The organism is Endozoicomonas sp. 2B-B (assembly GCF_053470045.1).
Window position 1 is genome coordinate 230,362 of the sequence record NZ_JBLZMU010000002.1, and the last position, 57,671, is coordinate 288,032.

Genomic DNA, 57,671 nt, shown 5'->3' on the forward strand with positions numbered 1-57,671 from the left:
AAGTGTATAGGCTATATCAAAGCAAGAGATTTCGCCCTGTTTTTTACCTGAACTAAAGTTAGTATTAAAGGCACTAAATTTGTAAAGCTTTTGCCCCTTTTTGTTAACTACTTTATCGTATTTAAGTGCGTATTTTTCTCCGTATAGAAACTCTGAAGTCGTGGAGAAATATTCGTTAAACCTGTTGATTTTTTGCTTGACAATCGATTCAAAATCATCAGAAAACAGCAATTTGTCTATGTTATTTAGTTTTAGTTCATATTTACTGATGTTATCTTCGACTTCATTAAGCTGGCTTATGATACTTTCATATTCGCCCTTATCTCTGAACTTATTATTAAGTTCAGCAATAATTTTTTCCATTTCCTCAAATGAATCAGTTTTTGAAATAATGTCAGTAAGCTCTATTTCTTGTTGTAAAAGCTTTCGTAAATCTGAGTCTTTATTGATTATTTTTTTTTCAAGTTCAGGGAGTTCTTTTGAAATGTACAATGCTCGCTCATTAACCATTTGGTTATGATATAAAACCAAATCTTCAAATGTCTTTTGAATCGGTGCGATGTTACTAGAAGCTTGTCTGTATATATGCTCAAGCTGTGACAAATCTATATTTGAAACAGTTGACTCAAGTTCACTCTTAGTTTCTTCTATAAGATTCTTTCTTATATTAAGATTCCCAATCTCACTACTAATCTGATTTATCTTATATCTAAGTTCATTTAAATTTTTAAGGTCATTTTCAAAATTTTCATTTATGTTAAGTGAAGATTTCTCTTTCTCTAAAGATTTTATTTCTAGTTCAATAAGTGCAAGTGCAGTTTCGTATGCAGATTTTGTCTGTACTTTTTCAAGACGGTTTTTGAAAGTGCTTTCCTGTTGTATTTTGTAAAGAATCTCCTGTTTACTGTTCCCTTCTGAGAAATTACAACCTAAAAGGAATAAATAAAGAGATTCGTATTCAGCATCACTAGTATATTTATTAAGTGTTTTTAGAGTATTTGAAACACTCAGGTCACTATAACGAATGTTATGTGAAATAATCTGGCGGAATGTGGGTTTTTTATTGACTTGCTCTGGAAAAAAAAGCTCCGTAAGTTTGTCTTCAAAATCTTTCTCTGTGTATGGTATTCCGTCAATTTTCCTAACAGTTTTCTTTCTTGAATGGAAGTTTCGTTCAATAACTACTGATCTGGCTTTTTCATCATCAAGATTTTCGGTTAAATGCAGAGATGCAGATATATTGTTCTCTACTAGATAGTCCCTGACAAGGGCCGGAGTTTTTCAAGATAGTTGTCCCGAAAACTGAATTTTAGGCTGCCTTTTTCTCGTTAATTCTTGCTTCAGACAACCGCTCAGGATTCAGTGCAACCGCACCTACAGGCTCCCAGTTTCTGATAACTCCTGACCAGCGCGTTGGATTAGCTTCTCGCGCTTTGGTATACACCTGTTTCCGGTGATTCAGGATTTCCTGATCTCTTTTCTCATGCCGTTGCGCAGGTGTCACAAAGCGGATTGAGCTATGGCGGTGTTCATTGTTATAAAAGCGCTCAAACTTCAGCATCCACTGTCGACTGTGTTCTAACGTCAGAAAACCTTGAGATGGCCACTGAGGACAGTACTTCACCGTTTTAAAGATCGATTCTGCAAATGCGTTATCGTTACTCACCCTTGGGCGACTATGAGAGGGAATAATGCCCAATTCCTCAAGCTTGGCCTTAAAGGTACTCGACGTCATTGGAGCCCCATTGTCTGAGTGCAGTACAAGCGGTGTTTTAGTGCATTTTTCAGCCACCATTGTCCGGTTAATCAGTTCACTGGCTAACTCACCAGACTCACGGCTATGAATCTCCCAACCAACAATCTTACGACTGTAAACGTCCAGTATCAGGTAGAGGTACCAGAACTGGCCGCGTACCCTGGAAGGTATGTAACTGATGTCCCAACACCAGACCTGGTTAGGGCCAGTAGCAACATAGGTTGTCGGCTTGTTGCTTTTCGATCGCTTTCTTGAACGACCGCGGTGGTGCAACTGACCATACTTTTTCAACACACGGTAAAAGCTAGATTCAGAAGCAACGTATACTCCCTTGTCTGCAAGGGCTGGCACGATCTGCGATGGTGGCAGGCTCGCATACTCATCTTCATTACTGATAGTCAGAATACGTTGCTCCTCTTCCTCAGTCAGTTTGTTAGAGGGTACCGGGCGCAAGGCATCCGGGCGTTTGTCCGTTAACACTGCACCATTGTCATCGCGCCAGCGATTCAGTGTTTTCAGGGATATTTCCAATTGTTCAGCAGCCTTCCAGCGAGAAGCGCCGTTTGCTATAGCCTCATCAAACCATGTCAGCAGTTGGCGGCGCTTATCGACAGGTGTCAGTTGTCCTCGCTGTCTATCCCGTAGAAGGCATCGAGCTTTTTTGATAGCACCAGCAGGGCTGCAGCTTCTGCCAACGCCTTGTCTTTACGGCGAAGCTCTTTTTCAAGGCTCTGATTGCGCTTACGCTCTTGTTTTAATTGCTTGCTTTCCTGGTCTGCACGCTGAGAAGCCTGAACAGCACCTGAAATACAAGCGTGCTTCCACTCCTTGACTTGTTGAGGATAAAGCCCTTTTTTACGGCAGTATTCACTTAACTCTGTTTCTGACAAAGCAGCGGTTTCGACGACCACGGCAAACTTGCTTTCAGCAGACCATTGTTCTGATTTTTGTTCGTTCCCTGGCACAGGTAATCCTTTGTCCCGTAGTTTTTTACGCCAATTATACAGGGTTTGTTCGCTGATACCTTCCTCTCTGGCAACATCCGGCACAGAGCGATTGTGTGGTGGTAACAGTTTTTTCAAAACAGCTGATTTACGTTCCTCTGAAAAACGAGGCATATTCAACGTCCATCGCCCACTGTCTAGCTTTTATTGGTTAATCAGTGAGCGGGACAACTATCCTGACACAGCGGGGGGCGTAAATTTGCTTGGTGTTTTCAGGGTCTTCGTAAATGGTCTTGGACTTTGCTCCCAAGCAAAAATCTATCAGTTTTAAAACAGTAGTTTTTCCGACGCTATTTCCGGTTATTTGGCCATTGCTCTCATCAACTATGAGATTTATACCTTTATGGAAAGGTATTTCACGGATAACCTCTAAAGGACTGGAGATCACGATCTTTTTTATGAACATAGCTCAACTTCACCATAGTTCAGTACAGCAGCGTCAATTAGATATAACCAATCTAAGCACAAGATAAACAACGGAAACGACATCTCGCTAAAGTTCTTTGCTTTTTCATATAACTCAAGCAAATCCATTTTTCCGCTCTCCTGGAGAGTTTTGAGCACGACCGCACCATTATAGTAAATGCTATTTTCTGGGTGAATATCATTGGGTAGTAGCATACTTATAGCCTTCTGGATTTTCCATTATTTTACACCGAATGAATGCATCGACCACTAATATATCGATACATAATTCAAGTTCATCTATAGGAATTTCTGAATAATTTGAACTTTCAAGCACTATATTTTTCAGTACGTCAACGACATTAAAGAATATAGTGTCAGGTGCTCCTGCTCCTTTAGCCTGTATATATTCACGTTTAATTTTTGCTAAAACCGAAGTGCTTTTATTACTTCCAAATTTATCGAATTCCGAATATTTTGAATCAACTTTCCCGTGATAGAGACTGTATTCTTCAATCAAGTATTTAGCCTTGACTAATTGGTTGTGTTTAATCTTTCGATCTATTTCAAACTTGTGTGTCGGAGTGCTTTGGTTTTCATCACTCCATCTTTCTTTTGCCAGTATATTGATAATCAAAGCTAAGTTTGAATCAAGCTTCACTATATCTAGATCATTACCAAGTTCAGTTTTGATGAAAGCATAAATTTTTTTTTGTTCCGTTACACCTTTTTGTAGAACCTCATTTAATATAGATTTTACATCTAGGATTCCCGAGGCCTGATCAAATAAGATTCCGTTTGGATTTTTAATAGATGCTTTCCTTAACATGGAAGCATCCTTTGAAATTGAAAGAAATAAGAATGTATATGACGAAAATTTTTTAACGATATCTTTGTCTAAGGCAGACTCTAACTTTCGGTTTGTACAACTTGCTGATACTTGAACAACTATCTTGTTCTTGTGGTCGATAAGATCGATTGCTTCAACATTTTGTGATGATTTGTTAAGGTTTTCTAGAGCATAACCATAAACTAGATTTAACAGATGTGAGTAAAAGCTCTCGGAATGCATATGAAGATACAGCATGTTCAACTTGCCGTTAGTATCGATTCTAAGTGCAAGTGTATGAAGTTTTTCATCAATATAATCGTAATACGCGGTCCTATTCATTACCAACTCTATTCAATTAAAATCATAAAAAAACTTAATTAGAAGGAGCAAATCTTACATCACTCTCTTCCAGTAATGATACTGTTATTTATAACATATTAGAGCTTAATAATGTATTGATAATTTCCACCACCTTAATTTATTTGTTAATAAATCTATATTTAAATCATCACGTCTAATCTAAGAATCGCTTCTATTGTAGTGCTAAACACACCACGGCGTAACTGCTCACTCTTGAGATCCCGAAAAAATCTCTCAACCATGTTTAGCCATGATACTGAAGTTGGCGAAAAATGCATATGAAACGAGGATGTTTTTCCAGCCGCTCTAGCACCTTTGGGTGTTTGTGTGTCACATAGTTGTCGTAAATCAGGTGCAGCTCTTTGTCTTTTGCCGTTTCCTTGTCAATCTGCTTAAGAAACTTCAGCCATTCCACAGTGTTGTGATCCTACTGGCTAAGTATCTGAAGAATTAATCTTTCTGAGTCGTGTTTCTTTAGAAGCGTTAAGTGTTATCTCTTTGGCAACTTGCATAGTAAAAACAGGTAGTGGTTGGAATGACATTCATAATGGCTACTACAAACATTTATGTAACGTTAATTCAGTCACATTACATTAGTTAGGCTTATTTTCACGACTTGCTGAAGCAGTGCCCTTACTCGGAATTAAATAATCTGCAAGCTGGTTAACCAGTCTTTGTAAATGAGTAATATCTTTTATATTTCTTACTGAAGAATAAACATATTTATAAGTGTCTGTGGGTTCAGTTGTGAACTCTTCGGAGTATTCAGGGGAGGGACTATCCCGAGTTATCTTGTTGCCATTTGCATCTGTAAAACAAACCTTCCGGAAAAAATCACCCGCTTCTTTTAGATTGTTGGCGGAAAGGGCAAAGAAAATTAATACAAAATTACCAACCGGCTGATACTTATCTTCCATCGATGAGCCTTGTTGAAGAATAATGTTTACACGCTCTACCTCTTGACGGGTAATCTTCTCTACAAGAGTCTGGCGATCTGTATTCAAGCCTTCGATGATATCTTCTCTGAACTTATCCAGGTTCAAGCTTCTATTTGCATAAAAGTCTTTTACCACATCAGCCATACGACTAAGGGTGTGACAGAAGCCAAAGTTGACGGTGTGGGTAAAACTGGCGCAACAGTCAACAATATATGCATATTCTTCACCCAGTGCATTGCACATTGCAGCAGCAAGATGTACATATTCGTCGTCAGTGTTGTGTTTATTCACGAGGACTCTGTAATTCAGAAAATTTACAATTGGACGAACGAAAAATTCAGTTAAAAGTTCGGATACTTTTTCGTCAACCCTTGAAGAAAGATCAAGTTCTTCAGAATCTGATGAAGCCCCGGTTTCTCGATGAGATACTCTAACAAGACTCTCTCCAAAGCTGGGTAAATGAGGATTTTTGGACGGGTCACTACCTATGTTACCAAACAACAGACGAGCTATCGAAGGTTCAATCTCTCTTCGGGCAGGGGAAGAAGAGTATTGCTGGCCCCTTTCAGCTGACTCACTACTTCTTGATGGCGGTTGGACTTGACAAACGCCATGACAGGAACCGACATAACAATTGAAACCGTACGTGTGCCGTTGTTGTCCAGGGCCCTGGTTACCGCCGCCAGAGCCGGTAAGCTTGAGCCCGAAAAAAGCTCTGCGAGAGGCCTGCTGACCGGAAGATGCTGATGTTGGGTTTTGTTGGCCACTATTTTGTTGGCCACTTTGTTGTTGACCACTTTGTTGTTGACCCTGCCCGGGAAGCATCATAGTGGTGATCTCAAATGGGTGATCCTGAACTGACCCTGGTTGATCTATTGGGTTGAGCTGCGGCGAATTGTTGTTCCAATATCTTTCCAATAGCCAGCCAACGGTGGCAAACACTTCTAATGGCATCCTCGAATAGGGTTTGGGGTTCAGGACGTCACTGGTGGTCATCATCAGTTTATTAGTAACCAGAAAATGAGCGGCGTAAATCAATGGCCAGGAGATCGACTTAAAAAAGGCGGTTTTTACCCCGTAACCGCCAAGTCTGAGTGGTCTGTCATCAGGCGGAAAAATTGACTCTGCATAGCCGTTTGTGTCGGCAAGGTAGGTCGGGTTGCCCGGCAATGTCTGACGGTCTGGCTTAATAGAAAAACTCCCATCTGGCAAGCTTCCATCCTGTTGAAACCTGACAATATAATCTCTTGTCAACGATTCGGCCTGACAAACGGCAGACAACCACGAAAGCAGCAACAGCAGTGTCGCAGAGAACGAATTTTTCATTAGAACCCACTTTTAAAGCCCGTTGTTCGCAGTGCTTGGTTATTCATTTATCGGTAGAGGAAAGTTAGACCAGAAAAGTGACAGATCAAAAAAATAAGCGTGTTTTTTCAACGACACCATAGGTACAGCAGGGGCCAGATTCTGTTCCCGGTACAGGTTTCGCAGACCTTCTTTTTCGGCATCGATGATGAGCTGGCCAGCAAGGTCAGTGCTTCCCTTGATCCTGAATACAATGCCAGTAAAAAAGATACGCCTCTCTGGCAAGCTATAGCTGCCACTGCAATGAATCATGGTCGATTTAATGATGTTCTGGACATGGAAGAAAGAGAACAGGTTGCCAGTGAGATTGATCCTGCTCAGCAGCTGAGCATCAGCTTTAAAACAAGCTCCAGCTGGAAGCAGAAAATTGCTTTTCCATTAGCTGGCATCAAAGCGGATCAAAGTCGGCTCCGGGGTATCAGCTCATGGCAGGAAGATACGCCAATATAGTGAGAGGTTTACACTAATTCGATGAATCGTCAGCATTTTTCTTTTTCCAGTAGGGAATTTCGACTTTTCTCTGCGTAAATTCAGAGTAAAGTCCAGCGCGGAAATTGCTATTGGGGTATGCGCTGATAGAGTTTTTTCTTGTTTGATAATAATTATGTCATGGGAATTTCATGGATAAATGTAATGATGTAGCGGCTTTTGATATATTTCTGTAACTTTACTGTGCCTAAGTACTGGTACTCATTGCGGATTTTGCTTATCTTGTAGTTCAATTACAAAATTGATCGAAATCAATTTTCTGAAGTTTTAAGCTCTGTCTTCTTTGCACCCGGTTAAATCTCCATCCAGGGCCAATCGTCGGGCTGGAAGCCTGATGGCACGGTGGTCGAACCTTACGCTCAAGCAGACAGGACAGATTTTTCATAGATAACAGTTTGGCGCTGGGAGCCGCGACAGGGGTAGCCCTCGAGCAATCTTTTCTTGTTCGGACTCTTCGGGCTTACGCCTTTTGATGATTCGTTTTCACTGGTGGTATGGGCTGAAAAAAACGGCCCCTTAGAGCCTCGACTATCCTGACAGACAGAATTTCACTGGCTCATTGATGAATAACCGCCTTATGAAAATGTGGTTGTCCATCTCAGATTGAGGCGATTTATTTGCTCAAGGCTGAGTTGCTAAAGTGTACTCCTGTCCGGGTAATCGTAATGGAAAGATGCATCAGTGGCTGATGATCCCTTCACAGATGCTTTTTTTTAGAACTGGTTACAGCGCTCAATTCTCGGAGCAAACTATATGCACGACATTGATCCCATCGAAACCCGGGAGTGGCTGGAAGCCCTGGATTCCGTTCTGGAAAAAGAAGGGGAAGACCGGGCTCATTACCTGATGACCCGACTTTCCCAGCATGCCAGAGCGAAAGGCACCCAGCTGCCCTACGCGATTACTACCCCTTATCGCAACACCATTCCGCCTGAGAAAGAGGCGAGAATGCCGGGCGACTTGTTTATGGAACGCAGAATCCGTTCCCTGGTTCGTTGGAATGCGTTGGCAATGGTCATGCGTGCTAACCAGAAAGACAGTTCACTGGGTGGCCACATCTCTTCCTTCGCTTCCAGTGCAACCCTGTACGATATCGGCTACAACTACTTCTTCCACGGTTACAACAATAACCGTGAAGGCGATTTGGTTTACTATCAGGGGCACACGGCTCCGGGTATTTATTCCCGTGCTTACCTCGAAGGTCGTCTGAGTGAAGATCAGCTGGACGGTTTCCGTCAGGAAGTAGAAGGCAAGGGTCTTTCATCCTATCCTCACCCGCACCTGATGCCTGACTTCTGGCAGTTCCCTACCGTATCCATGGGTCTGGGCCCATTGCAGGCCATCTATCAGGCACGCTTTATGAAGTACCTGATCAACCGTGGTATGGCCCCGGAGCAGAACCGTAAAGTCTGGGCTTTCCTGGGTGACGGTGAAATGGATGAGCCGGAATCCACAGGTGCAATCTCTCTGGCGGGCCGTGAAAAGCTCGACAACCTGATCTTCGTGGTGAACTGTAACCTGCAGCGTCTGGACGGGCCGGTTCGTGGTAATGGCAAGATCATGCAGGAGCTTGAAGGCGTATTCCGTGGCGCTGGCTGGAACGTGATCAAGGTGACCTGGGGTCGTCACTGGGATCAGCTGTTTGCCCAGGACAAAGACGGTGTGCTGCAGAAGCTGATGGACGAAGCCGTCGATGGTGACTATCAGAACTGTAAGGCCAAGGGCGGTGCCTGGACACGCGAACATTTCTTCGGTCGTTACCCTGAAACCAAAAAGATGGTGGAACACCTTTCTGACGATGATATCTGGCGTCTGAACCGGGGCGGTCACGATCCATACAAGGTTTACGCAGCCTACCATGCTGCGGTAAACACCACCGACAGGCCAACGGTTATTCTGGCCAAGACTGTAAAGGGTTACGGTACCGGTACCACGGGTGAAGCCTCCAACGTCAGCCACAACGTCAAGAAACTGCCTATCGATGACCTGAAACAGTTCCGTGACCGTTTCGACCTGCCGATCAAAGATGAAGATCTGGCCAGCCTGCCTTACTTCAAGCCCGCAGAAGACAGCCCTGAGATGGTTTACATGCGCAAGCATCGTGAAAAACTGGGTGGTTTCATTCCTCAGCGTCGCGAGCAGTCGGATGTGCAGTTGGAAATTCCTGACCTGAGTGCCTTCGACGCTGTTCTCAAAGGCAGTGGTGAACGAGAAATCTCAACCACCATGGCCTACGTACGTGTTCTGGCGGCTCTGGCGAAAGACAAGAATGTCGGTAAGCACATCGTACCGATTATTCCTGATGAAGCCCGGACTTTCGGTATGGAAGGCATGTTCCGTCAGCTGGGCATCTACTCTGCTGAAGGTCAGATGTATGAGCCGGTCGACTCTGATCAGGTGATGTTCTACAAGGAGTCCAAACAGGGTCAGATTCTGGAAGAAGGTATTAACGAAGCCGGTGCCCACGCTGCCTGGATCGCGGCGGCGACTTCGTACAGTAACAACAATGTACCCATGATTCCTTTCTATGCCTTCTACTCCATGTTCGGTTTCCAGCGAACCGGCGACCTGGCCTGGGCTTCAGGCGACATGCAGGCTCGTGGTTTCCTGATCGGCGCGACTTCCGGTCGAACCTCTCTGAACGGCGAAGGTCTGCAACACCAGGATGGTCACAGCCACATTCTCGCTTCCACTGTTCCTAACTGCATCAGCTACGACCCAACTTACGGCTACGAGCTGGCAGTGATTGTTCAGGACGGTCTGCGTCGTATGTATAGCGACAACGAAAACGTGTGGTATTACATTACCACTATGAACGACAGCTATAGGATGCCAGCCATGCCAGAAGGCGATGGCATTATCGAAGGTATTGTGAAAGGTCTGTACTGCTTCGAGGAAAACGCCGGAAACGACGGCCTGAAAGTACAGCTGATGGGCTGTGGCACTATTCTTGAGGAAGTGCGTGCTGCTGCTGACATCCTGCGTAACGACTTCGGTATCGAGTCTGATATCTGGAGTGCCACAAGCTTCAACGAACTGCGTCGAGATGGTATGGCGGCAGCTCGTCACAACATGTTGAACCCTGATTCCGGGAAGCGTGCAGGCTGGGTCGAACAGCAGCTGACTGGTCGCAAGGGTCCGGTTATTGCCGCCTCTGACTACATGAAGATCTACGCCGACCAGATTCGTGAATTCGTACCAGGTACTTTCATTGCCCTGGGCACCGATGGCTTTGGTCGTTCCGATACCCGTGAGAAATTGCGTGAGTTCTTCGAAGTGGATCGTTACTTCGTTGTTATTGCTGCCCTGTACGGTCTGGTAAAAGACGGTGAATTGGAAGTGTCTGTTATGAAAGACGCTATGAAAAAGTTCAACATCGACGGCGACAAAGCTAACCCACTGTACTGCTGATTTCATAAGGTTATCCCGAATGAGCGATGAAATAATCAAGATCCCCGACATCGGCAGTGGCAGTGCAGAAGTTATTGAAATCTGCGTTGCACCCGGTGATTCAGTTTCTGCCGATGACTCCCTGATTGTTCTGGAGTCAGACAAGGCATCCATGGAAGTGCCTGCACCCCGTGACGGCAAAATCTCCGAGATCATGGTCAAGGTAGGTGACAGTGTGTCTGAAGGTGATGACATGCTGAAAATGACGACAATTGTCGTAGATAAGGAAGGTTCCGTAACTACCAGCGAAGCAGCTCCAGCTCCGGCTGCACAGCCAGAGCCTGCTCCAGCTGCTCCACCAGTCGGCAGCAGCATTCAGGACGTTCTGATTCCAGACATCGGGGCAGAAAACGTCCCTGTTATCGAAATCTGTGTTGCTATAGGTGACGAGATTTCTGAAGAAGATTCTCTGGTCGTTCTGGAGTCTGACAAGGCGACCATGGAAGTTCCTTCACCTTTCTCTGGCATAGTAAAAGAGATCTGCGTGAAAGAAGGCGACGAGATGAGTCAGGGCGATCTGGTGGTGAAAGTGGAAACCACAGGTGCTGCTCCTGTTCCGGCTCCTCAGACGGAAGCCCCTCAGCCTGCCGCACCAGCTCCAGTCGCAGCGCCTGTTGCGGGTGGCGTTCAGGAAGTGACGGTGCCCGATATTGGTGCCGAAGACGTCCCTGTTATCGAAATCTGCGTAGCCGTGGGTGATGAAATCGCTGAAGAAGATTCCCTGATTGTGCTGGAATCTGACAAAGCGAGTATGGACGTACCTTCTCCTTTTGCCGGTGTTGTCAAAGAGATCTGCATTAAAGAAGGTGACAAGCTCAGCCAGGGCAACCTGATTGCCAGGATTGAGACCCAGGGCAGTGTTGCTGCTGCGCCTCCGGCTGCTCCCGCGCCACAGGCTTCTGCTCCGGCAGCATTGGCTCCTGCGGCTGCCAAAGCACCAGCACCTGCTGCTCCGGCTTCTGCTCAGAAACTGGTTGAACTGGAAAAAGCCAATCGCAATGTCCATGCCGGTCCAGCGGTTCGCAGGCTTGCCCGTGAGTTTGGCGTTGCCCTGGAACGAGTAAAAGGCACAGGCCCACGCAGCCGTATCCTGAAAGAAGATGTTCAGGCTTACGTTAAGGCCATGCTGTCTGAAGCTGACAAGCCTCAGACAGCTGCCGTCACAGGGGGGATGGGTATTCCTCCGGTGCCTGCCCAGGATTACGCCAAGTGGGGTGAAATCGAAGAAGTGGCCCTGAATCGTCTGCGTAAAGTAGCAGCTCAGAACTTCCAGCGCTCCTGGCTGAATGTGCCCCACGTCACACAGTTTGATGAAGCGGATATTACCGAACTGGAAGCTTTTCGTAAGGCCAACAAGGCAATGGCAGAAGCCCGGGGCACCAAGCTGACTCCGTTACCTTTCTTCCTGAAGGCTGTGGCTTACGTACTGAAAGAGATGCCGGTATTCTGCTCTTCCCTCAGTGAAGACAGTGAGTCGGTTATCTACAAGAAGTACATCAACATTGGTGTTGCTGTAGATACTCCTGACGGCCTGCTGGTACCGGTCATCAAAAATGTTGACCAGAAAGGTATCTGGGATCTGTCCAGAGAGTGTATCGAACTGGCTGGCAAGGCCCGTGACAAGAAGTTGAAACCGGCTGAAATGCAAGGTGGCTGCTTCACCATCTCCAGCCTGGGTTCAGTCGGTGGTACCGCCTTTACCCCCATCGTGAATTCGCCTGAAGTCGCTATTCTGGGTATCTCCAAGGCATCCATGAAGCCTGTCTGGAACGGCAAGGACTTTGATGCACGCCTGATGTGCCCGCTGTCACTGTCGTACGATCACCGTGTGGTTAATGGTGCTGATGCCGCCCGCTTCACCACCCTGCTAAGTAATCTGTTGTCAGACATTCGTCGTTTGCTGCTGTAATCCCGGGATTCCGGTGAGTAAAAGAGCCCCAACTGTTTTGCAGTGCGGGCTTTTTTTACCCGGTACAATTTTTTTGGGAGAAAAGCACGCTTGCTTTCCTGATGTAACACTTTTTTGGTCTAAACCAGGCTTAAAGCCCGCATCCAGAGGGAATAGTCATCTGACCCATTGAATAAAAAGTCCGCAGCTGTTTTCATTAGTGGGCTCTTTCTTGTCTGATGCAACCTTTGGTTTTTTGAGAGAAAATGAGGCTTGTTTTCTTGATCTATCACTTTCTTGATCTACCTTTCATGCCAACAAATTCGAGTGCATTGTTACGACAATGAAGCAACTGTCTGTTGCAGCACTGCTGCTGATGCTCTTGTCGTTGTCTGTTATCTGCCAGGCCGAACTGTTGGCAACTCGTTTTATTGTCGAGCATACACAGACATCTCGGAGCTTTTCTCTTAAGCACGTCCTGAATTCGTTGTCGGGCACCCCATCGGACGTTGCTGACACAAACGGCTTCGCAGAGTCAATTTTTCTGCCTGATGACAAACCACCGAGATTTGTCGGTTACGGAGCAAAAACGACCTTTATTGAATCGATTTCATGGCAATTGTTTTACGCCACAAATCTGTTGGTTGCTTACGAACTGATTCTGACCACCAATGACGCCACTCCGGGCGGCAAACCTTATTCATGGATACCAGTAGAGGCGTTTTTAGCTGTCGGCTGGCTTTTGAAAAGCTATTGGAACTTCGATTCATTGCTGTTTAACCCGATGAAACAACAGGTGGCAAGTCAGAACGACCCGTTTGCGATCACCATTATGATGCTCCCCGGGCGGGGTCAACAACAAAATGGTCAACAACAAAGCCGGTCATCATCCTCATCCGGTCAGCAGGTATCAGGGTCAACCACACATGCTACGGGCTTTTTCAACCCATCGTCTTCTGATTCTGGCGGCGGTAGTGGAGGCTCTGAACAACAACGGCATACCTTGGGTTTAAATTGTTACGTCGATTCCTGTCATGGCGTTTGTAAACTCTCACAATCATCTGATAACTCAGCAGAAGGGCCGCTGATTTCTGTAGTGAATTCTTTAGAGAATTCGACCGCCCATATGGAAGCCACACCCGGACAGGTCTCATCCCCGGATATCACTAGTCGATCCTTCACATCGCCACTGGTTTATTTCGATAGAAACACATTTATTCCAGTTACTGATGCCCCCCCAGATGAGCTCTATAATCAATTCTTTGTTGATTTCTCTGACATTCACCGCATTGATATCAACCTGACAAATGGTTGTATGAGTCCGAGGTCGCTATTATGGGTATCTCCAAGGCATCCATGAAGTCTGTCCGCAATGGCAAGGGCTTTGATGCAGGTCTGATCTTCTGTCATTGTCCCCGGATTTTAGTTTCGTGCCTTCCGTCCTCTCGTCTATCCTCACTGCTCCTATCCCCGGAAAATAAAGGATAGAACCATTAACAGCTTACTCTCGCACGTATTGGTCTTTTTGTCTTTCGTCTGCCCGGCTGAGCCGCAGACTCATCGTTTTATCGTTGAGGTTGATCAAAATGAGGCTTCGACAAGCCAGAGTTTTTCTATAAAAACTGAGCCGGACCTATTAACTGCAATGCCAATGACTGATTGGAGGCTGATGCAAAACGAAGTATCACACACGATCAGCACAAATGAATATTCAGGGTCAGGCATGCTGTCCGATGACCAACCCTCCAGGCGAAACAAACTTCAGATCATCACTTTGATGTACGGAACGGGCGGCGGTAACTATTCCCGGACAACAGGGTCAGAGGATCATGGTCAGTCATTCAATAGACATTCAGAAAAATCACATTATTTATACGACAATGACCATAATGATGAAAATTCGGGCCAGCCCACCCACTCTCGACATAGCCTTGACAAAAATTGCCATGAACAGCCCTGTTGTAATCAACAGGGAGTCTGTATCTTCGCTCCTTCCGCAAGTACCCGGTGTCGTTCAATCTCAGATGACTCTTTCGCTTGCACAACAGATGTCTATTGGCAAGCAGGCGATCAGGAATCTGGCTCGGTAAGCCATCCTGCTGAAGCACCGACAGTTGTCTCAGAAGCTGACAGCACAACCGGTGGGTCATTAAAATTAAATCCACCTCCTGCGGAAAAACAGAAAAAGGCAGTCACCAAAAAATACCAATGTCATCACCCCGGCTGTAAAAAATTATTTAGCTCTCAAGCCTCATTGCACACTCACAAAAGTCAGTATCATTGCGGAGAGCGGACCTGCCTTGAGTGCCAGAAGTCCTTGCCAAACGCTCAAGCCCTGGCGGTTCACAAAAGAAAAGATCACACCGGAGAGCAAACCTGCTCTGAGTGCAAGACGACCCTGCCAAACGCTCAAGCCCTGTTGCTTCACAAAAGAAGAGACCACACCGGAGAGCAAACCTGTCCTGATTGCCAGAAGCTCATGCCAAACGCTCAAGTCCTGTCGACTCACAAAAGTCTATATCACACCGGAGAGCGAATCTGCCCTGAGTGCCTGAAGACCCTTCCAAACACTCAAGCCCTGTCGGTTCACAAAAGAAAAGATCACACCGAAAAGCAAACCTGCCCTGAGTGCCAGAGGACCCTGGCAAACGCTCATGCCCTGTCGGCTCACAAAAGTCAATATCACACAGGAAAGCGAACCTGCCCTGAGTGCCAGAAGACCTTGGCAAACGCTCATTCCCTGTCGGCTCACAAAAGTCAATATCACACAGGAAAGCGAACCTGCCCTGAGTGCCAGACTACGCTGCCAAACGTGAAAGCCCTGTCGGCTCACAAAAGTCAATATCACACAGGAAAGCGAACCTGCCCTGAGTGCCAGACTACGCTGCCAAACGTGAAAGCCCTGGCGGCTCATAGAAGAAAGGATCACACCGGAGAGCAAACCTGCTCTGAGTGCCATAAGTCCCTGCCAAACAGTCAAGCCCTGTCGAATCACAGAAGGCAACACCGGAAACGAAAACTTGATGATGCAAAGTCAAGTGATTGATTTCTGATTGTCATTTCGCGCTGCAAGCTTTTTTTTGACCGAAAAGATGCCTGTTTTCTTGATCAATCACTCTCTCGGTCAGGCTGCAACATTGAAAAGAAGTTTTGTTGTCGAATTTGAACAGGGTGGAGATTCTCCAATCCGGAGATTTGCCATAAAGCCTGAGCAGCTTATATTGTCAGGCAATCCGTCATACATCTCAGACACATACGCCTGTCGGGGACCGGCTTTGCCGCCTGATGACAAACCAAAAAGAATTGGCGGTTACCGAACCTGCCCCGGTTCTGGTGATGAGGATGATTTTAAGGCTAATTAAAATCGGTCGGGACATAACGACCAAAAGTAGACAGGGCAGCAGCAACATCGAAAAATACGCTTATTTCCTTGAACTACCGATTTCTTGATCTATCTTTCCTCTTAAAAAATAAGAACTGAATATTATAAGCTACAGACTGGAATGTAATGAAAAACTCTCTGTCTGCGGCACTGCTGTTGCTGCTTTATTCGTTATCTGTCATCTGTCAGGCCAAACCGTTGACAAAGAGTTTTGTTGTAGTGTTTGAACGGAATTCAGGTTCTCCAGACGGGAACTTTCCTACAAAGCTTGGCCAGCATGGACTAGCGGGCAACCCGTCATACACTGCCCAGACAAATAGCCATTCTGGTTCAAATAGGCTACTTGATGACGAACCACACAGACTTGGCGGTGATGGGTCAAAAACGACCCTTAGTGAGTCGATTTCATGGCAGCTGTTTTACGCCACTCATCTGCTGGTTGCTTACGAACTGATCCTGACCAATAACATTCCTTCAGGCGCCAAACCTTGTTTAAGGATACCAGTAGATGCATTTGTCGCTGTCGGCTGGCTCCTGAAAGGCTGTTGGAACGCCAATTCAGCGCTGTTCAACACAATGGATCAACTGGGTGCGGCTTCTATGATATTACAGGAGGATGACCCATATGCGACCATCACAATGACGTACCTCGAACATGGTCAACAAAAAAACCAGAAACGAAATCAGCCAACAGTATTATCAACTGATCAGCAGGCCCCCGGGGCAAACAGCCAAATTAAAGGTTCTTTCAACAGCCCTCAGCATTCCGGCTCCGGTGGCGGTAACGAAGGCTCTGAACAAAGCCGACATACGTTGAGTTTAAATTGTTTCGTCGATTCTTGTATTGGTGTTTGTAAACTTCGATCACCACTCCGAAACAGAGAGTCAGCTGAACGCTCGCTGAATTTCCCAGATAGTTCGGTATGCGACACTCTTCATGCTGATCCAGCCGATTTTCACTGTGAACAGCCCCCCAATCGAGAGAACTCTACATCGACTGATCCTGCCACATTGAATGAACCCCCCGTTTATATCATTTCTGAGTTTGGTACATTACTTGACCCTCCTGTATATATTATTTCTGATTTTGGCACATCGATTGATCGCTCTGTTTACCTCCCTGATGATGTCGACAGAGAGATGGATCCTTCTATTTATCTCCCTGATGATGCCGACACTTTGATGGATACTTCCAATTATCTTCCCGATGATTTTGAGATACTGGTTGACCTCTCTGTCGATCCTCCTGATGATTTTCCTGTCACTCAAAGCATTTATCTCAACTCAACAAATAGCCAGTCACTTATAAACTCAATGAATGCAGTTGCAGCCTCTATAAAGAATAATGAAAGGGAAGATATCTCTGACAAATAATGTTCATCGAGAATGGCCAGCAGCAGAAATGCCGTGATAACTTCAACTGATGCTGACGGGGCACGTCTTGCCAGGCACTTAACCCCTGCCGAGACAGTGGCTGACGCGGATGCTCAGAGGTTGCCACGCGGGGTAACCGAAAACGCCACCCTATTGACCAAGAGCAGAATGATTTTTTATATACGATGTACCTTTCATCCGGTGTAATTTTTGGTTTTTGACAGACAACATACTTATTTTCTTGATCTATCACTTTCCCGATCTATCTTTCTCTTCTACAAAATAGAATGCACGAATGGAATGATGAAAAACTCACTCTTTACGGCATTCCTGTCCGTGCTGTTGCTGTCGTCCATGGTCTGTCAGGCTAAAACACTGACAAGACGCTGTGTTGTCGAGCTTCAACAGGATGCAGGTTCTCTAATTGGTAACTTTTCCATAAAACGTGACCTTAATACGCTGTCGTTTACTCCGTCAGACATTGTTGGCACAAACGGCTATTCAGGATCAATTTTTCGGCCTGATAACAAACCACACAGACTTGGCAGTTACGGACTAAAAACGTCTTTTATTGAGTCGATTTCGTGGCAATTGATTTACGGCACGAATTTGCTGGTAGCATACGAACTGGTTCTGAGTACCCGTGCCGCTGCCATGAGCACAAAACCTTATTCATGGACACCTGTAGAAGCGTTGGTCGTTGTTGGTTGGCTTTTGAAAAGCTGTTGGAACTCCGATTCACCGCTGTCTGACCCGATAGAACAGCTAAAGGCAAGTCAGGATGACCCGTTTGCGATTAGCGCTATGATGCTACCCGGACAAAACCCACACCCTCGCTCGGAAATCCAAAATAACGCACATATCCAAAATAATTTTCGCGGCCAAATTAACCAGCAAGAACACGGACCAGCTAGTCCCACTTTATACCAGACAGATTCAAGGGCACCCGATATAACTCGTAGCAGGAGAATCGAATGTGACGTGATAATGGTCGCAGAGGATGGTCAACGGCAGAGATGCGGGAAGGTCTTCAGGACTGTTCAGGGGCGGTCGCTTCATGTAAGAAGATCCCACTGCGTGCCAAAATTCTGTTACGCGCTAATCATCCTCAATGATGGCAGGCGGCGGCCATGCGAGATGTCCTTCAGGAATCAAGAAATGCTGTCGCGTCACAGAACACAATGCCACATTGAGCCAGCATTTTGTGACCTGATAGTGGTCGGGGAGGATAGCGAGCAGAGAGTATGCGGGAAGGTCTACAGGAATATCGCGGAGCAGCAGGGTCACAGCTTGTTGAACCACGAAGGTGAATGGGATATTAGATGGTCGCATCCCGGTAGAAGGGACCACATTATTGGGTCACACTTCTGTGACATGGCAGGGCTCGTCGACGATGGCGAGGGGAGGCAGGTGTGGCAACTATGTGGAAGGATCTTCAGTACTCTTGAAGAGCTGTATTGTCACAGAAGTGGATATCACCAGAATTGATGTCGTGCTGGGTAGAATTATTAAACACGCTTCAATTTCACCTATCTTTCTATTTTTAACCGAACAACAGTAGACGTCATTTACACTCTGGTCAGGAATAGCTTGTATTCTGGCATCTTATTCCCGGCAAACTTTCACCTGCTGCAACCTTTGGTTTTTGACAGAAAAACAGGTTTATTTTCTTGATTTGACACTTTCTCTATCTATCTTTCTCTTCTATAAGTCAGATGCGGGAATGGAATGATGAAAAAGTCACTCTGCGTGGCACAGCTGTTGCTGATTGCTTCGTTATCTGCAATCTGTCAGGGTGCATCGTTGAAAAGTCGATTTGTTGTGGGCTTTCAAAAGGATAATGCAGGTTCTTCAGTCCAGAATATTTCTATAAAGAATGGCTCTTATACACTGTCGTGCAATCAGTCTGCCAACAATGGCGACTATGCAGGCTCAGCTGCTCTGCCTGATGACAAACAACGCGGACTTGGCGGTTATTGGTTAACGACCCTTATTGAGTCCGTTCCGTGGCAAGTGATATACGTTGGCAATATGCTGGTTTTTTGTGAACTGTTCGTTACCAACAATTTTGCTCCTCACCAGAGAGATAATCTACGCCGGGAAGCGTTTATCGCCGTCATCTTGTTTGTTAAGTACTATAGCAATCCTGATTCACCGCAGATGGGTCAACCGGAGGCGGGTCAGGATGAACCATTTGCAAACACCAGCATGATGCTCCGCAGAAATGGCCAACAGCAAGGCCAACAACAAAGCGACCAATCAGAATCATCCAGTCAGCAGGCCTCAGGGGCAAACACCTCCCCTCTGTCACCGGCTCCCTGACTTCTGACTCTGGTGATGGTAGCGGGGATCCTGAACAACACGAGCAGTAAACTTTGCTTTTAAATTGTTTCGTCGATTCCTGCCAGTGCAGGTTTGGGGAAGAGGTTTGGGGACATCCAATCAGCGACATGAATTATGTTGTTTTATCGAATGAGCGTAAAACCCCGTACTTCTAGAGGCTGTCAATGGAGTTAAGTATGAGCTTATTTTTCATCTCAAGCACTGGTGACTTTGGCAGATATTTGAAGGTATTGGGAAAATATGAACTGTGTCACTAGCGGAATCGACAGAATGAAACTGGTTCTAAGCTCTGAGGATTGTTGGGGAAGTACAAAGCTTGTAGTCATTGGTTTGCTCTGTTTGACACTATCCACCTTGACGGTTGCCGATACAATGTCGAATGGAATCTTTCAGTTAATCAACCAACGGTTGAATTATATGCAGGATGTCGCCTTATCCAAGGCCAAAAGCCACAGTGCGATTGAAGACTTGGCCAGAGAAAAGCAGGTGCTTGAGAAAGCATTGGTCGATGCGCAGCAGGCAGGTTTACAACCGGACTCTATTGTTGGTTTCTTTCAGGCACAGATGGATGCTGCCAAGGCGATTCAATATCGCTATAGGGCTGACTGGTTATCTACCCATCCTGAAAATAGTGAATATCGGGATTTAGCTTCTGAGGTCAGGCCAAAGCTTTTGGAGCTTGGTGATGAAATTGTGGTTAGAATCAGCGAATACCTGAAAGATGGAGGGTCTTTTGATAATAATCTGCAGAAAGACTTTGACAGAACGGTGAATACAAAGCATTTATCTGAAAACGATAAAAAGAAGATGTTTGAAAGTCTTCAGAGGATACGTTTGATCAAGAGCTAGTGCAGTGCGTTGAAACCTGTAGTGCATAGCATTTTCAAACCAGTCATGAGTCCGCTTGGCTCGTTGCTCAAAAAGCGTACTCCCGGCTGCACAAGGCGAAATAGTCTCAAGTTTCTTTCGGTTTTTGACTGAGCAACCCAGGAGCAGTTGCCGCGTAGGGCAGTCTATTCTCGGTCAGCTTCCTGGTGCAACCTTTCGTTTTTGACAAAAAACACGTTTATTTTCTTGATCTGACACTTACTCCTTCTATCTTTCATGTCTATAAATCGTATGCACAAATAGAATGATGAGAAACTCACTCTATATGGCACTTCTGTTACTACTTGTTTCATTATCTGTCATCTGTCACGGCGAATCGTTGAAAAGACGGTTTGTTGTCGAGTTTCAGCGGGGTGGTGCAAGTTCTCCAATCCAGTATTTTAGTATAAAGAGCGACTCTAACACACTGTCGTGCAACCAGTCAGACATTGCCGACAAACCACAGGGAATTGGCGGTTGTGGGCTAAAAACGACCCTTATTGAATCTCTTTCGTGGCAATGGGTTTACGCTATCAGTCCGCTGGTTGCTGACGAGTTCCTGATCACTAATACAGCTCCTCAATTCAGAGCTAATCTATGGTTAAGCGTTGGAAGCTTTATCGCTGTCGGCTGGATTATTAAAAGCTATTGGAGCCCCGATTCATCGTTGTTTAAATCGATGGGGCAACTGGAGGCAAGTCAGGTTGACTCATTAGCGAACACTGCCATGATGCTCTCCGGAAATGGTCAACAGCAAGGCCAACAACAAAGCCAGCAACAAAGCGAGCAATCAGAATCTTCCAGTGGGCAGGCCTCAGCGTACAGCCCCCAAATTCAAGGCTCTGTCACCGGCTCCCTGTCTTCTGACTCTGGTGGCGGCAACGAAGACCCTGAACAACACCAGCAGCATACTTTGGGTTTAAATTGCTTCGTCGATTCCTGTCATGGCGCTTGTATATTCAGACCGTCACCCGAGAACAGTGAGTCAGCTGAATTGCCACTGAATGTTGAGGAAAGTTCGACAGGACAAACAGGAACAACACCAGAGCAAAGCCCATATCCTTGCCCGGAATTCCCAAATAACGTTGAGTCCCAAAATAATTCTCACGAGCCAATGAGCCAACAAGACCCCATTCCGGTTAACCCAACTGTAAGCCCGGCAAATGCAGGAGCTGCCAATACAGCCCGTGACAGGGGATACGAATGTGACGTGATACTGGTCGGGCAGGATGGCGAACAGCGACCATGCGGGAAGATCTTCTGGAGTGCCAAAAGGCTGTCGTGTCACAAAATCAGATTCCACACCGGACTAGGTGCAGGGACAGCCAATGCAAATCGTCTCAAAACAGTTGTCTGTGACAGACCAGTGATTTTGAGGAATGGCAGGCGAATGCCATGCGGTAAGCACTTAAGGAATAAAAAATTGCTGTCGAGTCACAAAATGAGATACCACGTTGAGCCAGCATTCTGTGACCTGATAGTGTGCGGGGAGGATGGTGATCAGCGATTATGCGGGACGGTCTTCAGAGATAGTGTACAGCAGCAGAGTCACAGCCAGTTATATCACGAAGGTGAATGGGATATCAGATGGTCGCATCCCGTAAGAAGTGACCACATTATCGGTTCACATTTTTGTGATCTGGCTGTGTTAATGGATGATGGCGTGGGGGGGTTGCTGCGGCGACTATGCGGAGTGATCTTCAATACTACTGAAGAGCTGCTTCTTCACAGGAGAACATTCCACCAGAAGCAATACCCGTCTGAATGAAATAATCGAAGGGTTTGAAAACGTTCCAATCTCACATATCTTTTGATTTTTAACCGAACGACGGTAGACGTCATTTATAATCAGGTCACGGATGAATTGTATTCCGGCATTTTCTTCCCGGCAAATTTTACCTGATGCAAGCTTTGATTTTTGACAAAAAACCGTTTTTTTTGATTTGTCACTTTTTCGATCTATTTTTTTCTTTACAAATTAGAATGTAGAGATGGAACAATGAAAAACTCGCTCTTTGCAACACTGCTGGCGATAATACCTGTCTTCTGCCAAGCCGAACTGTTGACAAGGGGTTTTGTTGTCGAATTTCAACCGGTTGCAGGCTCTTCAACCCAGAGTTTTTCTATAAAGAGTGACCCCAATACACAGCCGCACATCCCGTCAGACATCGCTGACACAAATGGCGATCCAGATTCAGATTTTCTACCTGTTAATAAGCGACATGGGCTTAGCGGTTATGGGTTAAACACAGCCTTTATCAGGTCCATTCCATGGCAATGGCTTTACGCCACAAATCTGCTGGTTGCTTACGAAATGGTCCATAACGATGCTCTGGGCGCCAAGCCAATATCATGGCTACCTTCAGAAGCTTTTGTCCTTGTTGGTTGGCTTTTGAAAAGTTATTGGAACCCCGACTCACTAGTGTTTAATCCACTGGAAAAACCGGGGGTGGCCTCTATGATGTCGCAGGGGGATGAGCCTTTTACTATCACCAGGATGATGCTTCCCGGAAATAACCAACAACAAAACGGCCAACGAAACCAGCAGCCATCATCATCCGGTCAACAAGCCTCAGGGACCACCTCCAACCAACCTGGCAGTTATTCTACCAGTCCTCTGTCTTCTGGCTCTGGTGGTGGTAACGAAGGCTCTGAACAACACCAGCATACTTTGGGTTTAGATTGTTACGTGGATTCCTGTCATGGCGTTTGTAAACTCCGATCATCAACCGATAGCAAAGCGTCCGCCGAAGGGCCGCTGAATACTGGTGTTTTTCCAGCTCAATTCTTCACTCAACGCACTGATATCAATCAGACAATCGACCTTGCTAGCGTGACTATTTCATCCATAAATCCAGAAATGGTGTGCATCCTGCTCAATCAAGGGGTTAATGCAAATGCCTTGGGCCACGACGATCCACTACTGCATTATGCATTGCGGGCTGGTCAGAGTAATACTGTCAAAATTCTGTTGGCTCGTGGTGCTGACCCCGATGCCCCGGACCACAAAGGCCACTGTCCGCTATGGTTTGCGATAAGGGATGGACATGCTGAAATCGTTGAATTACTGCTTCATAGCGGTGCCAGTCTGTACCATTCCGGTTACTTTGACCGTGCGCTGCTGTTGTGCTGGGCGATACGCAGTGGTCCGCAAATGACAGCCACCCTTCTGGCCAACGGCGTGGAACCAAATGATCCCAATGGCTTTCTCTTTCCATTGTCTCTTGCGGTAAGCTCACGTGATCTGAAGGTGATCAAGCTCCTGCTGGCCAATGGTGCCAATCCAAATGTTCGTGATTCTGAGGGCGTTAAAGTTATCCATCAAGATCTGCAAGATAGGCTAGTTTATGGGCATGGGGATGGGTATGGGTATGGGTATGAGTATGAGTATTATTCAGAAGGAGTAGAAATCGTCACCATTTTGCTGGCCGGGCACTTTGTTCCATTTGACCAGCTATGGGTTCCCCCGAATGTCAGTAATAAGCACAATAAGCCCGATTTGAGCTTACTCCATCTGGCTGAGAAGAACGGGCATATCAAAGTTGCTAACATCCTGAAGAATTATACACCTGTACCTTATCAACCGGCATCGCTACAGTGTTGGGCCCGTGCCTCTATCCGCAAGCGGCTGGTGCAGAACCGGGCTAATTTTTGGCAGACCCTGTGCGCCGATTCCAATTGCCTGCAGCTGCCCAAGCACCTGAGAGCTTTTGTTTACCGACCGCTGTCCTTCTAGCAAAAACATCATAAACCCTTGCCCAAACGAGGGTGGGGATATAAGAGCGGACAATACAGGTCGCGGTAAAAGGCTTTGTGATTTCCCAGTGTGGACTGAAACTCAAAACACGCATCCAATCTCACATATCTTTCGATTTTTAACCGAACGACAGTGGACGATAATTAGACTCGGGTCGGGGATGGTTTGTGTTCTGGCATCTTCTTCCTGAAAAATTTTTACCTCATGCAACCTTTGGTTTTTGACAAAAAACGCTTTTTTGATTTGTCACTTTCTCTAACTATCTTTCTTGTCTGTATACCATATGCAAGAGTGCAATGATGAAAAACTCACTCTATGTGGCCATGCTTTTACTGCTTGCCTCATTATCTGTTATCTGTCAGCCCTACCCGTTGACAGAAAGTTTTGTTGTCGAGTTTCAAAAGGATGATGCAGGTTCTTCAATCCAGACTTTTTTTATAAAGCATGACCTCGCTACTCTGTCACGCAACTCGTCAGATATTGCCGACACAAAGGGCTATGCAGAGCCCGATTTATCGCCTCATGATGAACCACATGGACTTAACGTTTACAGGTTAAAAGCCATCCTTATTGAGTCCATTTCATGGCAATTGATTTACGCCACTCATCTGCTGGTGGCTTACGAATGGGTTCTGACCAGCAATGCCCCCCCTTTGAGTGGCAAACCTTATCCATGGCTATTTGTAGAAACGTTTTTAGCTGTCGGCTGGCTTTTGAAAAACTATTGGAAGCCCGATTCATCGCTGTCTGATCTGATAGATCAGCTGAAGGCAAGTCAGGATGACCCGCTTGCAACCATTAATATGATGGTACTTCCTGTCCATGAAAACGGCCAACAAAGTCGGCCATCAGAGTCACCCGGTCAGGAAGCCTCAGGGGCAAGCAGTAATGGACTCTCAGGCTCTCTCACCCGGCTCCTGTCTTCTGACTCTGGCGGCGGTAACGAAAATCCTGAACAACACCAGCAGCATACCCTGGCTTTAAATTGTTACGCTGATTCCTGCAATGGCGTCTGTATATTCCGACTATCATCTGATAGCAGAGAGTCAGCTGAAGGACCGCTGAATTCCGAAAAAAGTACGACAGGAGATACAGGCTCAACACCCGGACAAAGTTCCTGTCCCCGCCCGGAAATCTCTTGCAATCTTCAGATCCAAAATGATTTCGACGGGCAAATTAACCAGCAAGAGCCCATTCCAGCTAACCCAAATTTGCGTCCAATAATTGCAGGGGTAGCCAACAGAACTCGTAAAAGGAGAAACGAATGTCACGCGATAGTGATCGGACAGAATGGAGAGCAGCGGCCATGCGGGATGATCCTCAGGAGTGTCAGAATGTTGTGGCTTCACAGAGGCAAACACCACGTCAGGCCACATTTCTGTGACGTGAGAGTGCCTGAAGAGAATGGCGGACGGCGGCTTTGTGGGAAGATCTTCGGGAATACTGCAGAGCTGCTCCGTCATAAATTAAGGCATGCAATAATGCAGAATAGAAGACTTCATGGAAGGCGTTGAGAGTACAAGCCCGGAACGCGCCATGATCTCACATAACTTTCGTTTTTTTAACAGGACAGAGGAGTTTTTGTCTACCCTGAACAGGGGGATATCCTGCCCTCTTCTTGTCGGCGAATTCTTATCCGGTGAGACCTTTGGCCTTTGAAATAATGCTTTTTTTCTTGCTCTATCAATTTTCTGATCTAACTTTTCCGTTTAGAAAAAACACAAAACAGATGTAAGGATTGAATTTTGAAAAAAACACTCTCTTCCTCATTGCTGTTATTGCTGATGTCAGTGGCTGTTGTCTGTCACGCTGAACCGTTGAAAAGACATTTTATTGTCGAGTTTGAACAGGGTGAAAGTGTCCCAAAAGGGAGCTTCTCTATAAAGTGTGATATTAATTCATTGTCGTGCAATCCGTCACACTTTGCCGACATAAATGATGACGCAGAATCAATTTTACCGCCTGGCGACAAATCAGGCAGTGTTGGCGGCTTCGGCGCAACAAAGTCCCTTGTTGAATCGATCTCGTGGGAGTTGATTTTTGCCACTCATCTGCTGGTTGCTTACAAACTGGTTCTTACCACCAGCGACAACCCTGTGAGTACCAAGGCTGATTCATGGATACCTGTAGAAGCATTTGCTGCTGTCGGCCTGCTTTTGAAAAGCTATTGGAACCCCGATTCACTGCTGTTTAACCCGATGGATCATCGGGAGGCGACCTCTGTGATGACACAGGGGGATGACCCATTTGTGATCAGCACTATGATGCTCTCCGGAAATGGCCAGCAAAAAAGCCAACCACAAAATGAGCAAACCAGTTCATCCGGTCAGCAAGCCTCAGGGACAACAACCAGCACCGGGGTTTCAGGCTCTATCACCGGCTTACTGACGTCGGGCTCGGGCGATGGTGGCGAAAGCCCTGAACAACCCCAACATACTTATGGTTTAAGTTGTTACGCCGGTTCCTGTCATGGCGTTTGTCAACTCCGATCATCACCCCGTAGAACGGCGAATAATGAACAAAGTTTGTTTAGCCAGGTTGTAGAGGGGCTTCTCACTCCCGTCCTGTATTTGGCTGGCATCTATTTTACCCCCTGCGCAGCGCGGACTGGCCAAACGAAACGTTCAGAGGGCCATAGACAACCCCAACATACTTACGGTTTCAATTGTCACATCGATTCCTGTCATGGTGAGTGTAAATTCCGAGCACCATCCGATGGCTGAGACCCGGCGGATACACTTCGTACCGGGCCAATGTTCTACAAAATCTGTGATGTGTGCGGGGCACCCTGCTTGGATGCTCACGCCCATAGAATTAAACTTCATCGCGAGTGCTGATAATGATGCAGTTACTCAAGCGACATTTTCTTACCCGGTGTGACCTTTGGTTTCCAGAATCGTTCCTATGTTGGGACCCACAGAGCCTAAGAGCGTGAAGACCAGAGTTTTACGACACTGTTTGAGCATTGGAACAAGTGGTTGTTTTTGAAAAAATACTTGTTTTCTTGATTTATTAATCTCTTGGTCTAACTTTCCTGTTCAGAAAAAGCACAAAACGCATCTAAGGATTAAGTTTGAAAAAAACACTCTCTTCGTCATTGCTCTTATTGCTGGCGTGGCTGGCTGTTACCTGTCACGCCGAATCGTTGAAAACACATTTTATTGTCGAGTTTGAACACGACGGAGTCGTTTCGGAAGGAAGCTTTTTTGTACAGCGTGATCTTGATGCGTTATCGTATAATCCATCATCCGTCGCAGGCATAAGTGATGACGCAGGACTAATTTTGCCGCCTGATGACAATTCACACAGAGTTGGCGGTTATGGTGCAACAAAGTCCCTTATTGAATCGATCTCGTGGGAATTAATTTACGTTAGTCATCTGCTGGTTGCTTACAAATTGATTCTGACCACCGGCGACACCCCTCTGAGCGCCAAATCTTATTCATGGATGCCCGCAGAGGCGTTTGCCACTCTTGGCTTGCTTTTGAAAAGCTATTGGAACCCCGATTCGCCGCTGTTTAACCCTATGGATCAACTGGACCCGGTACCTATGCTGGCACAGGGGGATCACCCGGTTTTGATCACCACCAAAACAAAACCCGAAAATGGCGAAGGACAAAACGGGCAACAAAACCAACCACAAAGCCAGCCATCTCAATCGCAAGCCTCAGGAACAACTCCCCATCTTACAATTGCTTTGTCCAGCCTCATTTCTTCTGGCTCTGGGGGCGGTAATCAGGGCCCTGAGCAATCCCGGCATACTCTGAGTTTCAATTGTTATGTCGATTCCTGCAATGGCTTTTGCAGACTCCGACAATTCGGTAGCAGTGAATCAGTTGCAGGGGCGCGGAGTTCCGAAAGAAGTTCGACGGGGCACACTAATCGTGACATGACAGGAACGCCAACCTATCAGCTGGGAGTCGGTAGTTCTATACTTATTGTCATTCCATCAATCGCATTTCGCGACCGACAAAACTCAGTAGCAATCGGCCATCTTGCGGCTGGTTTCGACCCCTCGACTACCAGTGAACCTTGGGTTCGTACCGTCATGTCACGCTCAGAAGTCGGCAGGTTCCCATTTGATCGATTTCGGCCATATGGCGTTATGGTAAGCGACGTTCATGGTCATCTTAGGGAGCTTGGGAACCACACTATGGGTTCTAATTGTTCCTTCGATTCCTGCAATGGTTTTTGCAGACTCCGACAATCCGGCGATAGTGGATCAGCTGAAGGGTCGCTGAGATCCGAAGGAAGTTCGGCGGGCCACACTAATCGTGGCATGACGGGAATGCGAAACAATCAACTAGGAGTCGGTGGTTCTTTGCTTATTGTCATTCCATCAATTGCATTTCGCGAACGACAAAACTCAGCAGCAATCGGCCATCTTGTGGCTGGTTTCGACCCCTCGACTACCAGTGAACCTTGGGTTCGTATCTGCATAGGACGTTCAGAAGCTGCCAGGTTCCCACTTGATCGATTTCGGCCATATGGCGTTATGGTAAGCGACACTCATGGTCATCTTAGGGAGCTTGGGAACCATACTATGAGTTCTAATTGTTTCTTCGATTCCTGCAATGGCTTTTGCAGACTCGGAGAATCCGGTGGATCAACTGAAGTGTCGCTGAGATCCGAAGGAAGTTCGGCGGGCCGAACACAAACCTTTCAGCCACAAGCTGGTGGATCTTCGGTTAGTGTCATGCCATCAAGTTCAAGTGGTGAAGGACAAAACTGGCGACAAAGCCAGCCATCTCAATCGCAAGCCTCAGGAGCAAGCTTACATTTTCTGCCTGGTTTCAACCTCACGTCTTGCGGCTTTGGCCGTGGATCTTCGTTTCTTAACGCCCTATCAGCCGTGTCATTATCAATTTCGCGACTTCCGCCAATAAGCGACGCTCATAATCATTCAACGGAGCTTGCGGGCATTGCGGAAGATTCCAGCGATACCCATGGAGCAGGGTGGGATGTTGATTACGATATGGATGTCGATCCCTATGAAGAGTAGTCCACAGTGTTCAATAAACCTGTGAATTGTTCCCGGGCTCCAGAGGTTGTCACAAAGCTCTGGTTCCCACGCTGGGACCCACAGGGCCCGGGCGTAGGAATGCGTTGCGAGAGTTATGCGATACCGGCAAAAGCCAGAGGTTTGGGGGTCTCAAACTTTATTACAATGCAGCAATGAAGTTTTTCAGGGTAATAATAATCAAAACCAGTACCATCAGGGAAAAGTCCAATCCTCCCAAAGGCGGAATTACCCGTCTGATCCTGCTGCTCAGAGGCTCGGTCAGTTGATGCAGCAGCATCAGGCCCGGGTTGTAACTGCCGGGTGCTACCCAGCTGGCAATAGCGATGACGATCAGGCTGAACATATAAATGTTCAAAACTTCACCTGCCAGCTCCTTAAGGCTGACAATCAGCACCTGGGGAAAAGGAATCGCATTAGCGGCAATACCCTGAACCATAAAGAGTACGTAAACCAGCAGTATCTGCAAGATCAGGGCAAGGACCAGAGCAGCCAGATCCAGACCACCCATTCCCGGAATTACTTTCCTGAGAGGATTCAGTAGCGGCGAAGTGACTTTGACAATGGCCTGGGAGATGGGGTTATAAAAGTCTGCTTTAACCAATTGCAGCAGAAAGCGCAGCAGTACAGCCATGATATACAGACCTCCCAGGGTCTGTATCAGAAAGACGAGGCTGGAGGAGAGTGCTGACATAAAAATCCTTCGTGTTTAAACAGCCATGGTTAAATAAAAGTGAGCAAGCCGGGGAAGCAAGGTGGCTTATGTGGCTGAGCCCAGTGTCCTGACCAGTTTACTATGAAACTTCCGGGTGCGGGAAATAGAGGCTCCTAGTCAGCCAGTTGTTCTGCCAGTTCCGCACCCCTTTCTTTTGCGGCCTTAACCGCCTTGTAAACCACCGCTTCAAAGCCTTCCTGTCGGAAGGTTTTCAAAGCCCGTTCAGTGGTTCCGCCGGGAGAGGTGACTCTTCTGCGAAGCTCGGCAGCATCAACACCACTCTGAACGGCCATGTTTGCAGCTCCCAGAGCGGTTTGCAATGAAAAACGTTCAGCGGTTTCATGATCCAGCCCCAGCCTGACCCCAGCTTCTGCCATGGCTTCCATCATCAGGAAAAAGTAAGCCGGACCCGAACCTGATAAGGCGGTGATGGTATCGACCTGTTCTTCTTTGTCCAGCCAGTGAAGAATGCCAATGGGTGAAAAAATCTCATTGGCAATGGCTTTCAGTTCATCCGTTACCCGGGGATTGGCGAACAGGCCTGTCGCACCACAATGCAGAAGTGATGGCGTATTGGGCATACTGCGGACAATGGGCAGGCCGCCGCCAGTCCAGACATCCAGACTATCCAGGCGGATACCGGCAGCTACAGAAATAATGAAGGGCTTATGCGCCTGAAGCACGGAGGCCAGTTCAATCAGAACCGCTCTCATCATCTGAGGTTTAACAGCAAGCACCACAATTTCAGCCTTTTCTGCTGCTTCCAGATTGCTGGTAGAGGTATGAATACCGAGTTGGTCAGAACATTTTCTGGCACTTTCCTGCGTTTGGCAGGAAGCGAATATTCTCTCTTTCGGCCAGCCGTGTTCAATCAATCCACCCATGATGCTGCTGGCCATATTGCCAGCACCGATGAATGCGATGGTCTTATTGGTCATTCCTGACTCCTTGATGGTTCTGACTTCTGGCCCCGAAAAGAGCCGTACCAATGCGAACCATGGTTGCCCCTTCAGCAATGGCTGCCTCCAGGTCACTGGTCATTCCCATGGACAATGTGTCCATAGTTAGATGGTGCTCACGGTTAAGAGATTCAAGGGCATTTGCCAGCTTTTTAAAGGGAGCCCGCTGTTTAACTTCATCTTCTTCCGGTGCGGGTATTGCCATCAGTCCGCGCAGCTGAAGCCTGGGGAGTTGGGATATGGCTGCTGCCAGTTCAGGAAGTTCTGTCAGAGTGACCCCGGATTTACTTTCTTCTTCGCTGATATTGACCTGAAGACAGATATTCAGGGGCGGAAGTTGTTCCGGGCGCTGATCATTGAGTCGTTGGGCAATTTTAAAACGATCGACACTGTGTACCCATTGGAAGTGACTGGCAATATCGCGGGTTTTGTTCGATTGGATCGGTCCGATAAAATGCCAGACCAACCCTTCCAGATCGCTGAGTTGGGTTATTTTATCCACAGCCTCCTGCAAATAGTTTTCGCCAAAATCCCTCTGACCCAGCTGCCAGGCCTCGGCAATCATCCCGGCAGGTTTGGTTTTACTGACTGCCAGAAGTTTTACCTGACTTTCCCGGCCGCTGGCTTGCTCAGCTTTGTGAATTCTTTCAAAAACCTGGTCGAATTGACTTTTTAATAAGGTCATCAGCCTGTACAGTAGTTGGTTAATAGGTAGAAACCGATATTTCGGTTGAACATAAGAAGGAGTCCCGGTCTATTTTACCTGCGTCCGGGTTTCAGGGGGAAATTCATGGACATAACCGAACTGCTGGCCTTCAGTCACAAGCAAGGCGCTTCGGATCTTCACATCTCAGCCGGCCTGCCACCCATGATTCGTATAGACGGGGATATTCGCCGGATTAACCTGCCTCCCATGGATCACAAGCACGTTCACAGCCTGATCTATGACGTCATGAACGACAAGCAGCGAAAAGACTACGAAGAGAAGCTGGAAACTGACTTTTCGTTTGAAGTCCCCGGCGTCGCCCGCTTTCGTGTCAACGCCTTTAACCAGAGCCGCGGAGCCGGTGCTGTATTTCGTACTATCCCCAGTAAAGTGCTTTCGATGGATGAACTGGGCATGGGTCAGGTGTTCAAGGATATTGCTCTGAAGCCCCGGGGGCTGGTACTGGTGACGGGCCCTACAGGTTCCGGTAAGAGTACCAGTCTGGCGGCCATGATGGATTACATCAATGACAACAAGTATGAGCATATACTAACCATCGAAGACCCCATTGAATTTGTTCACACCTCCAAAAAATGTCTGGTCAACCAGCGGGAAGTTCACAGGGATACCCACAGTTTCAGCGACGCACTGCGCTCGGCACTTCGTGAAGACCCCGATATTATCCTGGTGGGTGAGATGCGCGATCTTGAAACCATTCGTCTTGCGCTGACGGCTGCAGAAACCGGTCACCTGGTTTTTGGAACTCTGCATACCACCTCCGCAGCCAAGACGATAGACCGTGTGGTGGACGTATTCCCGGGAGCTGAAAAAGCCATGGTGCGCTCCATGCTTTCAGAATCCCTGCAGGCAGTTATCTCCCAGACCCTGCTCAAGAAAAACGGCGGCGGACGTGTGGCAGCCCACGAGATTATGATCGGTACTCCTGCTATTCGTAACCTGATTCGCGAAGACAAGATTGCCCAGATGTACTCTTCCATCCAGACCGGAGGTGCCCTGGGTATGCAGACACTTGACCAGTGTCTCCACGAGCTGGTGAGAAAAGGCTTGATTGCCAAAGATGTGGCTCAGGAAAAAGCCCGGGACCCGGAAAACTTTTAACCATGGATATCAATCGTTTACTAAAAGTGATGGCCGAAAAGAAGGCCTCTGACTTATTTATCACGGCTGGCTTTCCACCCAGTTTTAAACTCAATGGCAGGATTGTTCCTGTCACCAGGGAACCTCTGGCACCTGCCATGACCCGGGACATGGTCTACGGTGTGATGGATGAGGATCAAAAAGCCGAATTTAATCGCGAGCATGAATGCAACTTTGCAATATCAGCCTCTGGAATAGGCCGCTTTCGTGTCAGTGCTTTCTACCAGCGAAATTTGGCTGGCATGGTATTGAGAAGGATTGAGACCCAGATCCCGACACTGGATCAGCTGAAGTTGCCGAAGGTGATTAAAGACCTTTCTATGACCAGAAGAGGCCTTGTGCTTTTTGTTGGGGCGACCGGTGTTGGTAAATCGACTTCCCTTGCGGCGATGCTCGGGCATCGGAATGAACATGCCTGCGGGCACATCATCAGTATTGAAGACCCGATCGAATTTATCCATCAGCATCGCAAATCCATTGTCACCCAGCGTGAAGTAGGCATTGATACAGAGTCGTATGCCGTGGCTCTGAAAAACACCCTGCGACAGGCACCGGATGTCATCATGATTGGTGAAATAAGGACCCGTGAAACTATGGAATATGCCCTGGCATTCGCAGAGACAGGGCATCTCTGTCTGGCGACACTGCACGCAAATAATGCTAATCAGGCACTGGAAAGGATCATCCATTTCTTCCCGGCGGATCGTCATAGTCAGATATGGATGGATTTATCCCTGAACCTGAAAGGCCTGGTTGCCCAGCAGCTGGTGAGAACCCGGGATGGCAAAGATCGCCGGGCAGCCGTTGAAGTCCTTCTCAATACACCCTTGATTCAGGATACTATCCTTCACGGCAATGTTCATGAACTCAAGACCATTATGAAGAAGTCCCGCGAGCTGGGTATGCAAACCTTTGATCAGGCGTTGTTTGAGCTTTATAACAATCGAGAAATCACCTACGAAGAAGCTCTGGCGCATGCGGATTCACCCAACGATCTGCGTCTCATGATCAAGCTGGGGCCAGAGGCTGATGGGGAGCATCTGACCAAAATGGCAGACAAGCTTAGTTTGCAGCATGAGGAGATCTATTAGAGCCCGATTGAAGCCCGGTATCAGAGCCCCTTGAGGGAGGGAGTATCGTAGTCCGGGCACTCTTTAATGTAATTCTGTTGAAGGGTTACAAAATCCTCTTTGGTGAAAATATCGGTATGGATGTCTGCTTTGGTGAGACGGTTCAGGCAGCGTTCCTGCTTTGTCGCCGTTTCACGCAATTCTCTTGGCAGCAGAATGACGTTCACCAGCTCTCTGTTGCCTTTCATATCCACCTGCTCCACTAAACTGCCTATGCAACATAGCGCACAATCTGGCAGGCCTTTCGTCATTCGCTGTGCGTAGTCTGCCTTCATCCCGTAACCAACGAGCGCACTGGGTGTTACTTTGCGCCGGATCTCAAATTTCTGAGGCGAAATAATAGACAGGTGTTCAATACTTCCGAAGCAGCGATCACCGCCTTCAACGAGCAAAGTCTGGGTCAGTGTCGTGTTATTGGGGACCTGCTTTTGCAGTGAGATACCCTCAACCAGAAAAGCATGGCTAAATGTGCCGCTGCCTCCGTAACTGACAGAATAACTCATCAACACCTGCTGGTTTTCCATCTGCCCAATCAATGTATAGCTGGAATAAGTGGGTAAACCGGTTTCACTGTTGTATTCGGGTTGATCATTTTTTTCAAAAACAGCCTGCCATGGGGTAGGCTGCTTGAAAGGGTAACTGAGGTATTTGTTCATGCAGTCATTCAGGTCGATGGTCTTCTTGCCTGACGACTGGCTGCCTGCTTCCAGATTGGCGAAAGGTTCAAAGCAGAGAGGGTGAATAATGTCCCTCTCACCGGCCTGGGATTTCAGGCACAGGGTAGCCAGAAACAGAATAAACAGAGTTGAAAGAGCGTAGCTAGAGTACCGGGTTGTTCTCATCGTTCATCCAGCCTTCCAGTATGATTTGTGCTGCCATACCATCGACGGGACTAGAGCCATAGTGCCCACTGTGGCCCAGTTTGTTTGCCCAGTCTTTGGCTTCAAAAGAGCTTAGACGCTCATCCGCTTCGAAGAAAGGCAGGTTGTAACGACCATGGAGACGTTTGCCGAACTTTCTGGCTCGCATCGACATCGGGGACTCGGTGCCGTCCATATTCAGAGGGATACCCACCACGACGGCATCCGGCTGCCATTCTTCAATCAGCGCAGCAACATCGGTCCAGTTTGGAATACCATCTTTTGCTTTGATAGAAGGTAATGCTGTCGCCGTTCGAGTCACAGCCTGACCGACAGCCACACCAATATTACGTGTACCAAAGTCAAAGCCCATCAGGGTATTCAGTTTTTTTTCAGTCATGTTTTCTTTAACGTTGCCAGAGTGAGCCTTTTGCTGAGGGGGGCTATGAGTGGCCAACCTGATCAGAGAGCAGCCGAAGATCGACGCCCAATGAGTTGGCGGCAGCATCCAGACGTCGCTGGAAAGGCGTTTCGAAAATAATCTGTTGATTGGCCTTGCAGGTGAGCCAGGCATTATCAGACAACTCTTTTTCAAGTTGACCGCCACCCCAGCCGGCATAGCCCAGGGCCACCAGTGAAGCATCAGGGCCTTCATCCCGGGCCATGGCGAACAGAATGTCCCTGGAAGTGGTTAGCGCAAGCCCATGACTGATTTCAAGACTGGAATCCCATCGATCGCTGCCAGAGTGGAGAACAAAGCCCCTTTCAATCGCCACCGGGCCGCCGGCATAAATGGTGTCGGGACTGAGAAAGCATTCGTCCGCATCGCTGATGCCTACCTGACTGAACACTTCACCCAGCGTCAGATCGGTCGGGCGATTAACGATGATTCCCAATGCGCCGCCGGGATTGTGTTCACAAACCAGAGTCAGAGTACCCGCAAAAGAAGTATCTGCCATGCGAGGCATAGCAATCAGGAAGTGGTTTTTGAGGCTTTGAAAGGTTTCACTACTCATGGTGGGAGTATCAGGGCAAACGGTCCCGATGGCAAATAAAGTGCTCAATGAATATTCGCTCAGAAACCTTACTGGCTAAATAGTCTGTCACCTTTTTCAAAGCGCCAGGTACGAATGATCTCGACAATGTCGTAATCCCGTAAATCGTCAGTGAAGGGTGCGTAGGGAGAAGCTAACCTGACAATTCGGAGAGCCGCATCATCTAAAACGCTGTAACCCGAAGATTTTAAGATTTCGACACTGGACAGAGTGCCATCACGGTTAATTGCCACCATCATACGGAGCTCGCCGTACAGTTGTTGTTGGCGGGCTTTGGCAGGGTAGTTCAGGTTACCGATACGTTCGACCTTCTGTTTCCAGGCATTTTTGTAAGCGGCACCGGGCTCAAGCATGGTTGAGGCTGAGGTCAGTCGTTTCACATTAGGGCGCCTGGCATAGGCCTGGCGCTGGTCACTGAGTTGAGCTTCGAGGCTGGCAATCTCCTGACGCAGATCGATCTGTTTGCTGAACTCAGCCTTTTTGGGCTGTTCATCTGTGGGCTGGTCAATAACGTCAGTGTCCTGAACTTTTTTTTCACTCTCAGCCCGGGTAACGACCTGAGATGTTTTCTTTGCTTGCGTTTCAGGCGCAGCAGCTTCCTGTGGCTGAAGCTCAACCTCGTTGATTTTGTTGTCCTGTATGTCGGCTTTTCGGTCGGTAGTGGGTGTGGCTTTTTTTTCAAGTGTGCCACTGCCCTGCTGATTCAGCTGGGCCAGGAAGTCGGCATCTTCCGGCTTTTTCTGGCTCTTGTAGGTCGCAAGGGTGACTTCAAGCGTTTTCGGAGGTGGAGCTTTGTCTTCAAGTCCAAAAGACAGACCGAGCACAATCACGGCATGAATAGCGGCTGCCATAAAAACGGTAAAGCCTAGGCGGTCGGCAGAAGAAACGGTCGTCATTGACGGAGTGGGCCTCTTGGGTAGTGCATCCTGAATCTTATAGTTGATCTCCCTGGGGCCTGGAAGGTTATCACAATACCTCACCAGCTACATAAGCATTGTCATCAATGAGCATAGGGTACGCAAGTACTGCTTGCGGGGTTTGGGGACATATTTCCAATGGGTATAGGTGTCAGGCCTACTCATTTGCCGTATGGTAACGAAAATTGTGTATTATTGAGGTCTGAGAAAGTTCGGTACACCCATCATTATGAAATTTACATTTAAAAATCTGGGGTATGTGGATCAGGGATCAATAGAGTTGGGAGATATGACTCTGATCTGTGGTCCAAATAATGTCGGCAAAACCTGGCTCAACTACGCTATGTATGGCTTGTTGAAAGATTACCCTTTTATAGCCTCGTTTAATCTTGAACCTGAGATTTTTAAGAATTTGAAGGAGCATGGAACTGCAAAGCTCTCGTTGACAGACTATGCGGGAAAGCTCGATCAGATTCTCAAGAACATGTCTGATCGTTTTAGCCACAATCTTGGGAAGTACTTCAACACGGATTCCGACCTGATGTCGAAAGCCAGGGTGGGTCTGAAGCTTGAAAACTATACGCTGGATTTGAGTGAAAATATCCATCGAGTAGTGAGATTGGGTAGAAAGGATGTGCTACTTGTCTCTAAAGAGGCAGGGGATAATACTCTTATTGTCACGCTTCAGGATACTGATTCAGATCTACCTGAGCCTGCCATTATTGATATTGTAGAGCGGGAGCTGGCCAGGACGCTTCTTGGTGCTTGCATATTGACACCTTTTGTACTGACTTCTGAAAGGACTGGTATTTCTCTTTTCTATAAAGAGCTGGATCTTAGTAAGAATATTCTGGTTGAGCATTTGTCCGATAGCAGCAAAAAGGGGATTAACCCATTCAAGTTGTTGAATAGTATGCGTTCCAGATACGCAGAACCTATTAAGGATAATATCGATATTATTCGTGATACTGATAATATTGCAAAGAAAAAAAGTTTTCTTAAAGAAGATAAAGCAGGTGAATACAAGCCTGTTTTTGATGCGTTAAGAGAGATTATTGGTGGCGGTTTTAAAACTGTAAATGACCAGGTCCTTTATCAACCTGTTAAAGAGCGAAACAGGGATAAAACTGCTCTACCCATCTATCTGGCTTCTTCTTCGATTAAGTCACTGTTTTTGTTGGATCTGTATATCAATTCTATAGCTGAAAAAAACAGTGTTCTGATTATTGATGAGCCAGAGTTAAATCTTCACCCAGATAAGCAAAGGCAAATGGCCAAGTTACTGACCAGGTTAGTTAATGCTGGTATTAAAGTTGTTATGACTACTCACAGCGATTTTCTGGTGCGTGAAATAAATAACAGAATCATGCTTAATGTTGATTTCAAAGGGCGATCCCACCTCATGAAAGAACATAAGATGGTCAAAGAAGATATATTACGGCCAGAACAGGTTAAGGCGTACACAGTACACTCTGATCATAAAGTTCATCAGTTGGAGGTCACTGAAGAGGGTATTGATACCGATGTTTTTGATCAAAAAATAGAGGATGCCAATACATTGCAAGATGACATTTATTATCAGATGTATTGAATTCAGGGGCTTGGTTTTATGAGATCTGAATTTCTTGCTTTGCTTGCACCAGAGGTTATATTGCCCATAGTGGAAAGGTCAGGCATGCTTACAGTTACTGTTAAAGAAACTGGAGCAGATGCAAAACTCAGGAGTCTGGAAATAACAGGCCTTACTAATGGAGATATTGCTTTTACTCTGGATTATCGGTCATCTGGTCGTTTGAAAGCATGTTTTAAACAGCTTTCATGCTATCTAAATGTTCAGCATGACAAAGTTAATAAAAGCTGTGATTTTGTTATTTTGACAAGAAACAAAGGGAGTTTAATTGCTGTTGTTGGCGATATGAAATCAAATAAACCAAGAGAAAGTGAGTTAAGGCTACAGCTTCAGAACTCTGAGCTTTTTGTTGAGTATCTATTTTCTCTTGCTAAAACATGGCACTCGGTTAAAGAAGAATTATCCTTCAAGAGGGTTTGTGTTCATACCGGAAAGTCAATGATTAAGAAAAGATTAACAAGGGTAAAAAGATCATCCAATAAAGAGGATGGTAAAGTACACTTCCATTCAGTTCGAGGCAGGATAGCAAGAATACGGCTGAACGAATTAATAGAATGAATTGATACAAGCCGTGCTTATGTCTCCATCCTCACAGTACGGGGTTTTATACTCATTAGATAGTTTTACTTGAGTAAAACCCTGTCGTGGTTGTACTTGAGTAAAACATCAGGAGAAAAGTACCATGACATCTATAGCTGTCAGAAAGTCCGGTGGAGCAAGTATCGTCAGTATACCCAAAGCTGTACTGAAAACCTTGGGGATAAGAGTAGAGAAATCGCCGGAATCAATAATCGATCAATCAGACAAGATAGCGAAGTTAATTATCTCCTGAGAATTTATTAATCACTATCGATTGTTAGTCTTGCCAACAGAGTTGTCATTATAGTCAGGATGACTTTTCTATATCTTTTTAAAACATATTTAAGTACCTGGCCAGTTGGTTTCGCATATTCTGGCGAGTGGATTTTTTCATCCTTCAAGGCGCAACGACGGGCGCGTAGCCTTAGCTACGCAACCAGAGTTGGAACGCAGAAGGGTGGAAAAAGCCGCCGTCCAGAATATGCGAAACCAACTGGTTAGGTACTTACTGCTTATCCAAAGTGATAGGTATCTTGATTAACTTCCACGGAGGTAATTGATATGAATACTCAAGGATATTCAGCTGCCACTTATATTCATAGATTGGATAATATGATGATCGACCGAACACTCATTGATGGAATTAGTGGGTTCGAAGGTGGTGAGAAAAAAGCAATATTTTACTCGGAGCAAGCAAATAGAAATTACCATGTTTCTGTCCGCCCCAGTAATCATACATATAGATTTGTTGATGTCGATGTCACCGCTGAAACAGGCAGGAAAAATATTTTTAGCCGTATTATTGGTGCAGTTTTTGACGCATTTAAAAGGTTTGATGAAAATAAGATGAAAGTTTTTGGAACTCGTGCGCACCAGATGAAGAATAAACTTGAAAATGATATTCTGAATAAGGCTATAGATACTGCTATTGATCGAGCTAAAGATATTTGCAATAAACCTGACGACGATAAAAAGATTATCGAAGATGGATTTAAAGCCGCAACTCAGTTTAATAAAAAATTTGGTATTATAGAGGTTGAAAATGAAACTCGTTTTACCCTGGCAAAATCTCTTTTTAAAAAATATGGTGATGATTCTTTGCTTCTTGAATTGTATCTGGAAATTAAAAGCCATGTCTTGTGGTTTGAAGAAAACCTTATGCGCCTTTTAGGCAACGAAGCCTGGTTGTATTACAACAAAATGGAATCCAGGCTTCTTAAAATCGAAGAAATATTGAATCGAGAAATTTATGTCAGGATCAAATGAATTGGACTGGTTTAGATTGAAATGATTTTCGATGAACAGGGGGGGGTAAAAAAATCCCCCTCCTTTTTTTAACTCGTTTCCACGCTGGAGCATGAGAACGAGAAACCTTCTTCCCGGTGAATTTACCCGTTGCAACCTTTGGTTTTTGACAGAAATATGCACTTGTCCTGTTACTGGTCTACTTTGCACGTACAGAAATAAAAAGTGTATAGACGTAGTGATGAGAAAAAGACTTCCTGCGGCGATTCTTTTGCTGCTGCTTCCGATGTCTGTTATTTGCCTGGCTGAAAAGTTGACAAGAGGTTTTGTTGTCGAGCTTGCACAGGATCAGGATGCAGACCGGTTTTTTTCTATAAAGCCTAACCTGAATTCATTGTCGGGCAGCTCGTCAGGCATTGATGACACAAACGGCCATACAGACTCGGGTTTACTGGCTGATTTTACACCCGGTGGGCTTAACGGTTACGGGTTAGCAGACACCTTTACCGAGTCAATTTCATGGCAATTGTTTTACGCCACTCAACTGCTGGTCGCCTGCGGACTGGCTCTGACCAACCATGAAGCTCCCCTGGGCTCCAAACCTGATTCGTGGCTACCTGAAGAAGCACTTATCACCGTCGGCTTGCTTTTGAAAAGCTTTTGGGACCCTGATTCATCGTTGTTCAACCCGTCGGGTCAACCGGAGGCAATTTCTATTTCGACACAGAGAGATCATCCGTTTGAGATCACCACCATGGTGCTGCCCGGGCAGTGTGAACAAAAAAATGACCCGGCAAACCAGCCATCAGCATCATCCGGTCAGCAGGTCTCAGGAACAACTAACCAACCTGGAGCTTCTTTCATCAGCCCTCTGGATTTCGGCTCTGGCGACGGTAACGGAGACCCTGAACATCAACACCAACATACTTACGGTTTAGATTGTTACGCTGGTTCCTGTCATGGTGTTTGTCAGTTACGACCGCCATCCGATGGCAGTGAGCTGGCTGAATCAGGCGATGATGAGTGCCCTATATGCCTCCAAAAGTTCACTGATTTGTATGTTGTTTCCTGTTGTTCGAAGAAAATTGACAAACACTGTTTGCGAAGGATATTTCAGACCACTCGGCGATCATTAATAAAAGCCTGCCCATTTTGCAGAGCAGACATGAGTTCTACAGCACAATTACCGGATTTTGCAGTAAGCGGAGAGGCGCAGCAGGACTTACCAGGTTCTTATAACGAGCCCCAGCCCCCTTTTACCATTTCCACACAGGCGGCTTATTTCGCTGCCACATCAATAGCAGGGGGGCACCTGACCTGTGGCTTGGCCACAATCAACGAAGATGGCATGGTGCGGCCATGCAGGGCGGTCTTCACGAATGCCTCAGCCCTGTTGGCTCACGCAAGACTAGTGTAGTGCGACCTAATTAACAGTACATAAAGACTCCTAACGGTCTACTATGGATGTTATTCCAACCACTGCCTGTTTTTACTATGCGAGTTGCCACAGAGATAATACTTGATGCTTCTGAAGAAATACGACTCAGAAAGATTACTTCATCAAATACTTGCCCTCTTCGCTTGGCCCGCCGTGCCCAGATTGTTCTTCTCTCTGCAGAAGGAAAAAGCAATCTTGAGATTGCGCAAATACTGAAGATCGGTCGTCATCAGGTCAGCCGCTGGCGTGACCGATATGCTCAGGAAGGCTTCTCCGGGATTGAACAGGATCGAGCTCGCAGTGGCCGTAAAAAGAAGATTGATGCTGCTGAGATTGTGAGTCTGACCACAAACACCCTTCCGGAAAATGCCACTCACTGGAGCACCCGAACTATGGCTGCTGTTAGCGGTATCAGTGAGAGAAGTGTTCGCCGGATATGGCATGCATATGGCCTCAAGCCTCACCTGGAAAAGACATTCAAGGTGTCCCGAGACCCGAAATTTGTGGAGAAGCTTGAAGATATTGTCGGACTCTATCTGTCTCCTCCTGAACATGCGTTGGTGCTGTGCTGTGATGAAAAAAGTCAGGTTCAGGCACTCGATCGAACACAGCCTGGCTTACCGTTGAAGAAAGGGCGTGCCGCAACAATGACTCATGATTATAAACGACATGGTACAACCACTCTCTTTGCAGCACTGAATGTACTTGATGGTGCTGTCATCGGTCAGTGCCAGCAGCGTCATACCCATGTGGAATGGTTGAAGTTTCTTAAACAGATAAATAGGGAAACGGCAAAAGACAAAGAGCTGCACCTGATTTGCGACAACTATGCGACTCACAAACACCCGAAGGTGCGAGAATGGCTGGAAAAACATCCTCGTTTTCATATGCACTTTACGCCAACGTCAGCATCATGGTTAAACATGGTTGAGAGATTTTTTCGGGATCTCACGAGTCAGCGTTTACGCCGTGGTGTGTTTGTCAGTGTGCCACAGCTAGTCAGTGCGATTGATGAATATATTGAAAAGCATAATCAAAATCCAAAGCCGTTTATCTGGACTGCTAAGGCAAATGATATCTTAGAAAAAGTCGTTCGGGCTAATCGCCGGTTAAGTTGCAAAAAGAACGACGCACTACACTAGATCACACCCAAGTGCAAACCTGCCCCGAGTGCCATATTACCCTGCCAAGTGCTCAAGCCCTGAGGGACCACAGGAGAAGAGATCACACCGTTGAGCAAACCTGCCCTGAGTGCCAGATGACCCTGCCAAGCGCTCAAGCCCTGAGGGACCACAGGAGAAGGGATCACACCGGTGAGCAAACCTGCCCTGAGTGCCAGAAGATCCTGCTAAACGCTCAAGCCCTGAGGGACCACAGGAGAAGAGATCACACCGGAGAGCTAATCTGCTGCCCTGATTGCCGGAAGATCCTACCAAACGCTCAAGCCCTGTCGCTCCACAAAAGAAGAAATCACAGGAGGTAACCAATGGTCGGAGAGGGTGGCCGGACGCGGTCATGCGAATATTTAACCGTTGCAACCTTTGCTTTTTGACAGAAATATGCACTTATTCTGTCGCTGGTCTACTTTGCGCGTACAGAAATAAAAAGTGTAGGGACGTAATGGTGAAAAAAACACTTCCTACGGTGCTTCTTTTGCTGCTCCCGTTGTCCGTCGTTTGCGGGGCCGAGGAGTTGGTAAGACCTTTTGTTGTCGAGCTTGCACAGGATCAGGTTACAGACCAGGTCTTTTCTATGAAGCCCAACCTGAATACGTTATTGGACAGCTCGTTAGACATTGACGACGCAAACAGCTACACAGACCCGAGTTTACTGGCTGATGCCACATCAGGTGAACTTAACGGTTACGGGTTAGCAACAACCTGTATTGAGACGATTTCCTGGCAGTTACTATACGCCACTCAACTGCTGGTTGCCTACGGACTGGCTCTGATCACCCATGAAGCCCCACCGGGCTCCAAACCTGACTCGCGGCTACCTGAAGAAGCACTCATCACCGTCGGCATGCTTTTAAAAAGCTATTGGAACCCTGAATCATCACTGTTCAACCCGGCAGATGAACCGGAGGCGGCATCTATTTCGACACAAGAGGATTATCCGTTTGCAATCACGACAATGGTACTTCCCGGAAAGAGTCAAAAAGAAAATGGCCAACAAAGCCAGGCGTCAGCATCCTCCGGTCAGAAGGCCTCAGGAAAAATCACCCGCCTTAGACGCTTTTTCGCCAAGCGCCTGTCTCGACGTCGCGACGGTAAAGAAGACCCTGAACAACCCCAACATACTTATGGTTTAGATTGTTACGTCGATTCCTGTAATGGCGTTTGTCGATTCCGGCCACCACCCTCTGGCGGAGAGATGGCGCAAGCCGTTGAGAATTGTCCCGTATGCCTGGACAAGCTTACTGATGTGATTGCAACTCCCTGTTGTTCGCAGAAAATTGACAAACACTGTTTACAAAAGGTAATTCTGAGCACTTCACAATGTTCCTGCCCACTTTGCAGAGGGAACCTGTCTTCATTAGCGCAATTACCGGATTTCAGATCATGCTCAGAGGTACAAGGGGACTACAACGAGCTCACGACTGTCAGCTCCTCACAAACGGACTCTTCCGTTAACACTACCCAGCATAATAGGCACAATTTGGGGCCTGCCTGTTTCGTCGATTCCTGTAATGGCGGCATTTGTCGACGCCTGCCACCATACCATCGTAGAAGGGTGGCTGAAGCAGAAGCTCGTCCCATTGCCCCAGCGTTCTTTTTCGTTGGCACTACGCAGCATAATTTGCATACTTTGGGTTCTAACTGTCCCGTCTATCCCTGTTATGGCATTTGTCGACTCCTGCCACCATACCGTTTTGAAACAGAAGGTCGGGCCAGTTCCTCACAGAGGGCCTCTTTCGCTGCCATAACAAGAACTTCCGGGCGACTAATCTGTCGTGTGACCAGAATCGACGAAGATGGCCAGCGGCAGGTATGCGGGCGGCTCTTCAGGAATGTCGTGGTCCTGGTGGCTCATAGAGAAGATCACGCTGGAGAGCGAACCTGCTCTGAGTGCGAGAAGCTAAGCAGGAGAGCTCTTTGGGATCACTTAAGAAAAGATCACAGCAGGTAACGAGTGGTGGGAGAGGGTGGCCAGCCGTGGGAACGGATTTTCAGACCAATTTGCTGCCGCCGCAGTAGGGCAGACTATTCTCGGTCAGCCTCCTGGACAGCTTTTCCTCAATCTTGTCCATCAACCTGTCACCAATGCTAATACCAAACTGGTCATCCAACTGTCGTATACAGGTGGGTGAAGTGACATTGATTTCGGTCAGATATTCTCCGATAACATCCAACCCCACGAACAGCAGACCCTTCTCTTTCAATACTGGCGCCACCTGCTCTGCGATCCAGTAATCTTTTTCGGTCAGCTTCTGGCCCACACCACTGCCGCCCGCGGCAAGGTTGCCACGCAGTTCACCTTCAGCCGGGATACGTGCCAGAGCGTAAGGTACCGGTTCACCGTCGATCAATAGAATGCGTTTGTCGCCTGCCTTGATCTCGGGAATGTATTTTTGGATCATGGCCTGTTGTTGCCCGTGTTGGGTCAGGGTTTCAACAATCACACTGAAGTTCTGATCATTCGGGTGAGTTCTGAAAATAGACGACCCTCCCATACCATCCAGCGGTTTGAGAACCACATCGCCGTGTTTTTCGGCAAAAGCTTTCAGGTGTCGTGCACTGCGGGCCACCATGACCGGGGGTGTACACTGGGGGAACAGAGTGGCAAACATTTTTTCGTTGCAGTCACGAATACTCTGGGGTTTGTTGACCACCAGTGTGCCAGCGGCCTCAGCCTGTTCAAGCAGATAGGTGCTGTAAATAAACTCCATGTCAAAAGGAGGATCTTTACGCATCAGAATCACGTTCAGAGTGCTCAGCGGCTGCTCTTCCCGATCTCCCAGAGAATAAAAGTCATGCGGATTGTAGCGGGCCTGCAAGGGACGCATACTGCCATAGGCGACACCCTCTGACTGATACAGGTCTTCCTGCTGCATATAGAACAGCTCCCAGCCTTTTTTTCGGGCTGCGACCAGCATCGCCAGAGTACTGTCCTTTTTGTATTCGATGGACTCAATAGGGTCCATCACGACGCCGAGTTTAATTGTCATTGCAAGTCCGGGGCGATCAAAAACCGCAGTGTATCCTTAATTGAGTCCTTCATCTATTTTGCAGATGCAGCCAGGGCCTCTCCCATCCTGATCTTCGATCCGGCTTCGAAGGATTCAAGCCAGTCAACCTGATCTTTGCCAAAGAGCACAATGGCAGTAGAGCCCATCTTGAATCGGCCCATTTCATCACCCCGTTTCAGGGAGACCTGTTCTGCCGAGTCTTCGCCGTACTCAAAGGTACGAACTTTTTTTCTGATGGGGGTCACCAGTCCGGCCCAGACGGTTTCAATACTGGCAACAATCATGGCACCGACCATGATAACAGCCATCGGTCCGCGCTCAGTATCAAAAATAGCCACGACACGTTCATTTCGGGCAAACAGGTTTGGAATGTTTTCAACAGTGCCCTGATTCACCGAAAACAAACGACCCGGAACGTGGATCATTTTTCGCAGAGTGCCACCGAAAGGTGAATGAACACGGTGGTAATCACGGGGAGAAAGGTAGATCGTGGCGAACTTTCCACCCATGAATTCCTGGCCCAGATCACTGTCTCCGCCCAGCAGTTCAATCAGGCTGTAGTCGTGCCCTTTGGCCTGGAAAATCCTGCCATTCTCGATGTCGCCGAGCTGGCTGACTTCGCCGTCAGCAGGGCTGACGATCAGGCTTTCGTCTTCAGGCAGGGGTCGCACCCCTGATTTCAGGGAACGGGTGAAGAAATCGTTAAAGTGAAGATACTCTTCGGGGGTTTCGCGATCAGCCTCGCTCATATCAACATCATATTGTTTGATGATGCGGCGGATCAGCGCATTCTTGAACCTGGGGCAGGTGCTCTCAACAAAGCAATATACCGCCCGTGAAATAAGGTGGTGCGGCAGAAAATATTGGATAAAGGCAAAAAATTGTTCTTTCACAGTCAGGACTCATCCTGTTTTTAAGAGTATTGGATTGTAATGGTGAGAGCAGGGGCTCACAAGTAGACGCTGAGTAGACAGAAACGGCACTGCTTAAGATTAAACAGTGCCATTATTCCTCAGGTTTCGACGGGGGTATCGGGCAGATTGCCCCACTCTGACCAGGAGCCGTCGTAAGCTTTGATAGAGAGACCCAGAGACTTGCCCACCAGATAGGTAAAGCCCGAGCGATGATGGCTCTGACAATGGGTAATGACGTTTTTGTCCCGGGTAATGCCCAGCTGTTCAAGAATATCGGCGATGTCGTTGCGAATTCTGAGGTTACGGTCATGATCCATGGCCAGTGTCCATTCAAGGTTTACGGCACCCGGAATGTGCCCCCCTTTTTGTGAGAAGCGTTTTTCACCGCGATATTCATCAACTGATCGGGCATCCCAGATCACAGTGTTTGAGTCTTCCAGTGAATTCATGATGAGCTCTTTGTTGGCAATCACAGAGTCATCAATCTTCAGATCAACTTGTGTCGGTTCAGGGCGGTTAATGGTGCTTTCGGTGGGATGACCTTCTTTCAGCCAGACGTGTGCACCACCGTTCAGGTAGCTGTATTTCTTGTGTCCGATCACATCCAGCGTCCAGATGAAACGGCCTGCCCAACCACCGCCTTCGTCATCATAAACAACAATGTGTTTGTTTTTGCTGTAGCCAATGTTGGAGAGCATCTGGTTCAGCTGTTCAACGGCAGGAAGTTTGCCCGCTGCCGGTTTTACACCGGAAACCATGTTCTGTGGAGAAATGCTCAGGGCACCGGGAATGTGGGAGTGGCTGTATAGTTGCGGGTTGCAAAGGTCTACTATCAGCAGGTCTTCGTGCCCCAGCAGAGGTTCCAGCTGATCAGCTTCAAGGATCAGTGGCAGATCGTCTATTGAGTTCATTGTACTTCTTCATTCATGGCTGATGAGAAAAAGGCGATAGCCTATGCTAACACGGACCCGTCAGAGGTCCAGAGAGTCGACAATCTGTTTATAGCTGAACATTCGTTCTTCCAGAATTTCGCCATCTTCCAGAGCCTGCTTCAAGGCACAACCCGGTTCCTTCTCATGTTGACAGTCTCGGAATCGGCAATGACCAAGGTAGGGTCTGAATTCCCTGAAACCTTCAAGAACCGACTGGGCATCAATATGCCAGAGGCCAAATTCCCGAATGCCGGGTGAGTCAATCAACATGCCACCTGCGGGGAAATGGAAGAGCTTTGCGGCAGTGGTGGTATGCATGCCTTTGCCGGTGGCTTCGGAAAGGTCACCGACACGGATATCAACACCGGGTAAGAGTGCATTAACCAGGGAGGACTTTCCCACACCACTCTGTCCAACAAAGACACTGACATGCTCATCCAGCAGAGCCTTGAGAGGCACCAGTCCATCTTCTGAGCGGGTAGAAGCCCGCAGGACCTGATAACCAATGTCTTCATAAACCGCCAGCATATCGTCCATCAGTTCCATGCCTTCTTCATCCAGCAGGTCGATTTTGTTCAGCAAAAGAACCGGTTCAATGCCAACCGTCTCGGCAGCAACCAGATAGCGGTCAATCAGATTGGTATGAGGAATGGGCACAGGCGCTATGACCAGCACGATATAGTCAATATTGGCGGCAACGGGTTTGATTCGACCATGGTTGTCAGGCCGGGTGAGCAGGCTGGTGCGACCTTCGAGGGCGACCACCACCCCGGTTTCGTCTTTCAGGGACGGACGCCACACCACCTGGTCTCCGGTGACCAGGGGTGGGAGGTTGGTCCGCAGGTGGCATCGACGAACAGCACCGGTTTGGCCCCATGGCTCGATATCCAGGGTTGCACCATAGTGGGCGATGATCAGACCTTGTTGTTCAGGTCCCAGGTTATCATCCTGTATTTTTTGCTCAATAAGCTCTTCCCGCTTCCTGGCGCGGGCAATGCGTTCCTGCTGGACTTTCTCTATGCGCCATTTCTGTTTGCGCGTTAGTTTGCGCTTACTCATGGTTTACTCAAGGTTTTACCTGGTCTGCTGGATAGATTCTGGCTTTTCATGGCAATGGCCAGAAATAGCCTTTGTCTCGCTGATGCCCACATCTTTAAGTGGATAGACAGAAGGTGCCAATCGATACTGAGCTACGGAGCGGTCAGAAGGAAGCGAGTGTAGGTTTCACGGAGAGATTATGATCGGTTAGACTAAATAAGTCAGCCATGGCTTTCTTCATTTGCCGATATTTTTTGTGAAAATGTTACAGAATCGGTTTCAGGGCTATTTCAAACCTTTGAATTCAAGCCGTATTCATTGTTGGGCTGGCACATCTTTCTAAAGGAAATCGGGTGCTTGATGGCTAAAGCAGATAATCTTGTCTGGATCGACCTGGAAATGACGGGACTTGATCCCGAACACGACCAAATTCTGGAAATTGCGACCATTGTTACAGATGATCAGCTGAATTTTATTGCTGAAGGCCCCGTGATAGCGGTGCATCAAAGTGATGCAGTCCTTGCGAATATGAATGAGTGGTGTATCAAAACCCACGGTGAAACGGGGTTGACCCAAAGAGTCCGTGAAAGCCAGATCAGTCTGACTGAGGCCGAGCAAATGACTCTGGCCTTTCTCAGACAGTACTCCAAGGTCGGTGCATCACCCATGTGCGGGAACAGCATTGGTCAGGATCGCCGCTTTCTGAACTGCTACATGAAAGAGCTTCATGAGTTTTTCCATTACCGTAATATTGATGTCAGTACGTTAAAAGAGCTGGCAAGAAGGTGGCAGCCTGAGCTGCTTGATCAATTTAGCAAAAAAGGCACTCATCTGGCGCTGGAAGATATTCGTGAATCCATAGAAGAACTCCGTTTCTACCGCCAACACTTTATTCAATCCTGATCAGTTAATCAGAACAGTGGCTCTTAACAGTGGCTCTCAAAAAGAGCGGCTGTTCTTTTTCGTTATTGCAGCAAAGACCTGATAGCTTCAGTCAGACATATTGGTTAAACTGCCCACCTCGCCAAGTCTTCAGCCCGGTTCTGCTGAATGACGCCAACCGGGAATGTTTCATGAGTTTTGACTCGCTGGGGTTATCAGCTCCCATCCTCCAAGCTGTCACAGAGCAAGGTTATGATGCCCCTTCGCCTATTCAGTCTCAGGCTATCCCTGCCGTACTTGAAGGCCATGACGTCATGGCAGCGGCCCAGACAGGTACCGGTAAAACGGCAGGCTTTACGTTGCCCATACTGGAGAAGCTGGCAAAAGGACCTCGTGTCCAGGCCAATCAGGTGCGGGCGTTAATTCTGACGCCGACCCGTGAGCTGGCCGCTCAGGTAGCTGAAAGTGTGGAAACCTATAGTCGCCACCTTCCTCTTCGCTCAACCGTGGTATTTGGGGGCGTCAAGATCAATCCCCAGATGATGAAATTGAGAAGAGGCGTGGATGTGTTGGTGGCAACGCCAGGCAGGCTACTGGACCTGTTCAACCAGAATGCTGTGAAGTTCAAACAGCTGGAGGTGCTGGTGTTGGACGAAGCCGACCGTATGCTGGACATGGGCTTTATTCGTGATATTCGCAAGATTCTGGCAATCCTTCCCAAAAGCAGGCAGAGCTTACTGTTTTCAGCGACTTTCTCCGATGAGATTCGAAATCTGGCAAAAGGTCTGGTGCGTTCGCCGGTAGAGATTTCGGTCACACCGGGAAATGCCGCCGCTAAAACCGTAGACCAGTGTGTTTACCCTGTGGACAAAAACAAGAAAGCCGCACTGCTGACTCAGTTGATCACAGAGAATGACTGGCGTCAGGTGCTGGTATTTACCCGAACAAAACACGGTGCCAACCGGCTGACACGGCATCTTGAGGGCAAGGGGGTCCAGGCCGCAGCTATTCACGGCAACAAAAGCCAGAATGTCCGGACAAAAGCACTGGCTGAGTTCAAAAGCGGTGAAATTCGGGTTCTGGTAGCCACTGATATTGCTGCACGTGGGCTGGATATTGATCAGTTGCCGCAGGTTGTTAACTTTGATCTTCCCAACGTTGCCGAAGACTATGTTCATCGGATCGGCAGAACAGGCAGGGCCGGTGCGACCGGACAGGCAGTTTCTCTGGTGTGTGCTGACGAATTCAAACAACTGGTGGCAATTGAGAGGTTAACCCGTCAGCTGATTGATCGACAGGAAATTCCGGGGTTCAAGCCTGTGAATGCACTGCCAGAATCCAGACTGGATACCCGCCCTCCCAGGCGCAAGAAACCCAAAAAGCCAAAGAAACCCAGAGTAGAGCATCAGGATGGGCAGCGCTCAGGGGAGGTTTCCAGGGGCCATAAACCCAATACATCTGTCAGACGTAAGCAAAGGGACACCAAAGAGGCACCCGGAAAGCCAAGGTGAAGAACACCAGGTTCCAGGGCCGTTTAAATCTTTGGTGAATCCCTTCAAACAGGTGACTGGGAAATATGCTGGTGACGTATCAGCCACTGTCCGGAATGATTTTCCAGAAAAATAGTGACCCTGATATGAGCACCTTCGGAACCTTTCACGGGTAGCATCATGCAGAGACAGGCTGCTTCGCCATAGTGATAGACAACCGGTTCTGCTTTAAATTCTGCTGAGAAGGATTCTCCGGCATTAAAGTAGTCTGTCAACCGTTGTCTCAATGCTTCCCGTTCATTCAAATTGACATGCAGTCCGAAGCTGTGGGGCTCGTCGTCTGTGACAAACAGCGACATGATGCCACGGACGTCTTTAGTCTGAATGTAATGGTCGTATTGTTTGACAATATGAAGAAAGGGCGTGAGTGAATCACCCGATAACTTGACAGACATGATCAATAACCTCTGGAATCTGCGTCTCAGTAGCTCCTAAGGGTAGTCCATGCACAGATTTAATCTTGAGCATTTGGGTTGTGTTGTTTAAGTGCCCATTGCACATGTTCTTTTACCAGTTCCGAGGGGTAGTTCTGGCGCTGATGAAGTGCTGACATGACTTTATCCGTTGTGGGGGCGTTGCCTAAACCTACTGCCAGATTCCGTAACCAGCATTCAAAGCCCGCACGTCGGATCGGTGAGCCTGCGGTGCGCTCCAGAAATTCTTCTTCTGTCCACAGAAAAAGATCCGCCAGATCACTGTTATCCAGATGGTGACGAGGCTGAAAGTCAGTTTCCTGTGTGTGTCTGGCAAATCGATTCCAGGGGCAGGTAAGCTGACAGTCATCACAGCCAAAAATTCGGTTACCCATTTTGCTGCGAAGCTCTTCGGGTATGGGGCCACTGTTTTCAATAGTCAGATAGGAAATGCACTTTCTGGCATCCACTTTGTAGGGCTCGACAATCGCCTGGGTAGGGCAAACATTCATGCAGGCGGTGCAGCGGCCGCAATGGTTCTTCTCATAAGGTTCGTCCGTGGGCAGAGGTAAATTAGTAAAGAGTTCTCCCAGGAAAAAGAAAGAACCTGCCTTACGGTTGATAATCAGTGAGTGTTTGCCCATCCAGCCCAGACCCGCCTGCTGGGCGAGAGGTCTTTCCATCACGGGAGCACTGTCAACAAATGCCCTATAACCGTGGTTCGGGGCCACTGCTTCTATTTTCTTTCCGAGTTGGGTTAAGCGTTTGCGAATCAGCTTGTGGTAATCACGTCCCAGGGCATAACGGGAAACATAGGCTTTTTCCGGTTCATTAAGAATCTTGATGGTTTCGGTTTCTGCGGGCAGATAATCCATTCTGGCGGAGATAACCCGGATGACACCTTCATGAAGCTTTTCAGGATGGCACCTGAGCTCCTTGTGTCGCTCCATGTACGCCAGATCACCGTGGAGTCCCTGATCCAGCCACTGCTGAAACTGTTTTTTGTCCCGCTCCGGGATTCGGGCTTCTGTAATACCCACATGCTGGAAGCCTAAATGTCTGGCCCAAAGACGAATATCGTCAGCCAGCTTTTGATAATCAGGGCTTTCAGAAGAGTCGTTGGAGATAGACACGTTGATCAGTTGCTGCCGGGAAAAAATCTGAGATTATAGACGAGCATTCTAACACACCCCTTGTCGAGAATAATGGTAAACCCGCAAAAGCGTAATCCTGAGCTACTTCTTAGACGGAATCGAAGCTGTTTAGCTGTCGATATTAAGGTAATCTATCAAGGTAGGAGTGAGTGCTTATGTACGATAGCGATCGAGTTGGCATCTTTGACCGGCTTTATACTGCAGAACAAGTTCGCCGGCTTGATGATGTAGCAATCAATGATTTTCAGATCAATGGCTTTGAGCTGATGAACCGGGCTGCCCGTGCGGCTTTTCGCTCTCTGATGAACCATTGGCCAGACCTTCTTCTTGGCAATCGGCTTCAGGTCTTCTGCGGTGGCGGGAATAATGGTGGAGATGGTTATCTGGTGGCCATGCTGGCGGCTAAGCGGGGGATTTCGGTTTCAGTGAATTTCCTCTCTTCTCCGGAAAAACTGTCAGGAGATGCCCTGTCAGCCTATAAAGCCTGTATCGCAGAGGGTGTTGATGTTGATCCTTATACACCGGAGACGCCGCTGTCCGGTGACGTATTCGTCGATGCCCTGCTGGGAACGGGGCTGGGAAGAGACGTTGAGGGTCGCTATCGAGACGTTGTCATTCGCATCAATGAATCGGGTCGACCTGTTCTTGCTGTTGATATTCCATCCGGTCTTTGTGCTGACAAAGGCATCGCTATGGGCGTTGCCATAAGGGCAGATGTGACGGTGACATTCATAGGTATGAAGCTGGGGTTGCTTTCAGGCAGGGGAAAAGAGCTGTCCGGGCAGGTTGAGTTTGCTGATCTGGATGTGCCGGGGGAGGTGTATGAAGCCGTGCCGAATGAAGCTCTGAGATTGTCAGAAAACAGACTGAGTCGCTGGCTTCAGCCCAGAGCCAGAGATTTACATAAAGGCGACAATGGCCATGTTATGGTGGTGGCCGGGAATCATGGTATGCCCGGTGCTGCCATTATGTCGGCAGAAGCTGCATTATATTGTGGTGCCGGTCGGGTCACAGTGGCTACCCGTCAGGAACATCTTTTGGCTCTGGCATCCCGGCGTCCCGAGTTGATGGCCTCGGCCGTTTCGGGTGCAGAAGATCTTCGCGTGCTCCTGGAAGGGAAAAATCTGCTGGTTGTGGGACCCGGTCTGGGAAAAGATTCATGGGCCCGCGAACTCCTTGCTGAAGTGCTGAAAGTTGAGTGCCCTGTGGTAATTGATGCCGATGGTCTCAATATCATTTCGGAAGATCCGGCGTTGCTTAAACGTCGAAAGTACCCGATGATTCTCACACCCCATTCCGGCGAAGCGGCGAGACTGCTGGAAACTCAAACTTCAACCATTAATGGCGACCGGGTTAAAGCTGCAAAAGAACTCTTTAACCGTTTCGGTGCAGTGGTCGTGTTAAAGGGGGCCGGCACGCTTATATACGACGGAAAAATCCTGAATCTGTGCCCGGATGGTAATCCGGGTATGGCTGTGGCGGGTATGGGGGATGTACTCAGCGGTGTGATTGCCGCACTGGCAGCTCAGGGCTTAGAGACCCATAATGCAGCAGCTTTGGGGGTCTGGCTGCATGCGACAGCTGCAGACCATCTGGCGGGGCTGCAAGGCGAACGAGGGATGCTGGCACTGGAAACTCTCCCTCACATAAGAAGTCAGCTGAATAAAATTGCAAAACAGCCTTGAGCTATTGAGACAGCCTTGAGCTATGGACACAACAAATAATGAACGGGTGCCCATACCCGTTCCCGTAAAGATAATAGTGAGTGTATGGAAGGCAGGATTGAGCTGCTGATTGATAATGAGCAGGAAATGGTTCAGCTTGGCAACAAGCTGGCTGAAGTAAGCAGTGGTCATGCCGTCATTTATCTGGTTGGAAACCTGGGAGCCGGAAAAACCACTTTATGCCGGGGTATTCTGCATAGCCTTGGTCATCAGGGGGCGGTGAAAAGCCCGACTTATACCCTGGTGGAGCCCTACTCAGTTGACGGTCAGCAGGTCTATCATTTTGACCTTTATCGACTGGCTGATCCTGAAGAGCTTGAGTTCATCGGGGGGCGGGATTATTTTGAAGAAGACTGTCTGTGTCTGATCGAGTGGCCCTGCAAAGGTGAGGGAGCTCTGCCGGATGCCGATCTGGAAGTACAACTGGATTACAACCTGCCCGGACGCAAGGCTCTCATCAAAGCGGGAACCGAACGTGGGCTGGGTATGTTGAGAAAACTGCAGGGACGGCAGGAGGGAGAATGTCGTCGAGGATAAGGAAGTTCTTTTTTGCTGCTCTGTTGCTATTGCCTCTGCCATTGTTTGCAGCCCAGGTTGACGATGTCCGTGTCTGGCGATCGCCTGATAAGACCCGTCTGGTATTTGATGTCTCCAGTGAAGTCGCTCACTCGCAATTTTTTCTGGACAACCCCCGAAGACTGGTGGTGGATATTCGTGGCACCCGGAAGCCCAAAAGTTCAGTCAATCCCCGTCTCGGCTCGACTCCTATCAGCAAGATTCGTTATGGGGTTCGAAACAAGAAAGATTTGCGGATTGTTCTGGATCTGAGAAATAAGGTCACCAGTAAAAGCTTCCTGCTTAAACCCAATGCCACATACGGCTATCGTCTGGTGGTAGATCTCTTTGATGATCGGACAAAAGCAGCAGATCCGGTAAAAGAGCCCATTAAAACATCTTCCAAAAGAGATATTGTTGTGGCGATTGATGCCGGCCACGGTGGCGAAGATCCGGGGGCACTGGCCTATGGAGGGGGGCATGAAAAGGTCGTCACGCTGAACATTTCCAAAGACCTCGCCGCTCTGTTGAACAAAGAGCCCGGCTTCAAACCTGTTCTGGTAAGAACCGGAGACTACTATATCCCCCTGCGTGAACGTGCCGCTATTGCTCGTAAAGCAGGAGCCGATCTGTTTATTTCCATCCATGCTGACGCTTTTACAGATCCTCGTGCGAATGGTGCCTCGGTGTATGCCCTGTCCAGGGGGGGAGCAACATCAGAGACTGCCCGCTGGCTGGCTCACAGAGCAAACTCGTCAGATCTGATTGGTGGTGAAGGGGGCATATCCCTGAGTGACAAAGACGATATTCTGGCGGGTGTTTTGTTGGATTTGTCCATGACCTCAACACTGTCTTCGAGTCTGGAAGTCGGTGACAAGGTGCTGAAGAATATCGGTACGATCAACAGGCTGCATAAAGAACAGGTGGAGCAAGCTGCTTTTGCTGTTCTGAAGTCTCCCGACATTCCCTCTATTCTGGTGGAAACAGGCTTTATCTCCAATCCCAAAGAAGGGCGTAAACTGAAAACCCGAAGCCATCAACGTGCTATGGCCCGACAGATATTCAAAGGCGTGAAAGGCTACTTTGTGAAGAAGCCTCCGCCCGGTACGCTGATCTCCGGGCTCAAGGCTGAGGGTAAAATAGATACTCGTCCAGACCAGTATGTGATCCAGGCCGGTGATACCCTGTCAGAGATAGCCAATCGCTTTGATATCAGTCTGAGCTCATTGAAAACAGCCAATAATATCAGTCGATCAGATCGGATCAGAACCGGGCAGATGTTGGTGATTCCCAACTGAAAGACGCCTGAAGATACCGTCAGTAATGCTGACAGGCTGGTCAGTCTCTTCCCGGATTTTTTCCTGTAAAGTGCCATTGTATGGAAAATTCAGGGAGGATTCGGCTATGCATCTGAGGGCTTCAGTTAACTTATTACCCACCCATCTGAATCAGGCATCAACCGATGAGCTGTCGGCTTATGGTTCTCAGGACAACCTTCTCAATGAGAATAACCGGGTCAACCGGTCCGGGCATCGGATTTTCAGCGATACCTTCACCAGGCTCGATAGTCGGTCCATTGCACAGTTTGAGAGTCTGACACTTTCTTCCCCTGATCCTGAAAAGCCTGATGCCGATCTGTCAGATTTACTGGAATCCTATGAGGTGATTTCAGAGTACCCTGAGGTAGATTCAGCCCTCAGGATCATGTCTGGACTGGCTGCCACTTCTACACCCCGGCCTGTTTCTGTCAGGTCTGAACAGCTCTTGGCTTTAAGGCCGCGCTTATTGGTGCCTGAGCAGATCTGGAAGCAGAAAGAAATACAAAAGCAACCTGAAGCTCAGAAACAAGAGGGCACTTTGGCAGAAGAGACTGAAACCCCGGCAGAACAGACGATAGAACAAAAAGAGCCGAAAGAAACTCCGGTGATTGATGCGCTGACCGGCCTGCCCGCAGAAGAGCTTGAAAATAAAGTCTGGGAGTTTCTGGTCAAAGTTGTCGGTATTGCCTCCCCCGCAGGCAAAACCATTAAGGGGGCCGCAACCCTTGTCGTCTCAAAGGAGAAAATAGAGAAGTTTCAGACAGGGCTTAAGAATATCCTGAAAGGTCAGGTTCATTATGAAGTCAGTGAAAACATAGGACGTCGTATGCTTCAGCTGTCAAAGGTTTGTGGTTCTACCAGTCCATCACTGCCAGTACTGACTCTGTTGGGGTACACCATTCCGGGCTATCGGATTGTACCGGCCATGTTGACACTCTGGCGACTCAAGGATTTCAGGGATGAGATGGCTGCGCTCTACTACGACCAGAATGCCATGCCTGCGTTGACGGACTTTACCTTGAGCTGGATGCCAGCTTTATTATCCAGTCTCTTCTAACGACTTGGCAAAAGTCGATAGAGGCTGATAGTCTTTCTGGCAATAAAACCGGACTGACTGACCTGCCTTTTATGAAACCTATTCGTTTACTCGATACCCGACTCGCTAACCAGATTGCTGCCGGTGAGGTGGTTGAACGTCCCGCATCGGTTGTTAAAGAACTGTTGGAAAACAGTCTTGATGCCGGTGCCAAACGAGTGAATGTCGAGGTAGAAAATGGTGGTGTCAAATTGATCCGTATTCGTGATGACGGACATGGCATTGCCAAAGATGATCTGGCACTGGCTCTGTCGCGACACGCCACCAGCAAGATTTCTGAACT

At 47.6% G+C, this 57,671-nt stretch carries 51 protein-coding genes and 1 pseudogene (2 of these 52 only partly in view); 32 read left to right on the forward strand and 20 right to left on the reverse strand.

Annotated features, from left to right (window positions below):
- The 7 genes and pseudogenes from ACOMHB_RS25280 to ACOMHB_RS25310 form a co-directional block, all read right to left on the reverse strand.
- Window positions 1–603, reverse strand: the 5' portion of a protein-coding gene (locus ACOMHB_RS25280; RefSeq protein WP_448218827.1) for a DUF2326 domain-containing protein. It extends 231 nt beyond the left edge of the window; 603 of the gene's 834 nt are visible here — the first part of the coding sequence; the start codon lies at window positions 601–603; its stop codon lies off the left edge, out of view.
- A 706-nt stretch (window positions 604–1,309) separates the two neighbouring features.
- Window positions 1,310–2,874 (reverse strand): IS3 family transposase gene (locus ACOMHB_RS25285; protein WP_448215008.1). Its coding sequence is split into 2 segments (ribosomal slippage): window positions 1,310–2,421 and window positions 2,421–2,874, totalling 1,566 coding nucleotides; the frame shifts between segments, so codons are not numbered across the junction.
- Window positions 2,875–2,911: 37 nt separating this feature from the next.
- Window positions 2,912–3,166: a hypothetical protein gene (locus ACOMHB_RS25290; protein ID WP_448218828.1), complete on the reverse strand. Its 255-nt coding sequence runs from the start codon at window positions 3,164–3,166 to the stop codon at window positions 2,912–2,914.
- On the reverse strand, window positions 3,157–3,381 hold the full coding sequence (locus tag ACOMHB_RS25295) for an ABC-three component system middle component 6 (protein ID WP_448218829.1): 225 nt from the start codon (window positions 3,379–3,381) through the stop codon (window positions 3,157–3,159). Before ACOMHB_RS25295 ends, ACOMHB_RS25290 begins: the two co-directional genes overlap by 10 nt.
- Window positions 3,365–4,336, reverse strand: coding sequence for an ABC-three component system protein (locus tag ACOMHB_RS25300; RefSeq protein WP_448218830.1), 972 nt, complete (start codon window positions 4,334–4,336; stop codon window positions 3,365–3,367). Before ACOMHB_RS25300 ends, ACOMHB_RS25295 begins: the two co-directional genes overlap by 17 nt.
- A gap of 191 nt (window positions 4,337–4,527) precedes the next feature.
- Window positions 4,528–4,781 (reverse strand): annotated as a pseudogene (locus ACOMHB_RS25305) (transposase); the annotation flags it as partial.
- Window positions 4,782–4,950: 169 nt separating this feature from the next.
- Entirely contained in the window at window positions 4,951–6,621 is a 1,671-nt protein-coding gene (locus ACOMHB_RS25310; protein ID WP_448218831.1) for a hypothetical protein, read from the reverse strand.
- A gap of 99 nt (window positions 6,622–6,720) precedes the next feature.
- Between ACOMHB_RS25310 and ACOMHB_RS25315 the strand changes: the two genes are divergently transcribed.
- From ACOMHB_RS25315 to ACOMHB_RS25385, 15 genes are all read left to right on the forward strand, one after another.
- Window positions 6,721–7,110, forward strand: a complete 390-nt coding sequence (locus ACOMHB_RS25315) for a hypothetical protein (protein ID WP_448218832.1) — start codon at window positions 6,721–6,723, stop codon at window positions 7,108–7,110.
- Between the two features lie 792 nt (window positions 7,111–7,902).
- Window positions 7,903–10,560: a pyruvate dehydrogenase (acetyl-transferring), homodimeric type gene (gene aceE, locus ACOMHB_RS25320; protein WP_422139195.1), complete on the forward strand. Its 2,658-nt coding sequence runs from the start codon at window positions 7,903–7,905 to the stop codon at window positions 10,558–10,560.
- A 19-nt stretch (window positions 10,561–10,579) separates the two neighbouring features.
- The gene (gene aceF / locus ACOMHB_RS25325) at window positions 10,580–12,508 is read left to right on the forward strand and encodes a pyruvate dehydrogenase complex dihydrolipoyllysine-residue acetyltransferase (protein WP_448218833.1); all 1,929 of its coding nucleotides are present in this window, start codon (window positions 10,580–10,582) and stop codon (window positions 12,506–12,508) included.
- 322 nt (window positions 12,509–12,830) lie between these two features.
- Window positions 12,831–13,847 (forward strand): hypothetical protein, encoded by a 1,017-nt coding sequence (locus tag ACOMHB_RS25330; RefSeq protein ID WP_448218834.1) that lies wholly within the window; start codon window positions 12,831–12,833, stop codon window positions 13,845–13,847.
- 309 nt (window positions 13,848–14,156) lie between these two features.
- Entirely contained in the window at window positions 14,157–15,533 is a 1,377-nt protein-coding gene (locus ACOMHB_RS25335) for a C2H2-type zinc finger protein (RefSeq protein WP_448218835.1), read from the forward strand.
- 34 nt (window positions 15,534–15,567) lie between these two features.
- Entirely contained in the window at window positions 15,568–15,849 is a 282-nt protein-coding gene (locus tag ACOMHB_RS25340; protein ID WP_448218836.1) for a hypothetical protein, read from the forward strand.
- A gap of 146 nt (window positions 15,850–15,995) precedes the next feature.
- Window positions 15,996–17,243, forward strand: a complete 1,248-nt coding sequence (locus ACOMHB_RS25345) for a hypothetical protein (protein WP_448218837.1) — start codon at window positions 15,996–15,998, stop codon at window positions 17,241–17,243.
- Window positions 17,244–17,543: 300 nt separating this feature from the next.
- On the forward strand, window positions 17,544–18,731 hold the full coding sequence (locus ACOMHB_RS25350) for a hypothetical protein (RefSeq protein ID WP_448218838.1): 1,188 nt from the start codon (window positions 17,544–17,546) through the stop codon (window positions 18,729–18,731).
- A 240-nt stretch (window positions 18,732–18,971) separates the two neighbouring features.
- Entirely contained in the window at window positions 18,972–19,565 is a 594-nt protein-coding gene (locus ACOMHB_RS25355) for a hypothetical protein (protein WP_448218839.1), read from the forward strand.
- A gap of 291 nt (window positions 19,566–19,856) precedes the next feature.
- Complete coding sequence (locus ACOMHB_RS25360) at window positions 19,857–20,435, forward strand: chorismate mutase (protein WP_448218840.1); 579 nt, start codon at window positions 19,857–19,859, stop codon at window positions 20,433–20,435.
- 283 nt (window positions 20,436–20,718) lie between these two features.
- On the forward strand, window positions 20,719–22,221 hold the full coding sequence (locus ACOMHB_RS25365; RefSeq protein WP_448218841.1) for a hypothetical protein: 1,503 nt from the start codon (window positions 20,719–20,721) through the stop codon (window positions 22,219–22,221).
- Window positions 22,222–22,452: 231 nt separating this feature from the next.
- Entirely contained in the window at window positions 22,453–24,189 is a 1,737-nt protein-coding gene (locus ACOMHB_RS25370; protein WP_448218842.1) for an ankyrin repeat domain-containing protein, read from the forward strand.
- Window positions 24,190–24,506: 317 nt separating this feature from the next.
- A complete protein-coding gene (locus ACOMHB_RS25375) occupies window positions 24,507–25,724 on the forward strand; it encodes a hypothetical protein (RefSeq protein WP_448218843.1) in 1,218 nt (405 codons plus the stop codon).
- 231 nt (window positions 25,725–25,955) lie between these two features.
- Window positions 25,956–26,933, forward strand: a complete 978-nt coding sequence (locus tag ACOMHB_RS25380; RefSeq protein WP_448218844.1) for a hypothetical protein — start codon at window positions 25,956–25,958, stop codon at window positions 26,931–26,933.
- Window positions 26,934–27,283: 350 nt separating this feature from the next.
- On the forward strand, window positions 27,284–29,212 hold the full coding sequence (locus ACOMHB_RS25385) for a hypothetical protein (RefSeq protein ID WP_448218845.1): 1,929 nt from the start codon (window positions 27,284–27,286) through the stop codon (window positions 29,210–29,212).
- A 160-nt stretch (window positions 29,213–29,372) separates the two neighbouring features.
- Here ACOMHB_RS25385 and ACOMHB_RS25390 read toward each other — a convergent pair whose 3' ends face one another.
- The 3 genes from ACOMHB_RS25390 to ACOMHB_RS25400 form a co-directional block, all read right to left on the reverse strand.
- Window positions 29,373–29,924: a YggT family protein gene (locus ACOMHB_RS25390; protein WP_422139181.1), complete on the reverse strand. Its 552-nt coding sequence runs from the start codon at window positions 29,922–29,924 to the stop codon at window positions 29,373–29,375.
- Window positions 29,925–30,058: 134 nt separating this feature from the next.
- Window positions 30,059–30,883 carry a pyrroline-5-carboxylate reductase gene (gene proC / locus ACOMHB_RS25395; RefSeq protein ID WP_448218846.1) on the reverse strand — a complete coding sequence of 275 codons (825 nt, stop codon included), beginning with the start codon at window positions 30,881–30,883 and terminating at the stop codon, window positions 30,059–30,061.
- Window positions 30,873–31,589: a YggS family pyridoxal phosphate-dependent enzyme gene (locus ACOMHB_RS25400; RefSeq protein WP_422135729.1), complete on the reverse strand. Its 717-nt coding sequence runs from the start codon at window positions 31,587–31,589 to the stop codon at window positions 30,873–30,875. Before ACOMHB_RS25400 ends, proC begins: the two co-directional genes overlap by 11 nt.
- A gap of 105 nt (window positions 31,590–31,694) precedes the next feature.
- Between ACOMHB_RS25400 and ACOMHB_RS25405 the strand changes: the two genes are divergently transcribed.
- Both ACOMHB_RS25405 and ACOMHB_RS25410 read left to right on the forward strand, forming a co-directional pair.
- Window positions 31,695–32,729 (forward strand): type IV pilus twitching motility protein PilT, encoded by a 1,035-nt coding sequence (locus tag ACOMHB_RS25405; RefSeq protein ID WP_422135728.1) that lies wholly within the window; start codon window positions 31,695–31,697, stop codon window positions 32,727–32,729.
- A 2-nt stretch (window positions 32,730–32,731) separates the two neighbouring features.
- Window positions 32,732–33,859: a PilT/PilU family type 4a pilus ATPase gene (locus ACOMHB_RS25410; protein WP_448218847.1), complete on the forward strand. Its 1,128-nt coding sequence runs from the start codon at window positions 32,732–32,734 to the stop codon at window positions 33,857–33,859.
- A 20-nt stretch (window positions 33,860–33,879) separates the two neighbouring features.
- On the opposite strand, the gene ACOMHB_RS25415 is transcribed toward ACOMHB_RS25410, so the two are convergent.
- The 4 genes from ACOMHB_RS25415 to ACOMHB_RS25430 are packed head-to-tail and all read right to left on the reverse strand — an operon-like array spanning window position 33,880 to window position 36,709.
- Window positions 33,880–34,740 carry a hypothetical protein gene (locus ACOMHB_RS25415; RefSeq protein ID WP_448218848.1) on the reverse strand — a complete coding sequence of 287 codons (861 nt, stop codon included), beginning with the start codon at window positions 34,738–34,740 and terminating at the stop codon, window positions 33,880–33,882.
- Complete coding sequence (gene ruvX, locus ACOMHB_RS25420; RefSeq protein WP_422135725.1) at window positions 34,718–35,158, reverse strand: Holliday junction resolvase RuvX; 441 nt, start codon at window positions 35,156–35,158, stop codon at window positions 34,718–34,720. The genes ACOMHB_RS25415 and ruvX overlap by 23 nt, the downstream gene beginning before the upstream one ends.
- A gap of 43 nt (window positions 35,159–35,201) precedes the next feature.
- A complete protein-coding gene (locus tag ACOMHB_RS25425) occupies window positions 35,202–35,822 on the reverse strand; it encodes a YqgE/AlgH family protein (protein WP_448218849.1) in 621 nt (206 codons plus the stop codon).
- A 20-nt stretch (window positions 35,823–35,842) separates the two neighbouring features.
- Window positions 35,843–36,709, reverse strand: coding sequence for an energy transducer TonB (locus ACOMHB_RS25430; protein WP_448218850.1), 867 nt, complete (start codon window positions 36,707–36,709; stop codon window positions 35,843–35,845).
- A 250-nt stretch (window positions 36,710–36,959) separates the two neighbouring features.
- Between ACOMHB_RS25430 and ACOMHB_RS25435 the strand changes: the two genes are divergently transcribed.
- The 8 genes from ACOMHB_RS25435 (at window position 36,960) to ACOMHB_RS25470 (ending at window position 44,751) form a co-directional block, all read left to right on the forward strand.
- Window positions 36,960–38,321 carry an AAA family ATPase gene (locus tag ACOMHB_RS25435; protein ID WP_448218851.1) on the forward strand — a complete coding sequence of 454 codons (1,362 nt, stop codon included), beginning with the start codon at window positions 36,960–36,962 and terminating at the stop codon, window positions 38,319–38,321.
- An 18-nt stretch (window positions 38,322–38,339) separates the two neighbouring features.
- Window positions 38,340–38,918, forward strand: a complete 579-nt coding sequence (locus ACOMHB_RS25440) for a hypothetical protein (protein ID WP_448218852.1) — start codon at window positions 38,340–38,342, stop codon at window positions 38,916–38,918.
- Between the two features lie 124 nt (window positions 38,919–39,042).
- Window positions 39,043–39,192, forward strand: a complete 150-nt coding sequence (locus tag ACOMHB_RS25445; protein ID WP_448218853.1) for a hypothetical protein — start codon at window positions 39,043–39,045, stop codon at window positions 39,190–39,192.
- Between the two features lie 308 nt (window positions 39,193–39,500).
- A complete protein-coding gene (locus ACOMHB_RS25450) occupies window positions 39,501–40,205 on the forward strand; it encodes a hypothetical protein (protein ID WP_448218854.1) in 705 nt (234 codons plus the stop codon).
- A gap of 220 nt (window positions 40,206–40,425) precedes the next feature.
- On the forward strand, window positions 40,426–41,601 hold the full coding sequence (locus tag ACOMHB_RS25455; protein WP_448218855.1) for an RING finger protein: 1,176 nt from the start codon (window positions 40,426–40,428) through the stop codon (window positions 41,599–41,601).
- Window positions 41,602–41,678: 77 nt separating this feature from the next.
- A complete protein-coding gene (locus tag ACOMHB_RS25460; protein ID WP_448218589.1) occupies window positions 41,679–42,764 on the forward strand; it encodes an IS630 family transposase in 1,086 nt (361 codons plus the stop codon).
- Entirely contained in the window at window positions 42,737–43,105 is a 369-nt protein-coding gene (locus ACOMHB_RS25465; protein WP_448218856.1) for a C2H2-type zinc finger protein, read from the forward strand. The genes ACOMHB_RS25460 and ACOMHB_RS25465 overlap by 28 nt, the downstream gene beginning before the upstream one ends.
- Before the next feature lie 137 nt (window positions 43,106–43,242).
- A complete protein-coding gene (locus ACOMHB_RS25470) occupies window positions 43,243–44,751 on the forward strand; it encodes an RING finger protein (RefSeq protein ID WP_448218857.1) in 1,509 nt (502 codons plus the stop codon).
- Between the two features lie 40 nt (window positions 44,752–44,791).
- Here ACOMHB_RS25470 and gshB read toward each other — a convergent pair whose 3' ends face one another.
- From gshB to rsgA, 4 genes are all read right to left on the reverse strand, one after another.
- On the reverse strand, window positions 44,792–45,790 hold the full coding sequence (gene gshB, locus ACOMHB_RS25475) for a glutathione synthase (protein ID WP_448218858.1): 999 nt from the start codon (window positions 45,788–45,790) through the stop codon (window positions 44,792–44,794).
- A gap of 53 nt (window positions 45,791–45,843) precedes the next feature.
- Window positions 45,844–46,704: an archaetidylserine decarboxylase gene (gene asd, locus ACOMHB_RS25480; protein WP_448218859.1), complete on the reverse strand. Its 861-nt coding sequence runs from the start codon at window positions 46,702–46,704 to the stop codon at window positions 45,844–45,846.
- Window positions 46,705–46,823: 119 nt separating this feature from the next.
- Window positions 46,824–47,636, reverse strand: a complete 813-nt coding sequence (locus ACOMHB_RS25485; protein WP_448218860.1) for a sulfurtransferase — start codon at window positions 47,634–47,636, stop codon at window positions 46,824–46,826.
- A 60-nt stretch (window positions 47,637–47,696) separates the two neighbouring features.
- Window positions 47,697–48,716 carry a small ribosomal subunit biogenesis GTPase RsgA gene (gene rsgA, locus ACOMHB_RS25490; protein WP_448218861.1) on the reverse strand — a complete coding sequence of 340 codons (1,020 nt, stop codon included), beginning with the start codon at window positions 48,714–48,716 and terminating at the stop codon, window positions 47,697–47,699.
- Window positions 48,717–49,055: 339 nt separating this feature from the next.
- On the opposite strand from rsgA, the gene orn reads away from it, so the two are divergent.
- Both orn and ACOMHB_RS25500 read left to right on the forward strand, forming a co-directional pair.
- On the forward strand, window positions 49,056–49,598 hold the full coding sequence (orn, locus tag ACOMHB_RS25495) for an oligoribonuclease (protein ID WP_422135713.1): 543 nt from the start codon (window positions 49,056–49,058) through the stop codon (window positions 49,596–49,598).
- Window positions 49,599–49,768: 170 nt separating this feature from the next.
- Window positions 49,769–51,088: a DEAD/DEAH box helicase gene (locus ACOMHB_RS25500; protein ID WP_422135712.1), complete on the forward strand. Its 1,320-nt coding sequence runs from the start codon at window positions 49,769–49,771 to the stop codon at window positions 51,086–51,088.
- A gap of 44 nt (window positions 51,089–51,132) precedes the next feature.
- Here the strand turns inward: ACOMHB_RS25500 and ACOMHB_RS25505 are convergent, their stop codons facing one another.
- Both ACOMHB_RS25505 and queG read right to left on the reverse strand, forming a co-directional pair.
- Entirely contained in the window at window positions 51,133–51,522 is a 390-nt protein-coding gene (locus tag ACOMHB_RS25505) for a nuclear transport factor 2 family protein (protein WP_422472844.1), read from the reverse strand.
- A 59-nt stretch (window positions 51,523–51,581) separates the two neighbouring features.
- Complete coding sequence (gene queG, locus ACOMHB_RS25510; protein ID WP_448218862.1) at window positions 51,582–52,673, reverse strand: tRNA epoxyqueuosine(34) reductase QueG; 1,092 nt, start codon at window positions 52,671–52,673, stop codon at window positions 51,582–51,584.
- A 176-nt stretch (window positions 52,674–52,849) separates the two neighbouring features.
- Here queG and ACOMHB_RS25515 point away from each other — a divergent pair, with 176 nt between their 5' ends.
- The 5 genes from ACOMHB_RS25515 to mutL form a co-directional block, all read left to right on the forward strand.
- Window positions 52,850–54,379: an NAD(P)H-hydrate dehydratase gene (locus tag ACOMHB_RS25515; protein WP_448218863.1), complete on the forward strand. Its 1,530-nt coding sequence runs from the start codon at window positions 52,850–52,852 to the stop codon at window positions 54,377–54,379.
- An 84-nt stretch (window positions 54,380–54,463) separates the two neighbouring features.
- Complete coding sequence (tsaE, locus tag ACOMHB_RS25520) at window positions 54,464–54,955, forward strand: tRNA (adenosine(37)-N6)-threonylcarbamoyltransferase complex ATPase subunit type 1 TsaE (protein ID WP_422135708.1); 492 nt, start codon at window positions 54,464–54,466, stop codon at window positions 54,953–54,955.
- Window positions 54,940–56,271, forward strand: a complete 1,332-nt coding sequence (locus tag ACOMHB_RS25525; protein ID WP_448218864.1) for an N-acetylmuramoyl-L-alanine amidase — start codon at window positions 54,940–54,942, stop codon at window positions 56,269–56,271. The genes tsaE and ACOMHB_RS25525 overlap by 16 nt, the downstream gene beginning before the upstream one ends.
- Before the next feature lie 106 nt (window positions 56,272–56,377).
- Complete coding sequence (locus ACOMHB_RS25530) at window positions 56,378–57,349, forward strand: hypothetical protein (protein WP_448218865.1); 972 nt, start codon at window positions 56,378–56,380, stop codon at window positions 57,347–57,349.
- A 71-nt stretch (window positions 57,350–57,420) separates the two neighbouring features.
- Window positions 57,421–57,671 carry the 5' end (the start) of a DNA mismatch repair endonuclease MutL gene (mutL, locus tag ACOMHB_RS25535; RefSeq protein WP_422135705.1) on the forward strand. The gene runs 1,690 nt beyond the window's last position, so 251 of the gene's 1,941 nt are visible here — the first part of the coding sequence; it begins with the start codon at window positions 57,421–57,423; its stop codon lies beyond the right edge, outside the window.

What these genes read in the sequence shown, in the direction of transcription:
- ACOMHB_RS25445 (WP_448218853.1), top strand. Translation starts at nt 39,043, where the DNA reads ATGACATCTATAGCTGTCAGAAAGTCCGGTGGAGCAAGTATCGTCAGT.
- ACOMHB_RS25350 (WP_448218838.1), top strand. Translation starts at nt 17,544, where the DNA reads ATGATGAAAAACTCACTCTTTACGGCATTCCTGTCCGTGCTGTTGCTG.
- ACOMHB_RS25390 (WP_422139181.1), bottom strand. Translation starts at nt 29,924, where the DNA reads ATGTCAGCACTCTCCTCCAGCCTCGTCTTTCTGATACAGACCCTGGGA.
- ACOMHB_RS25415 (WP_448218848.1), bottom strand. Translation starts at nt 34,740, where the DNA reads ATGAGAACAACCCGGTACTCTAGCTACGCTCTTTCAACTCTGTTTATT.
- proC (WP_448218846.1), bottom strand. Translation starts at nt 30,883, where the DNA reads ATGACCAATAAGACCATCGCATTCATCGGTGCTGGCAATATGGCCAGC.
- rsgA (WP_448218861.1), bottom strand. Translation starts at nt 48,716, where the DNA reads ATGAGTAAGCGCAAACTAACGCGCAAACAGAAATGGCGCATAGAGAAA.
- ACOMHB_RS25485 (WP_448218860.1), bottom strand. Translation starts at nt 47,636, where the DNA reads ATGAACTCAATAGACGATCTGCCACTGATCCTTGAAGCTGATCAGCTG.
- orn (WP_422135713.1), top strand. Translation starts at nt 49,056, where the DNA reads ATGGCTAAAGCAGATAATCTTGTCTGGATCGACCTGGAAATGACGGGA.
- ACOMHB_RS25530 (WP_448218865.1), top strand. Translation starts at nt 56,378, where the DNA reads ATGCATCTGAGGGCTTCAGTTAACTTATTACCCACCCATCTGAATCAG.
- ACOMHB_RS25290 (WP_448218828.1), bottom strand. Translation starts at nt 3,166, where the DNA reads ATGTTCATAAAAAAGATCGTGATCTCCAGTCCTTTAGAGGTTATCCGT.
- ACOMHB_RS25440 (WP_448218852.1), top strand. Translation starts at nt 38,340, where the DNA reads ATGAGATCTGAATTTCTTGCTTTGCTTGCACCAGAGGTTATATTGCCC.
- ACOMHB_RS25460 (WP_448218589.1), top strand. Translation starts at nt 41,679, where the DNA reads ATGCGAGTTGCCACAGAGATAATACTTGATGCTTCTGAAGAAATACGA.
- aceF (WP_448218833.1), top strand. Translation starts at nt 10,580, where the DNA reads ATGAGCGATGAAATAATCAAGATCCCCGACATCGGCAGTGGCAGTGCA.
- aceE (WP_422139195.1), top strand. Translation starts at nt 7,903, where the DNA reads ATGCACGACATTGATCCCATCGAAACCCGGGAGTGGCTGGAAGCCCTG.
- ACOMHB_RS25505 (WP_422472844.1), bottom strand. Translation starts at nt 51,522, where the DNA reads ATGTCTGTCAAGTTATCGGGTGATTCACTCACGCCCTTTCTTCATATT.
- ACOMHB_RS25430 (WP_448218850.1), bottom strand. Translation starts at nt 36,709, where the DNA reads ATGACGACCGTTTCTTCTGCCGACCGCCTAGGCTTTACCGTTTTTATG.
- ACOMHB_RS25515 (WP_448218863.1), top strand. Translation starts at nt 52,850, where the DNA reads ATGTACGATAGCGATCGAGTTGGCATCTTTGACCGGCTTTATACTGCA.
- ACOMHB_RS25405 (WP_422135728.1), top strand. Translation starts at nt 31,695, where the DNA reads ATGGACATAACCGAACTGCTGGCCTTCAGTCACAAGCAAGGCGCTTCG.
- tsaE (WP_422135708.1), top strand. Translation starts at nt 54,464, where the DNA reads ATGGAAGGCAGGATTGAGCTGCTGATTGATAATGAGCAGGAAATGGTT.
- ACOMHB_RS25300 (WP_448218830.1), bottom strand. Translation starts at nt 4,336, where the DNA reads ATGAATAGGACCGCGTATTACGATTATATTGATGAAAAACTTCATACA.
- ACOMHB_RS25525 (WP_448218864.1), top strand. Translation starts at nt 54,940, where the DNA reads ATGTCGTCGAGGATAAGGAAGTTCTTTTTTGCTGCTCTGTTGCTATTG.
- ruvX (WP_422135725.1), bottom strand. Translation starts at nt 35,158, where the DNA reads ATGACTGAAAAAAAACTGAATACCCTGATGGGCTTTGACTTTGGTACA.
- ACOMHB_RS25470 (WP_448218857.1), top strand. Translation starts at nt 43,243, where the DNA reads ATGGTGAAAAAAACACTTCCTACGGTGCTTCTTTTGCTGCTCCCGTTG.
- ACOMHB_RS25330 (WP_448218834.1), top strand. Translation starts at nt 12,831, where the DNA reads ATGAAGCAACTGTCTGTTGCAGCACTGCTGCTGATGCTCTTGTCGTTG.
- ACOMHB_RS25295 (WP_448218829.1), bottom strand. Translation starts at nt 3,381, where the DNA reads ATGCTACTACCCAATGATATTCACCCAGAAAATAGCATTTACTATAAT.
- ACOMHB_RS25335 (WP_448218835.1), top strand. Translation starts at nt 14,157, where the DNA reads ATGCAAAACGAAGTATCACACACGATCAGCACAAATGAATATTCAGGG.
- ACOMHB_RS25435 (WP_448218851.1), top strand. Translation starts at nt 36,960, where the DNA reads ATGAAATTTACATTTAAAAATCTGGGGTATGTGGATCAGGGATCAATA.
- ACOMHB_RS25375 (WP_448218843.1), top strand. Translation starts at nt 24,507, where the DNA reads ATGATGAAAAACTCACTCTATGTGGCCATGCTTTTACTGCTTGCCTCA.
- ACOMHB_RS25345 (WP_448218837.1), top strand. Translation starts at nt 15,996, where the DNA reads ATGAAAAACTCTCTGTCTGCGGCACTGCTGTTGCTGCTTTATTCGTTA.
- ACOMHB_RS25310 (WP_448218831.1), bottom strand. Translation starts at nt 6,621, where the DNA reads ATGAAAAATTCGTTCTCTGCGACACTGCTGTTGCTGCTTTCGTGGTTG.
- ACOMHB_RS25365 (WP_448218841.1), top strand. Translation starts at nt 20,719, where the DNA reads ATGATGAGAAACTCACTCTATATGGCACTTCTGTTACTACTTGTTTCA.
- ACOMHB_RS25360 (WP_448218840.1), top strand. Translation starts at nt 19,857, where the DNA reads ATGAAACTGGTTCTAAGCTCTGAGGATTGTTGGGGAAGTACAAAGCTT.
- ACOMHB_RS25410 (WP_448218847.1), top strand. Translation starts at nt 32,732, where the DNA reads ATGGATATCAATCGTTTACTAAAAGTGATGGCCGAAAAGAAGGCCTCT.
- ACOMHB_RS25400 (WP_422135729.1), bottom strand. Translation starts at nt 31,589, where the DNA reads ATGACCTTATTAAAAAGTCAATTCGACCAGGTTTTTGAAAGAATTCAC.
- ACOMHB_RS25450 (WP_448218854.1), top strand. Translation starts at nt 39,501, where the DNA reads ATGAATACTCAAGGATATTCAGCTGCCACTTATATTCATAGATTGGAT.
- ACOMHB_RS25455 (WP_448218855.1), top strand. Translation starts at nt 40,426, where the DNA reads ATGAGAAAAAGACTTCCTGCGGCGATTCTTTTGCTGCTGCTTCCGATG.
- ACOMHB_RS25370 (WP_448218842.1), top strand. Translation starts at nt 22,453, where the DNA reads ATGAAAAACTCGCTCTTTGCAACACTGCTGGCGATAATACCTGTCTTC.
- ACOMHB_RS25355 (WP_448218839.1), top strand. Translation starts at nt 18,972, where the DNA reads ATGATGAAAAAGTCACTCTGCGTGGCACAGCTGTTGCTGATTGCTTCG.
- ACOMHB_RS25500 (WP_422135712.1), top strand. Translation starts at nt 49,769, where the DNA reads ATGAGTTTTGACTCGCTGGGGTTATCAGCTCCCATCCTCCAAGCTGTC.
- gshB (WP_448218858.1), bottom strand. Translation starts at nt 45,790, where the DNA reads ATGACAATTAAACTCGGCGTCGTGATGGACCCTATTGAGTCCATCGAA.